This window comes from Microbacterium stercoris (assembly GCF_017592545.1).
GTDB lineage: Bacteria > Actinomycetota > Actinomycetes > Actinomycetales > Microbacteriaceae > Microbacterium > Microbacterium stercoris.
On the sequence record NZ_JAGFOA010000001.1, the window covers coordinates 169934 to 226733 of the forward strand.

Consider the following 56800-nt stretch of genomic DNA (forward strand, 5'->3'; position numbering starts at 1 on the left):
ACCCAGGTCGCGCTGCCCATCGCCGGTCTCGCGGGCGGCGAGCAGAGCCCGGTGCTGCGCATCACCGCGACCGGCTCCCCGGTGCGTGCGAGCCTGCAGTCGAGCCTCGTGCGCACGCTGGACCCTGCGGGCATCGACGTGCAGTCCTCGGTGCGGCCTGCCGCCCTCCAGGTCATTCCCGGCGTGCGGGTCGTGGGCGCCGCCGGCTCGGCCGACAGCTCGACGACCATCGCGCGTCTGCTGGCCCAGCAGGACGCGGATGTCACCGTGACGGTGGCGGAATCGGGGTCCGACGGCCGCGTCGTGGGCGATCCGGATCAGGTCGAGCTGCAGGCCGGCAGCCCGCTCGAGGTGGACCTCGGCGCTCTTCCCGAGGGCGAGTACACGGTCACCGTGGACTCCGACGCCCCTCTCGTCGCCGCCGTCTGGCAGACGACCGGCTTCGGCGCGGGCTCCGATTACGCGTGGCACACGGCGGCCCCCGAAGTCGCCCAGCCCACGCTGTTCGCGGTGCCCGAGGGGCCCGGCGCCGCGCTCAGCGTGGTGAACACGGGTTCGGCCGAGGCCACCGTCACGCTCTCGGAGCAGGGCGGCGACAGCGAGGACGTCGAGATCGCCGCGGGAGAGTCGGTCTCCGTGCCCGTGACCGCCGGCAAGCTGTACACGATCGATCCCGGCGGCGCCACGGTGCGTGCGTCTGTCGGCTTCGCCTCCAGCGAGGCGGTCGGATCCTTCGCCCTCTGGGCCGACGCGGCGCGTCCGGCGCCGGTGGTCGTCTACCCGTAGGCCGAGGTCCGCTCCCGGGCGCCGCGTGCGCTCAGAAGAAGCGGAAGCGATCGGGGCCCAGGTCCCAGGGGTCGCGGTCGAGGTAGTCGGCGGCCGCGCGGAACACCTCGCCCTCGATCATCATGCGGCGCTGGGCCTCATCGACGCGGTGCAGCCGGCCGAGACGCTCGATGGGCACGCGGAAGAGGATGATCCGGCGCGCCGTGCGGTCGACCTTCCAACGGGGGATGCCGTCGGCATCGGTCTCACGCGGCAGGCTTCCGATCTCGAAGCTCACCTCGCGCAGCTCGGGCCACGCGCCGCGCAGATACTCGGCGGCCCCGCCCACGGCCACGTCGAAGCGCTCGATGCGCGTGTCGATCGGGGGCAGCGGCGGACGCACCACGGGGCTGCGTCCGACGCGCCCGTGCCGGCCGTGGCGTGCCGCCCTGCCGCCTCGCGGGGCGGAGCGTCGAGACCGTCCGAACAGCGCCATGCCCCCAGCCTACGCAGGATCGCGGCGAGGCGACGAAGCGCGACGAGGGCGCCGACGTAGGGTGGGCCGGTGCGTGAACGACAGTGCTCGAAAGTGGGGTGCGCCCGCGAGGCGGTGACCACCCTGACCTACGACTACAGCGATCAGATGGCCGTGGTGGGGCCGCTCGGCGCCGCGAACGATCCGCACGCTCACGATCTCTGCCTGATCCACACCGACCGCCTCTCCGTGCCGAAGGGCTGGACGGTCATCCGCCACGAGAGCCTGCTCTCGTAGCGTCCGCGCTCAGCGGGCGAGCGCTGCCACACGGGCGGCGCGCGCCGTGAGGGCATGCAGCTCCCGCGCGCGACGCAGCGCGATCACGGCCCGCAGCAGCGTCTCCGGATCGACCGGGGGAGCGGGTGACACGAACGGACGCACCTCGTCCGCCAGCTCGTGGGCGACGCGGCTCCGCGCGGCCGGGTGCATCGCGTCGGCCCCCGCGGCGAACTGCGCCACGCGGCGCGCGAGGCGGTCGGGGAGGCGTCCGACATCGGCGATGGCCGCCCAGGGCTCCAGGCCCGGCGGCAGCGCGATCTCGCGCACCGCGAGGGCCGGCGTGCGGGTGCGCTCGGCGTAGGTGCCGGCCACCAGATCGCCGAGCCGCTGCGACCGCGGCGTGAAGATGCCGATCAGCAGGGCGAGGCCGCCGAAGGTCATCCACACCTCGAGCACGCCGATGAGCGCGCGGATGAACGCATGGCGGAACGAGATCGCCCCGCCGTCGATGCGCACGATCCGGGCTCCCACGGCGAGCTTGCCGAGGCTGCGACCGCGCGTGAGCGTCTCGACCGTGGTCGGCACGATCACCATCAGCACAACGAGCAGGACGATCGAGACGATCTGCATGACGTTGCCCGGCACGACGCCCTCGGCCATCAGCCACGTGAGGCCCAGCACGAAGGCGAGGTACACCAGGATCGTCGCGACCATGTCGATCGCGACGCCCGCGACTCGCAGGATCAGACCGACCGGCTGGATGTCGAGCGCGACCGCCTCGCCGGTGAGCACCTCGTCCTGGGCGATGACGACGACGTTCGCTCGCCTCGTCGGTGGATTCCCGAGGCCAGGGGCGGTCGTCATGCGTACAGTTAAGCACTGTGGACCTCGACGCCCTCCAGACCGCCCGGCGGGACGAATGGGCGCGCCTCGACGACCTCTCCCGGCGGCGCCGTCTGAGCGGCCCGGAAGTCGATGAGCTGATCGCGCGCTACCAGGCCGCCTCGGCGGATCTGGCCGATATCAAGACCTCCGCCGGCCGCACTCCGCAGGGCGATCATGTGTCGACCATCCTGTCCCGCGCGCGCCTCGCGCTCACCGGGGCATCCGACAACGTGCTGCGTCAGCTGCCGCGCTTCTTCCTTCACCAGCTGCCGGCGGCCCTGTGGCGCATCCGGTGGACGACGCTCGCGATCGCCCTCGCCTTTGTGCTCGTGGTCGCGGTGTCCGGGGCCTGGATCGCCTCGGATCCCGTGCTCGTCGCCGCGCTCGGAGACGAGGAGATGCTGCGGCAGTACGCCGAGGAGCGCTTCACCTCGTACTACACGGAGAACCCGGCTGCGGTCTTCGCCGGTATGGTCTGGACCAACAACGCCTGGATCGCCGCCCAGGCGGTGCTGTTCGGCGTGACCGGCATCTTCCCGGTGTACGTGCTCGTGCAGAACGCGATCGGCCTCGGCACGACCGTGGCGGTCATGACAGTCCACGACCGGCTCGACATCATGGTGCTCTACATCCTTCCGCACGGTCTTCTCGAGCTGACCTGCATCTTCGTGGCGTGCGCCGCCGGTCTTCACATGTTCTGGGCCTGGGTCGCGCCGGGGCCCCGCACGCGGGGCGCAGCGCTCGCAGCGGAGGGCCGGTCGCTCGCGGCCGTCGCGATCGGACTGGTGTTCGCGCTGGCGCTCGCCGGCAGCGTCGAGGGCTTTGTGACGGGTCAGCCGTGGCCGTGGTGGCTCAAGATCGGCATCGGCGCGGTCGCGCTCGGGGTGCTGCTGTTCTGGATGCTCGTGCTCGGCCGTCGCGCGGCGCGCGCGGGCGAGACGGGCGACCTCACCGAGTACGAGGCCGGCACGCCCACACTCGTCGCGGGATGACGCGGCCCGGATGCGGGATGCTGGGAGCATGACCCACACGGACGCAGATCTCATCGCCCGCATCGAGGAGGAGGAGCGCGAGCTCGTCCTGTCGCGGTTCGACTACGACGACGCCTGGACTCTTGGCACCACGATCGTGCGCCTCGCCCAGGAGCGCGGCCTGAAGATCGCCGTCGACATCCGCAAGGGCCAGCAGCAGGTCTTCCACGCCGCGCTCGAGGGCTCGAACATCGACATGAGCGACTGGATCATCCGCAAGGTGCGCACGGTGTACCGCTTCGGCGGCTCGTCGTACCTGATCGGACGCCGCTTCGGCGGGGAGTTCAACGCGTCGACCAGCCTGCCGTTCACGGAGTACGTCGCCCACGGCGGCGCGTTCCCCATTCGCGTGCAGGGGGTGGGCATCGTCGGCGTTGTGACCGTCTCCGGCCTTCCCGAGGCGGACGACCACGCCCTCGCCGTCGAGGGGCTGCGTGCCCTGAAGGGCTGAACCCGTGCGACCGCTCATCGAGCCAGCGGGACATGCTCGCTCGATGAGCGGTCAGGGCATCAGCGCCCGATGGGGGCGCCGGTTCGTGTGCCGTCGAAGAGGGCCTTGTAGGCGAAGCCGGCCAGCAGCGCACCGACGATCGGGAACACGATGAACACCCACAGCTGCGCCAGCGCTTCGCCGCCGCCGTAGATGGCCGCGGCGATCGAGCGGGCGGGGTTCACCGACGTATTGTCCACGGGGATGCTGATGAAGTGGATCAGCGCCAGCGACAGGCCGATCGCGAGACCGGCGAACGGCGTGCCGCGGGTGGGGTGCGTCACCCCGAGGATGATCAGCAGGAACAGGCCCGTCAGCAGCACCTCGGCGATGATGGCGGCGCCGATGCCGAAGCCGGCGGGCGACAGCGCGTCGAAGCCGTTGCTCGCGAAGCCGGCGTCCTGGGCCGTGGTGAGCCACTTGTCGGGGCCGAAGAGCCCGATCAGCACGAGCAGCGTGGTCGCGATCGCGCCGCCCACCACCTGGGCGATGATGTAGCCCGTGGTCTCGCGCCAGGGGAACCGGCCGGACGCGGCGAGTCCCAGCGTGACGGCGGGGTTGAAATGGCCGCCGGAGACGGGGCCGAAGGCGTAGGCGCCGACGACGACCGTGAGGCCGAACGCGAGGGCCACGGCGCTGTAGACCGCCGCGCCGCCCTCGGTGAAGTGGTTCGACGCGAACACGGCGGTGCCGACGCCGCCGAGCACCAGCAGCAGGGTGCCGAAGGCCTCGGCGACGAGCTTCGCGCTCGTGGTGGGCGCGGGAGGGGGCGTATGAGCGAGCTCGGTGGGTTCGACGGGCTGCTCGGGCTTGGGATCGGACATGTCATTCCTCTCGTCTGGGACCGGATCTGAGGGGTCCTGCCCGAAGAGTGGCAGGGGCGTCCCGACCGTGCAAGGAAGAAGACGGCGCGTTGCTAGAGACGGCCGGCGGCCTTCAGCGCGAGGTAGCGATCGGCGATGCGCGGGGGGAGGTCGTCGGGCGAGGCGGCGAGCGACTCCGCGCCCGCGCGGCTGATCGCGCGGGCCACCGTCGCGGCGGTCGCGAGCGACGCCTCCGCCGCGGCGGCGCGGTACAGCTCGTCGACGGATCCCTCGGCGCGTGCGGTGCGCTCGAGATCGGCGTCGGCGGCCGTGCCGACCAGCACAACGGTGCCGGCGCGCACCGTCTGGGGCAGACTGCCGAGGAAGCCGCGTGCGGCCTCGGGCGCCTCCTGCGCGGTCAGCACCACGAGCAGCGAGGGGTGCCCGGCCAGCGAACGCGCCTGGCCGAATGCGGCCTCCCAGTCGGTGTCGATCAGCTGCGCCTCGACCGGGGCGAGCGCATCGACCAGCGCCGGCAGCAGGTTGGCTCCCTCGACCCCGGTGACGCGGGCCCGAGTGGCGCGGTCGAACGCGAGAAGGTGCACGTGGTCGCCCGCCCGCTCGGCGAGCGCGGCGAGCAGCAGCGCCGCCTCGAAGGAGGCGTCGAGGCGCGTGCCGTCGCCGACGCGCGTCGCGGCGGTGCGGCCCGTGTCGATCAGGATCACCACGTGCCGGTCGCGCTCGGGGCGCCAGGTGCGCAGCATCGTGCTGCCCGCGCGGGCCGTGGCACGCCAGTCGATCGAGCGCACGTCGTCGCCCCGCACGTACAGACGGAGCGAATCGAACTCGGTGCCCTGGCCGCGCACCTGGATGCTCGTGTTGCCGTCGAGCTCGCGCAGCCGGGCGATCCGCGAGGGAAGGTGACGGCGGCTGTGGAAGGGCGGCAGAACCCGGATCGCGCCGCGCGCGTCCATTCGGCGCTGCACGCCGGCGAGGCCCAGGGGGCCGGCCGACCGGATGACGAGGAACTCGGAGCGCAGCTCGCCGCGGCGCCGGGGGAGCAGCGGCACCGACGCGGTGCGCGCCTCGTGCGCGGGCACATCGAACCGCAGGCGGGTGGTGGGCGCCCCTGCCGTGGGCTGCCATGCGTCGCGGACGGTGGCCCGGATCCGTCGTGCCCCGCGGTTGATCACGCGCAGGCGAAGCTCGACCACCTCGCCCAGCCGCACGCGCGCATGGCCGCCCGTGCCGGTGCGTCCCGGATACGAGCGCTCGATCGCGAGCGCGCGCGGATCCGGCGCCCCCAGCACGTCGACCGTCACCATCGCGGCGCACAGCAGCAGCCAGACGAGCACCACCAGCCAGGGGTTCACACCCGCAGCGCTCAGCGGCACGAGAGGCAGCACGCCGGCGGCGACGAGCCACGGGAGCAGTCCGGTCAGATACATCTGCGGGTCCGACTCAGAGCGGCACGGGCGTCTGCTGGACGACCGAATTCAGCACGGCATCGACCGAGACCCCTTCGATCTCCGCGTCGGGGCGCAGCCGGATGCGGTGGCGCCAGACCGGCACGAGCATGGCCTGCACGTGGTCGGGGGTGATCGCCGGGTAGCCGCCCAGCCACGCCCACGCCTTCGCCGCGGCCAGCAGCGCGGTCGAGGCGCGCGGGCTCGCGCCCAGCTGCACCGACGGGCTCTGGCGCGTGGCCCGGGCGAGGTCGACGACATAGGCGAGCACGTCGTCGGTCACGGTCACCTGCGCGGCCGACTGCTGCGCGGCGCGGATCTCCTCGAGCGTGATCACGGGCACGATCCCACCCAGCTCGCGCGGCGTGAAGCCGTCGGCGTGGCGGCGCAGCACGGCCACCTCGGCATCGCGCGGCGGCAGATCGATCACGAGCTTCAGCAGGAAGCGGTCGAGCTGCGCCTCGGGCAGCGTGTACGTGCCCTCGTGCTCGACGGGGTTCTGCGTCGCGGCGACCACGAACGGATCCGGCAGCGGACGGGTGACCCCGTCGGCCGAGACCTGGCGCTCCTCCATGGCCTCGAGCAGCGCCGACTGCGTCTTCGGGGGCGTGCGGTTGATCTCGTCGGCCAGCACGATGTTGGTGAAGACCGGGCCCTCCCGGAACTCGAACTCGCCGGCCTTCGCGTCGTAGATGAGCGATCCGGACACGTCGCCCGGCATCAGGTCGGGCGTGAACTGGATGCGCTTGGTGTCGAGACCCAGCGCGCGGCTGACGCTGCGCACAAGCAGCGTCTTCGCCACGCCGGGCACACCCTCCAGCAGCACGTGCCCGCGCGCGAGCACCGCGATCAGCAGGCCGGTGACCGCGCCGTCCTGGCCGACAACGGCCTTGCCGACCTCGACGCGCACCCGGTGCACGGCCTGGCGCAGGGCATCGGCTGATGCTCCCTGCGGTTGCGGCTGCGGGGCGGCGTCGTGCTGCGGGGCGGGGTTCTCCATGCGGATTCCTCTCGGCGGTGCGGGGACGGGTCAGATGGGGCGGCCGTCGAGGCGCGCGGCGTCGACCGCGGTCTCGAGCTCGCGCAGACGGTGGCCGAACGCGGCGAGCTCGCCGTCGGTGGTGGGGACGGTGGTCAGGATCGCACGTGTGACGTCGACGGGCGCGCCCAGACGCACGGCCGCGGCATCGGCGACCTCCCGCGGCGCCGCGTTCGGCGGCAGGCCCAGTCGCCGCGCGAGCCGGGCGGTCGCCCCGGCGCGCAAGAGCTCGGCCGCGTGGCCGGGTTCGCCGGCGCGCGCATAGAGGCGCGCCCGGCCCTCGAGCGTCTCGCTGCCGCGCACCGTCACGGGAAGCCGCTCGGCGACGAGCGGGCCGAAGCGGCGGCCGCGCCAGAGAGCGGCGGCGATGCCCGCGAGCGCGAGCAGGACGATCGCGGGGGTCACCCAGGGGGGCACGAGATCGCCGAGTGTCGGCGCGGCGCCTCCGTCCTCGGCGTCCTCGAACGTGGGCACGTACCAGACGACACGATCGTGGGCGCCGAGCAGACCGAGCCCGAGGGCGGCGTTGCCCTGCTGCGCGAGGTTCTCGTTGGTGAACAGCACCGTGCCGTCGATCAGGGTGACGGTGCCGTTCCCGTCGACACCGCCGGCGGCCTGCACGAGTGCGAAGCCGTCGCCGACCGGATAGCAGCCGAGTGCGCCATCCGGAGCGGTGAACCCGCGCCCCGGCTCGATCTCGCCCGCCCGCTGCGCCGCACGCAGATCGCATTCCGGGGCGGTGGGGCCGGAGCCGTAACCGGAGCTCTCGGCGCCGGGGACGAGCACATCGGCGATCTCGGCGGTCGGGTCGAGCACCACGGCGTCCCCTGCGTGCGCGACGAGATCCTCGACCGTCTCCGGTGTGAGCGTCCAGGGATCCGTCAGCACCAGGGTCGAGTCGCCGTCGAGCGCCTCCAGCGTCTCGGAGCGTCGAGAGGTCGGCACGACCTCCACCCCCTGATCCCGGAGCAGCTGGACGATCGCGCGGGCGCCGTCCGCGCCGGGCCCCTCGGGGTCGAGCTGCTCGCGCGCCGCCCAGTCGTCGCGCACGAAGAGCGACAGGAAGGCGCCGAGGATCAGGATCAGGGCGCCCAGCACCAGCCAGCCGCCCACGCTGCGCCGGCGGCTCCGGCGCTCGGTTGCGTCGCGCGCGAAGGGGTCGGCGTCGGCCGCGATGGCGGGGGACGCGGGCGGGATCGTCACGACAGGATCGCCTCCGGCGCGCGCACGGGGGTGGTGCGCGCGAGCTCGTCGTCGAGCGACGCGACCTGCGCATGCCGTTCAGCGGTGCCGCGGCGGCGCAGGTACCGCACGTCGTCGAAGGCGCGCGCGGCGGTGTCGAGGCGCTCGGCGTGCTCCGGGAAGGGGTGGTGGCCCCGGCGGGCGAGTCCCTGGGCGGTGGTGCCCGGAGGCGCCTCGACGATGCCGCGTTCTTCCAAGCCACGGGCCAGCGCGCGGAAGCGCAGCACGATCGCCTCATCCCAGTCGGCGGCTCCCGCTGCCTGCGACGCGGCGGCGCGCAGCTGTGCCGCCGTGCGGTGCTCGGCCTCGCCGAACAGCAGCGCCGAGCTCTCGCGCGTGCGGTGCGCCAGGCGCGGACGCCCCCAGATCAGGATCGCCGCGACGACCAGTCCCACGGCGATCACCACGGCCGCGATCGCGACGAGGGGGCTCCACGGCACGCCGTCGCGCGGCGTGAGCAGGTCGGCGATGAAGTCTCCGATCGCCTGCGCGATGAGGTCGATCGGGGTCGGCTCGGAGGCCTCGTAGACCGGATCGGAGAGCTCGCGTTCGGCCCACCGGCGCGCCTCGTCGCGATCAGGGTCGAGACCCTCGAGCGCAACCCCACCGAGAACGGCGATCACGACTGCGGCGGGTGCCACGTCTGCTCCTGGGGAGGCTGCCACGGCGCCTCGGGTCGGGGCGGGGAGGCCTGCGGCGGCACGGGGTAGCCCTGCGGCTGCGGCGGGTAGCCCGGGTACGCCTGCGGCTGCGGCGGGTAGCCCTGCGGGTGCGGCGGCACCGGATAGCCCTGCGGCTGCGGCGGGTAGCCCGGGTACGCCTGCGGCTGCGCGGGTGCGTACGGCTGCGGTGCCCACTGCTGTCCGTAGGCCTGCTGCGCCTGCTGCGCGGCGGCCTGTTCAGGCGTGAGCAGGCCGAAACCGGGCCGGGGCGTGGAGGCGTACCGGGCGAACGACGGGTCGAAGGTCCACGGATCGGGCAGAGAGATCGACCCGAGCTCGCGCTGCTCGACGTACGACTGGAGGCGCAGGTCGAGGGCCTCGTGGCGCATCCGCGCGTCCACGTACATCAGGGCGCCGCCCGTGCCTGAGACGATCGTCGTGATCGCCGACACGAGAAGCTGCAGCGCCGAGGTCGCGAGGCTGAGACCCACAACCAGCGCGATGGTCGAGCCCACATCGCCGTCGCCCTCACCGAACGGCACGAACACGGCCGGCAGGAACCCCGACAGCAGCTGCAGGGGCGCGGAGGTGATGCTCGAGGCGACGCTCATGATCACCGAGATCAGGATCATCACGCCGAAGGTGGGCCAGAACCGGCGGCGCGTCAGCACCCATGAGCGGCGGATGCCCGCGATCGGCCCCGCCTGCTCGAGCACGATGACCGAGGGCACCAGGTAGAGCTTGGTGCCCAGCCAGGCGTAGAGCGGGATGGCCGCGAGTCCGAGCACCACCGTGAGCCCGATCCATCCGTAGGCCTCCGCGGCCACACCCAGCACGGTCGGCACCGCAAGGATCGCGAGCACCACGATGAACGCGGCCATCTGGAGCAGGAAGAACCCGGTGAGCGACCAGAAGCGCGGGCGCACCATCGCCCACAGCGTGCCCAGCGACGCGCGCTCGCCCACCACCGCCTTCGACACCTCGGCGACCACAACGCCCTGCACGATCACGCTCAGCGCGGAGATGGCGAGCGAGACGACGAAGCCCGTCACCGCGACGATCGCGATCGATCCGGCCATGATCGCGTCATAGTCCGGGGTGAACTCCTCGACCGTGTCGAGCCGCGAGAACGTCGCGACCGCGACCAGCCCGATGATGCCCAGTCCGAGCAGCATCGCGAGCGTCTGCACCGTGACGGCGAAGCCGAGGAGCACCTTCGGGTTGCCGCGCAGCGCGCTGAACGATTTGCCGAGCGCCGTGCTGAACCCGAACGGGTAGAGCGGGACGAGGCCGGGACGCGGCGCCGGGCGCCACGACTGATCCTGGGTCACTTCGAGCCTTTCCGCGTTCGGGCGCTGATATGTGAGCCACGTTACAGAAAGCGGTGGTCTACTAGGCTGATCGGGATCTCCGGGTCTCTCTATTCACGTGGACTGCACGAAGCAAAGGATCTGCGCCTTTATGACCGCCCGCATCCTGGTCGTCGACGATGACACCGCCCTCGCCGAGATGATCGGCATCGTCCTGCGCACCGAGGGCTTCGACACGCTGTTCTGCGCCGATGGCGCCCTCGCCGTCGACATGTGGCGTGAGGAGCGGCCCGACCTCGTGCTGCTCGACCTCATGCTCCCCGGCAAGGACGGCATCGAGATCTGCACGGAGATCCGCGCCGTCTCCGGCGTGCCGATCATCATGCTCACCGCCCGCTCCGACACGAACGACGTCGTCGGAGGCCTCGAGGCCGGCGCGGATGACTACATCGTCAAGCCCTTCAACCCCAAGGAGCTCGTCGCGCGCATCCGCACCCGGCTGCGCCCCGCCTCCGAGGGAGCGGGCGACGTGCTGCGCATCGGCGATCTCACGGTCGACGTCGCCGCACACGAGGTGCGACGCGGACCGAGCGCGATCGCGCTCACCCCGCTCGAGTTCGAGCTGCTGGTGGCGCTCGCCACCAAGCCCCAGCAGGTGTTCTCGCGCGAGGAGCTGCTCGAGCAGGTCTGGGGCTATCACTACAAGGCCGACACCCGCCTGGTGAACGTCCACGTGCAGCGCCTGCGCGCCAAGATCGAGCTCGACCCCGACAACCCGAAGATCGTCACCACGGTGCGCGGCGTGGGATACCGCGCCGGTGCGGTCACCGACGCAGCCACGTCCTGAGGATGCTCCCGGCAGCGCGCTCCGCCTCGGGCCCCACGATGTCGTCGTGGCGCGCGCCGATGACGTGGCCGACCGGGCTCGCGCGCCTGTGGAAGCGGTCGCTGCAGTTCCGCACGGTGCTGATCACGACCGCGCTCGCCGCGATCACGATCACCGTCGCCTGCCTGTGGATGGCCGTGTCGATCCAGGATGGTCTGTTCAACCAGCGCAACGCCGAGGTGCAGGAGTACGCCGCGCGAGCCGTGGAGGACGCGCAGCAGACGCTCGATGCCTCCGACGTCGCGGGCAGCCGCGCGCAGATGCAGTCGCTGTGGAGCGCGGTGCGCGAGGACATGGCGCGCCTGGCGGGCACCGACCAGATCGCCGCGTTCCGCATCGGGCACGATTCGGTGCCGCTCGCGCCGACGGACTTCGGCCGCGGCGGATTCGCCGCCGAGGCCGTCTCGCCCGGACTGCAGGAGCGGGTCGAGTCGCAGGCCACCCAGTGGTGGCAGTCGATCGCGCTGACCGACGCGCACGGCCAGCCGGTGCCCGGCATCATCGTGGGGCAGCAGCTGAACGTGCCGAACATCGGTCCCTACGCGATCTACATGGCGTACGACCTCGCGGAGCAGGCCGAGACGCTTCGCCTCGTGCAGGGCACGCTGTGGGGATCGGGCATCGCCATGGTGCTCATCGTGGTCGCGATCCTGTGGGTCGTCGTGCGCTCGCTCGCCGCCCCCATCATCGAGGCCTCCGCGAGCAGCGCGCGCATCGCGCAGGGCGACCTGAAGGTGCGCATCCCGGTGCACGGCGAGGACGAGCTCGCCACGCTCGGACGCTCGTTCAACGCGATGGCCGACAGCATCGAGTCGCAGATCCAGGAGCTGGCAGAGCTCTCGCTCGTGCAGCAGAGGTTCGTCTCCGACGTCTCGCACGAGCTGCGCACGCCGCTCACCACGATCAAGCTCGCCTCGACGATGCTCAACGATCGCCGCGACGAGTTCGATGCGATGACGGCTCGCACCACCGAGCTCTTGAGCACCCAGGTGGCCCGGTTCGAGGAGCTTCTGACAGATCTTCTCGAGATCAGCCGCTACGACGCGGGATCCGTCCAGCTCGAGCTCGAGCCCACGAGCCTCGCGCACCTCGCCGAGGACGTCATCGAGTCGATGCGCCAGGTGGCGGACCAGCACGGCACCGAGCTGCGCTTCGTCGCCCCGGGCGGCTACGCCCCCGTCGAGATGGACGCCCGGCGGGTGCGCCGCATCCTGCGCAACCTGCTCGGAAACGCCATCGAGCACGGAGAGGGCCGCCCGATCGTCATCACGGTCGACAGCAATCCCTCCGCGGTCGCGGTGGGCGTGCGCGACTACGGCATGGGCATGCGGCCCGAGGATGCCGAGCGCGTGTTCGACCGCTTCTGGCGGGCGGATCCGTCGCGCAAGCGCACGCTCGGGGGCACCGGGCTCGGCCTGTCGATCGCGATCGGCGACGCGAAGCTGCACGGGGGCACGCTCGGGGTCTGGTCGGAGGTGGGCGTCGGCACGAACTTCGTCCTCGCCCTGCCGCGCCGACCGCGCGCCGAAGGCGACCTCCGCCCGGCCGAGATCGACTCGCCCGTGCCCCTCGAGCCGTCCGATGACGCCCTGCACCACGCCCTCGGCCTGACCCAGCCGATCCTGACGATGGATCTCGCCGAGACCGACGAGCTCACCGACATCGGCGAGGTGCGCGACCTCCGCGAGGTCGACGGCCTCACGCATCGGCCGGCGCGCGAGAAGGAGGCCGAGTGATGGATCCGATCCTGCGTCGCGGCAGACGCGCCCTCGGCGTGCTGCTCGCCGTGCTGCTCGTCGCGACGGGCTGCACGAGCCTGCCCATGTCGGGCGAGGTGAAGCCCGGGCGCGAGCCCGGCGAGGTCGCCGGAGAGCCGCCCACGCAGTTCTTCGCGGGCGCGCCGACGCGGGGCGCGACGCCCGAGGAGATCGTGTCGGGCTTCGTCGACGCCGCGATCTCGCCGCTGGGCAGCTGGGAGACCGCGCGGCTCTTCCTCGCAGGCGACCTCCAGGACACCTGGCGACCCGAGGCGGGTGCCATCGTCGACGTCGCCGACAGCCGCAGGCCCGTGCTCGCCGAGCCCGCAGAGCCCGCCGAGGGCGAGGAGGACGCGCGGGAGGCGACGGTCTCGCTCCGCGTTGTGCCGACCGCGGTGGTCGACGAGCACGGCACCTACACGGCCTCGTCGGGCGGCGGCGTCGATCTGCCGTTCCAGCTGCGCAAGCAGGACAACGATCAGTGGCGCATCGTGCAGGCGCCCGACGGCATCGTCATCGACCACCAGAGCTTCCCGTATGTGTACGGCGACCATCGCCTGATGTACTTCGATCCCACCTGGACGTACCTCGTGCCCGACGTGCGGTGGTTCCCCGCGACCGGCAACGCCGCGACCTACGTCGTGCGGGAGCTGGTCGACGGCGCGCCCAGCCCATGGCTCGCCGGCTCGGTCGTGAGCGCCTTCGCGCAGGATCTCGACCTGCAGCCGGATGCCGTGCCGGTCGATCCGGATCAGATCGCGCACGTGTCGTTCAACCAGGTGGCGTCCGGGCTCGACAAGACGGCGCTCAGTCGCATGAAGCTCCAGCTCAAGCAGAGCCTGATCAACGCGGGCGTGCAGGATGTGCGCCTGACGGTCGCGGGCCGCAGCGAGCCGCTGAGCGCCGATGAGCTGACGCAGACGCAGACCCGGCCCGACTCCCGTGCGCTGGTGCTGCGTGCGGGTGAGTTCGGCTTCCTCTCCGGATCGGACATGGTGCCGGTCGACGGCCTCTCCGCCGCCATCGGCGATATGGAGGGTCAGATCGACTCGATCTCGGTCTCTCCGGATCAGAAGGTCGCGGCCGTGCAGCAGTCGACGGGCATCGTCTATCGCGTCACCTCCGAGAGCCCCGATCAGCTCGACGCCGATCGGGCGGATCTGATCGCGCCCCTGATCGACCCGTTCGGGTACATCTGGACGGTGCCATCCGGCAGGCCCGGCGACGTGCGCGCGTGGGACGCGTCTCTCGAGCCGATCCCGATCGAGGCGGGTATCGCCGAGGCCTCCACGGTGCGGGCGTGGGCGATGTCGCGGGACGGGTCGCGGATCGCGGCCCTCGTCACCCAGGGCGGCGAGCACATCGCCGTGGTCGCGAGCGTGCGACGGGACCGCGAGGGCCGCCCCACGGCGCTCAGCAGCACGATGCGCACGACCGAGCTCCCGGGCGCGGGCGTGGACATCGCCTGGATCGAGGACGCGCGGCTGGGCATCGTGGCGCGCGACGAGGAGGCGGAGACTCCGAAGCTGATCGTCATCGACCAGCAGGTGGGCGGACCCGCGACGCGCCTGGACGCCCCCGCAGACACGGTGGCGATCGAGTTCGGCACGCAGGACTCGACCGCACGCCTGCTGTCCTCCACGGCGCAGCTGTACCTTCGTCGCCAGACGTCGTGGCAGCAGACCGGCGACGAGGTCTCGGTGCTCGCGACGCAGATGGGAACGCCGCAGGGCGCCGGCGACTGAGGCTCGTCCCCAGGCGGCTGATGGGCCGGCGGTGATCCCGGATCGCGTGGAGCGCGTTCTTCGGGCGAGCGCTCGGGGCACCCTGATGGCGTGGACAGTACGAGGAGCGGCTGGAGCGGCTGGAGGGTGCTGCGACGGGCAGCGGCCCAGGCCCTCGCTCTGCTGCTGCCGGTGGCCTGCGGCGGGTGCGGCCTGCACGGCGCGGCCCTGTGCGACTCGTGCCGCGCGGCGCTGACGCCGGCGGTCGCGCGCCACGATGTCGCGGGTATGGCGGTCTGGAGCGGCTTGTCCTTCACGGGGCCGCGTGCGCGCGTCGTCCGCGCGCTGAAGGAACGAGGGCGCACCGATCTCGCGCGCGCCCTCGCGCCCGCCCTCAGGGCGGCGCTGCGCGCAGGCGTGACGGGTTCGGCTCGGCGGATCGTGGTGGTGCCGGTGCCCACCTCGCGGGAGGCCATGCGCCGACGGGGCTACCGCGTGCCCGAGCTGGTGGCCCGGAGGGCCGGCGTGCGCGGCGCGAGACTTCTGGCGGCGTCGAGGACGACGGGCGACCAGCGTGCGCTGGGGCGAGAGGCGCGCGCCCGCAACGCGGCCGGAAGCCTGCGGGCGCTGCGCGCGGCCGCAGGGCTCGACGTGGTGATCGTGGACGATGTGCTCACGACGGGAGCGACGCTCGCCGAGGCGCGTCGCGCGCTCGAAGCCGCGGGCGCCCGCGTTGTGGGCGCCGCTGTGGTGGCCTATACACCGCTCCGCTCGGAGAACGGGCGGAGCCCCGTCTGAGCCCGGTGCGTGTCACCCGGTGTCGAACGACAACTGTCTCGATGATGAACGGGATCGCCACGCCCGGCGAATTATCGCGTGACAGACCTCCGAACCGGGTCTAGCGTTGAGCACCACAAGGCCCCGGAGAGCTCTCCGGGGGTCGCGACCGAGGTCCGCTCTTCACCGGACACGTGCCGGGGATGGTGGGCCGCAAGGTCTCACCGCAACAACGGGAGGCACAGGATGGAAACCAACATCTCGGGCGTCGGAGTCGGCATCACCGATCGCTTCCGAACCGTGGTCGAGGAGAAGAGCGCACGCATCGCGGGTCTGGCACCGCGCGCGCAGCGACTCGATGTGAAGGTCACCCATCAGATCCATCGGAACGGCCGGATGGAGAACGACGTCGTCGAGTTGACGGTCGTCGGGAAGGGCCCGGTGATCCGCGCCGAGGCCTGCGAGGCCGATAAGTTCGTCGCGCTGGACGCCGCGCTCGACAAGCTGAGCGAGCAGCTGCGCCGCGCAAAGGACAAGCGCGTCACCGCGCGTCTGCACCCGCGGGGAGCCCACTATGAGAAGGGCTCCGGCGAACTCGAGGGCATCGATGTCGAGCCCGTCGCCGCGGATGCGATCCGCGCCCTCGCCACCGGCGAGATCCCCGTGGTCTCCGATTCGGACGAAGAGGAGGCGTACTCGCCCGTCGTGATCCGCACCAAGGAGTTCACGCCGGAGTGGATGACGGTCGAGGAGGCCGTCGATCGTATGGAGCTCGTCGGCCACGACTTCTTCCTCTTCATCGACGCACGCTCCGACCACCCCAGCGTGGTGTACCGCCGCCGGGGCTGGGACTACGGCGTCATCTCGCTGACGGCCACCGCGCCGCCCAGCCAGGAGCAGCTCGCCTCGTAGCAACCCGCATGAAGAAGGGGGTCCGGCCGTCGGCCGGGCCCCCTTCTCCGTGTGCGCCGCGGGAAGCGGACGAGGTCACTCGAAGATGTCGCCGATGAGGCCGCCGAGCAGAAGACCGCCGACGATGCCGCCGAACATGTTGTCGCCGCCCGCCGGGCGTCGACGGTCATCCCATCCGCCGCCCCAACCGTCGCCGCCGCCGTAACGGCCCTGGTCGATGTCGCGCTGGGCGGCCTGCAGCGCCTCGTTCGCGAGCTGCTGCACACGGCGGGCGAGAAGGAGCGCCTGCTCGCGGGTGTCCTCCGGTATCACGAGCGGCTCGATCTCGGCGCGCACGCGCTGCGCCTCGGCGAGCCGGGTGCGCGCATCGGCGCCGATGTACCCGCGGTGGCCGTCGATGACGCTGCGAGCGACGGCCGTCTGATGGTCGGCGGCGTCGACCGCATGCCGCACGGCCTCGAGGCTGGGCAGCGGGCGGGCGGCACGCTGCCGGGCCTTGTCGACGGCGGCGTCGAGCGCGGCGTTGGCCTCGCGCAGCACCGCCAGGTCGGCGAACGGATCCGTCGGCGTACCGGGAGCGGGGAGCGCCGCGAGCGCCTTCTCGAGAGCCGCAACGGCCGCCGTCACCTCGGACGCGTGCGGCAGGCCCGGCTGAGTGAGCGCTCGGGCGGCGACGATGTCGCCGCGCGAGTCCGCGATGACGTCGGCAAGAGTCGACTGCGCGCGGAGGGACTCGATCTCGAAATCCTCGACGCCGTCGATGATGGTCTCCGCGCGGCGCACCGCCTCGGTCGCCGTCTCCAGGGCGACATTCGCCTCCTCGGGGCGACGGGCCTCGCGGCGGCGGGCGGAGATATCCGCCGAGTGCAGGGCGAATTCGAGCAGCTGCTCGGCTTCCGCGGGGTTCGCCGCGACCCGATTGAGCGCCGCGGTGCTGTACCGCCCCGAGAGGCGCTCGACGGTCTCTCGCGTGAGCGGCAGACGCGCGCGCAGGCGCTCGACATCGCTCCGGATGCGCTCGAGGATCTGCGGCGACTGACGGGCGAGCTCGATGCGCTCCTTGAGGGCGCTGGTGCGCTCATCCAGCACGTCGTCGGCCCACTCGCAGAGCTGGATGATGCGCGCGTTGCGCGTGCGCAGCTCTTCGGCCGTGTCGGGGATCTCGTCGTGGTTCAGCTGGTGAAGGTGGAACGCCTCGCCGAGGTGGGTGCGCACCGCCTCCAGGCCCTCGCGCACCGGGCGCGCCGCGCTCTCGCCCAGCTCCGCGACGGCGAACTCGAGTTCGTCGCTCGTCGTCCGGATGCGCTCGTCGGCGGCGACGAGCGCCGCGCGGGCGCGCCGCGCGAGATCGTCGTCCTTCGCCAGCCGTGCCGCGTCTTCCTCACGCTTGCGCTTGCCCCACAAAGCCATGGCTCGATCCTATGGTCAGGGACGACCCGACCCGAGGGGATTCGCCCCAGGCGGAACGCCCCGCTCAGGCAGAGTCGCGCGCGTGCGCGGTGAGCGTCGCGATCCGCTTCCTGCCCTGGTGGCGCGCGACGAACAGCCAGGCCCAGAATCCGAAGGCGACGGCGCCGATGATCGCGCCCCACAGGCTCGACGCGGAGAACCCGAACGCGTCGGTGTCCATGATGCGGTCGGCGGCGTGGGTCGCGGGCGTCGGGTCGAGCTGGATCCACAGGGTGAGCAGGTTCGGAGCCGCGAGGACGACCGCCACGATCACGAGTGCGATCTTCGCCCACACGGGCCAGCGGTACAGGAGCAGCAGCAGGATCATCAGGGGCACGAGCGTGAAGCCGAAGCCGACGATCAGCCCCACCAGCACCGCGCGTCCGAAGTCCTCCTGTGCGAAGTCGCCGATCAGGCGCGCCCACCAGACAGGCGCCAGGTTGTAGACGAGGAGGAAGACGACGAGCACGGTCAGGATGCCGATGCCCGCGAGCACGAGCCCGCGCCGCCAATCCACCGTCGACGGGTCGGCCCGTATGGTCTCCGCCGTCGATGCGGTGGGCTCATCGGCCTCGCCGTGCGCGGGCACCGCCGTGGCCGGAAGCGGGGCCGGAGCGGTGTTCAGCGGCTGAATCGGCTCCGGTGCTGATGGCTCCGGCGTGGGCGGCTCAGGTGTTGTGTCGGTCATGTGCGTCCCTCCCCAGGGTCGGGCGCGGCGTCCGCGCCTGGCCCCATCCTGACACTCGGGCTCGCGCGGAACGACCCCACCGGGGACACCTGCCCGGAGGGCCGGATCAGTGCAGCGACACCCGCTTGGGGAGGGTCCAGACGAGCAGGAACGAGACGGCGGCCAGAGCCGCGCTCACCGCGAGCGCAGAGGTGGCAGCGGGGAGGAAGTGCTCGGCGAGCACGGTGGAGGCGGCCGCATCGGGGTGCGCACCGCCCGCGATCGCGAGGCCGATGTCGTCGCCGATGCCGTCGAGGTCCGCCACGGCGAACAGCACGCTCGAGACCGCCGCGATGCCCATGGCCGAGCCGATGCGCTGCACGGTGCCGATCACACCGCTGGCGGATCCGGCCTCGGAGCGATCGACGGTGGCGACGATGAACCGGGCGTTCGGAGCGATGAACAGGCCGTTTCCGAAACCCGCGACCGCGAGGGGAGCGATCAGCTCGAGGCCGTTGAGCTGGGCCGCCGGAGTGAGCAGCAGCACAAGCCACACGCCGCCCAGGCCGACCGTCACAAGGGCCGTGCCGATGGCGAGCACACCCCGGCCCAGCCGGTTCGCGAGGCGGTCGCTGAGCGCCGCGCCGACGACGTTGGCGAGCGCGAAGGGGATCGTGACGAGTCCGGTCTCGAGCGCCGAGTGCTGCAGCCCTGCCTGCCACAGCAGCGCCAGGCAGAAGAAGATGCTCGTGAACGAGGCGAAGTAGATCATGGCGAGCACGGTGCCGCCGGTGAACTGACGATGCGAGAAGAGGTGCGGAGGGACGAGGGGGGTCACGCCGCGGCTCGCCAGGTGAGACTCCCAGAACCAGAAGAGGACGAGCAGGATCGCGCCGCCGGCGAACGACAGGAAGGTCCACAGCGGCCACCCCGCGTCCTGACCCTGGATGAGCGGGACGAGCACGGCGGTGATGCCGCCCGCGAGCAGGACGAGACCCAGCGCATCGGTCGAGGTCTTCTCTCCGCCGCCCGCCTGGGGCACGAGCAGGACCACGGCGATCAGGCCGGCGATGCCGATCGGCACGTTGACCGCGAAGATCCAGCGCCACCCGGTCTCGTCGCCGAGGGCTTCGATGAGCAGTCCGCCGACGATCGGGCCGAGGGCGCTCGAGACGCCGATGACGGCGCCCATCACACCGAACGCCTTGCCGCGGTCTCTGGGGGAGAACAGGAGCTGCGCGAACGCGGTGACGGCCGGGAAGAAGAGGCCGCCGCCGATGCCCTGCACCACCCGCGCGATGACGAGTTCGAGCGGGCCGGAGGCCAGACCGCACCAGAGGCTGGCGGCGGTGAACACCGCGAGGCCGGTGAAGAAGACCCACTTGTGGCCGAACCGGTCACCGAGACGGCCGGCGGGGATCAGCACCAGGCCGAAGGCGAGCGCGTAACCCGAGATGATCCACGCGATCGTGGCCTCGTCGGTCTCGAGGGATCCGCGGATCGTCTCGAGCGCCACGTTCACGATCGTCGTGTCGAGCAGCGACATGAACGTGCCGACCAGCAGAACGGCGAAGCCGATCCAGGCGCGGCGGGAGGTCAGAGTGGGGGCGTCGGTCACCGCACAAGCCTCCCACGCGCCACCGACATCCGTTGACCCGGGTCATCCATCCGCGCCGAGGTCGCGTCAGCCCAGCAGCCCCGCGAGGAGGCGCCGCGGGCGTCAGGCGCGGGCGTCCACGGCGCTCGCCGCGGCCCTGGCCGGGCGGCCCCGGCGCGGGCGCTCCGTGTTCAGCTCGAGCGCGAGGGCGTGATCGGGGTGCGCCGCCAGCCTCTGCTCGGTGTGGTCGAGCCAGCGGATCTCGGCCTCGGCCGTGAAGATCAGGGACTCGACGACCAGCGATCGGGCGAGGTCCTCGGGTCCGGTGGGGTTGGTGCCCGCATCGCGCCCGCGGTTGAGCTCCTGCAGTCGGCGCAGCGTGGCAGAGCGCTGGGCGCGGATGACCGCCCCGGCATCGACTCCGGGGAGCGTCGCGGCGAGGGCGAGCTTGATCGCCAGCTCGTCGCGTGTGCCCTGGCCGCGCCCCACGGCGGATCCGAGCCAGACACGCACCTCGTCGCGCCCGGCGTCGGTGATCGCCCAGAACACGTGGCCGTTCTCATCGGCATCGGCGCGTTCGACGAGCCCGTCGCGCTCGAGGCGCTCGAGGGTGTTGTAGATCTGTCCCACGTTGAGGGGCCACGTGGAGCCGGTGCGCCGGTCGAACTCGGTGCGCAGCTGGTAGCCGTAGCAGGGGCCCTGATCGAGGATCGCGAGCAGGCTCTGGCGGACGGACATCGGCGGCTCCCTCCGGGGAATGCTTTCCCCGTATGCATATTCCGGGTATATGCATACCGGGAAAACAACGACGCGTCGCGCATCTGCCGGTCGCGTCGGCGCGTCGGCCGCGACACGCCCGGCGTGCGCGATGATCGGGGCACCGTGAAGCGAAAGCCTGCGGGAGGGCAATACCCATCGTGACCACCGATGCCGACATCATTCGGCGCTCGCTCACGCGACCGCCGGAGTTCGCCGCGCTCTTCGATCGCCACGCCACCCCTGTCGGCCGTTACGCCCGCCGACTGGTGGGAAGCGATGCCGGAGACGACGTGCTGAGCGAGACGTTCCTCGTGGCGTTCCGGCGCCGCGCCGACTTCGACTTCTCGCGCGACTCCGCCTTGCCGTGGCTGTTCGGCATCGCAACCCGGCTCGCGCACCGCCAGCGCGCCGCCGAGGCGAAGCGCTGGCGCATCCTTCAGGCATCGGCGCGCGTGGCGGCCGAGACGGCCGTCAGCGACATCGACGCTCTCGTCGAGCGCGCGGATGCGTCGTCCCGGCTGGCGCAGCTGGCCCCCCGCATCAAGCGCATGAGCGAGGCGGATCGAGACACCCTCGCGCTGTACGCGTGGGGAGACCTCACGAGCGAGCAGATCGCCGACGCCCTTGGCATCCCGGTCGGCACGGTGTGGTCGCGCATCAACAGGATCCGGCGCGTGCTGCGCCTGGAGCTTCCCACGGAGGAGGAGGGGAACGATGGACGAGCTGACGTTCGTGCGTGACCTGGGCAAGGAGATCGGAGCGCCGAGCCCCGCCAAGCTCGCGGCCGCACGCGCCGCCCTGATGATCGAGATCGAGCGCGAGACCGCGGAGGCTCGCCCGGTCGACATCGCCTCGCGACCCGTACGGAGTGATCACCGCCCCCCGCGGGACGCCGTCGCCCCGGTGACGCCCCTCGAACCGCGTCCGCGTCGCGCCGCACGCGTGGGGCGCGCTCTGCTCGCGGCGGCCGCGGTGCTGGCGGTCGCCGGCGCCTCGTTCGGAGCCGTGCAGCTGTTCGGCGCGCTGAAGCCCGACGAGCGCACGGCGGGACCGCTGCCCACGATCGATCCCGCTCTCGTTGTGCCGGGGGGTGCCTACATGCACGTCGAGGAGACCCGAGAGACGGTCTCGGGCTGGGGATCCGGATCTGCTTTCGGGTGGGAGGAGGTCGCCCCCTGGGCCGATGTCGAGGCAGCCGCGGTGCTGTCGTCCGACGCGCGTATCGACCTGCCGCGCGACGCCGGGCAGGCGCAGCTCGACGGTCGGGCGAGCGAGGGTGCGATCCACGTCTCCCAGAGCGAACGCTGCACGATCACCGAGAACGCAGGCGCGCTGTCCGGCGACGCCTCGGCCCAGCTCGTGGACGCCTGTCGTCAGGCCGCCGCGCGTCCGCTGGTTCCGGGCGCCCAGCCTGGCGACGCGGGACGCCAGGAGAGCGTGATCCCCGACGGGGACACCGCGTACCGTGAGGCCCCGTGGGTGCTCGGCGACCTCGCGGGGATGTGGTCCGAGCTCCCCGTGGATCGGGCTCGGCTCGAGGGGACTCTGCGGGAGCGGATGTCGGATTCGAACGTCGAGACGCTGATGGGAACTCCCGCCGCGCTTGCCGTCGCCGCGCTCGGGTGGAACGTCGCGCCGGACACCTTCGTCGATCCGCTGCTCGAGATCATCGCCCAGCTGCCCGACGCCCGAGTGGAGCGGGAGGGCGACCGGATCGTCCGCGTCGAGGCGACGGAGCAGGACGGCGGTGGGAAGGTCGAGGCGAGCTACATCGTCGAGGTCGATCGCGAACTCGGCACCGTCGCCACGGTGAAGTCGATGCGGAGCCTTGATCGCGAGCCCTCGGAGGTCGAGCGCGAGCTTCCGGGTGAGGGCGCGTGGGGCGAGCGGATCACCACGATCGCGTACCCGGTCGACGAGCCCGAGCCGCCGGTCGATCCGGCCGATCTCTCCACGTGGCAGATCACCGGGCAAGGCATCGGCCCGTTCGCGATCGGCGCGCCGTGGGCTGACGCGGTCGCCCGCGTAGCCGAGCTCGGAGGGGACACCAGCAGCGCAGGCGACGCCGGATCGTGCGGTGTCATCTGGGTCACGAAGGGCGAGGTGATGGTCAACGTCTACACGGGCGACGGCGGGACCGTGTCGTCGGTGCGCACCGAGTACAGCGGGCCCAACGGTCCCGCCACGCAGGCGCCCGCGACCGAGAACGGCCTCACGCTGCACAGCAAGGTCGAGGACGTGAAGGCGGCTTATCCCGGATTCGTCGACACCGCGGGCAACGAGCTCACCGGCCCGTTCCTGACCGTGATGGCGGGGGAGGGGAACCGGATCCACTTCGGCTACGCCGCCGCGGGCGGTGGCGACATCACCGACGCGGGCGACGTGTGGGCGATCGAGGTCAATCAGCTGGACGTGCTGCCCTACGAGCACTGCGATGGCGGCGGCTCGGGGGAGGAAGGCGGCGGGGCCGGCGAGATGGATCCGGCGAACTGGGAGATCACCTCGACCGGCATCGGCCCGATCCAGCTCGGCGTCCCGCTCGAAGAGGCGGCTGCGGCGCTCGGGGCAGAGGTGGTGCTCCGATCCGATGACTCGTATGGATGCGACCTGTTCACGTTCGGCACGATCAGCGCGGGCGGGACGGATGGCTTCGTCCGCTCGATCTGGGTGTTCGCTCCCGGCGACAACCACGATCAGCGGGTGGATCCCGCGTCGCTGCCGCGCACCGTCGACGGCATCGGCATCGGAGTCAGCACGGCGGTCGTGACCGACACCTGGGGGCCCTCGAACGCGCAGGGCTCGGGTCTCAACCCCGCCTGGGTCAGGGAGGAAGGAAACGGACGGGTCGCCGCATTCGCCCAGGCGGCAGGGGAGGGCGACGACAACTGGATCAACCTCATCCAGGTGCTCGATTCGTCTCCGGGCGCGGCAGGGTCGTGCTTCGACTGACCACCCGCGGCTGGGCGGGTACGCGCACGGCGTAACCGCCCAGCCACGGCATAGGTCACGGGCGGATAACATGAATCTCGTATGCCCGTTCACGGACGGGCCCGGTGCCGTGCGATCCGCGCGAGGCGCCGCGACCCTTGAGGAGACACACGTGGCCAATCCCTTCGAGAAGCTGCTGCACGCCGGTGAGGGGCGTGTCCGACGCCGCCTCCAGCAGGTCGTCGACGCGGTCAACGCGCTCGAAGAGGACTACACGAGTCTCACGGACGAGGATCTGCGCGGCGAGACCGTCGAGCTGCGCGAGCGCTACGAGAACGGCGAGTCGCTCGACAAGCTGATGCCCGAGGCCTTCGCGGCCGTGCGAGAGGCCGCCAAGCGCGTGCTCGGCATGCGCCCGTATGACGTGCAGGTGATGGGTGGCGCCGCCCTCCACCTCGGCAACATCGCCGAGATGAAGACCGGTGAGGGCAAGACCCTCGTCGCGACGCTGCCCGCGTACCTCAACGCGATCGCCGGCAAGGGCGTCCACGTCATCACCGTCAACGACTTCCTCGCGTCGTACCAGGCCGAGCTCATGGGCCGTGTGTTCCGCGCCCTCGGCATGACCACCGGCGTCATCGTGGCGGGCCAGACCCCCGCCGTGCGCCGCGAGCAGTACAACGCCGACATCACGTACGGCACCAACAACGAGTTCGGCTTCGACTACCTGCGCGACAACATGGCGTGGCGCAAGGAGGACCTCGTCCAACGCGGTCACTTCTACGCCATCGTCGACGAGGTCGACTCGATCCTCATCGACGAGGCCCGCACCCCGCTCATCATCTCCGGCCCGTCGTCGGGCGAGGCCAACCGCTGGTTCACCGAGTTCGCCAAGGTCGCCCGCACGCTCGAGGAGGGCGTCGACTACGAGGTCGACATCAAGAAGCGCACGGTCGGCGTGCTGGAGGCGGGCATCGAGAAGGTCGAGGACTACCTCGGCATCGACAACCTCTACGAGTCGGCCAACACCCCCCTGATCTCGTTCCTAAACAACTCGCTCAAGGCCCTCGCGCTCTTCAAGCGCGACACCGATTACGTCGTGATGAACGACGAGGTCATGATCGTCGACGAGCACACGGGTCGCATCCTGGTCGGCCGCCGCTACAACGAGGGCATCCACCAGGCGATCGAGGCGAAGGAGGGCGTGCCGGTCAAGGCCGAGAACCAGACGCTCGCCACCGTCACGCTGCAGAACTACTTCCGCCTCTACGGCAAGCTGTCCGGCATGACCGGCACGGCCGAGACCGAGGCCGGCGAGTTCATGTCGACCTACAAGCTCGGCGTGATCCCCATCCCGACCAACAAGCCGATGGTGCGCAAGGACCAGCGCGACCTCGTCTACCGCAACGAGAAGGGCAAGTTCGCCCAGGTCGTCGAGGACATCGCCGAGCGCCACGAGAAGGGCCAGCCCGTGCTGGTCGGCACCGTCTCCGTCGAGAAGAGCGAGTACCTCTCGCGCCTGCTCGCGAAGAAGGGCATCAAGCACGAGGTGCTCAACGCGAAGAACCACGCGCGCGAGGCCGAGATCGTGGCCCGCGCGGGCCGTCTCGGATCCGTCACGGTCGCCACGAACATGGCGGGTCGAGGCACCGACATCATGCTCGGCGGCAACGCGGAGTTCCTCGCCGTGCAGGAGATGAAGGCGAAGGGCCTCGACCCGGCCGGCACCGACCCGGAGGAGTACGACGCCGAGTGGGCCGTCGTCTTCGATCGCGTCAAGGCCGAGGTCTCGGAGGAGGCGAAGAAGGTCACCGAGGTCGGCGGACTGTACGTGCTCGGCACCGAGCGCCACGAGTCCCGCCGCATCGACAACCAGCTGCGCGGTCGCGCCGGCCGTCAGGGCGATCCCGGTGAGAGTCGCTTCTACCTCTCGCTCGAGGACGACCTGATGCGCCGCTTCCAGTCGGGCGCCGCCGACGCGCTGCTCGCGCGCACGGATCTGCCCGACGACGTCGCGATCGAGTCGCGTCTCGTCTCGAACCTCATCAAGAACGCGCAGGGCGCGATCGAGAGCCGCAACGCCGAGGCACGCAAGAACGTCCTCAAGTACGACGACGTGCTCAACCGGCAGCGCGAGGCGATCTACTCCGACCGCCGTCACATCCTGCAGGGCGATGACATCCAGGATCGTGTGCAGCACTTCATCGAGGACGCCGTCACCGCCGTCATCGACGAGCACACCTCGGGCGGCCACAACGAGAGCTGGGACTTCGACGCCCTCTGGACCGAGCTGAAGACCCTGTACCCGGTGGGGGTCACGATCGACGAGGTCGTCGCCGAGGCCGGCGGTCGCAAGGGCGGCATCACGGCCGAGGGACTCAAGCGCGAGCTCCTGTCGGACGCGAAGATCGCCTACAGCAAGCGCGAGGAGCAGCTCGGCGAGGCCGCCGTGCGCGAGCTCGAGCGCCGCGTTGTGCTGCAGGTGCTCGACCGCCGCTGGCGCGATCACCTGTACGAGATGGACTACCTCAAGGACGGCATCGGCCTGCGCGCGATGGCGCAGCGCGACCCGCTCATCGAGTACCAGCGCGAGGGCTACTCGATGTTCCAGACGATGATGGGACAGATCAAGGAGGAGGCCGTCGGGTTCCTCTTCAACCTCGAGGTGCAGGTGCGCCGCGTCGATCACGGCGACCACGTGCACGAGGATCTCGAGGTGCAGGCGAAGGGCCTCCAGGACGCCCCCGTCGAGCAGCAGCTCGAGTACTCGGCGCCCAACGACGCCGGCGAGGTCGAGGTGCGCAACGACCGCGGTCAGGTCAACAAGTCCGCCACCACGAAGGCGCAGGGGTCCAGCGCGTTCGGTCACGCGGCCGAAGCCTCCGCGGCAGAGCCGCTCAACCGCGAGCAGCGCCGCGCGGCCAAGAAGAAGTAAGAGCCCGGGCTCTCGTCCTTCGGCCAGGAGGCCACGCGTTCGCGCGTGGCACCCTGGCCGAAGTCATATCCTGGGTCGATGACCAACCCCGACCTGAGCGTCGCGCTCGGCAGCCGCCGGCTGCGGACGCTCGACCAGTCCTCGAAGCTGAAGAACGTCCTCTACGAGATCCGCGGCGCCGCCCTGGATGAGGCAGCTCGGCTCGAGGCCGCAGGTCACACGGTCCTGAAGCTCAACACGGGCAACCCGGCGATCTTCGGCTTCGAGGCGCCGTACCAGATCGTCCGCGACATGATCGCCGCCGTCCCGACCGCGCACGGCTACAGCGAGAGCCGCGGCATCCTGGCCGCGCGTCGCGCGATCGTGAGCCGGTACGAGGAGATCCCGGGCTTCCCTCACGTCGACCCCGAGAACGTCTTCCTCGGCAACGGCGTGTCCGAGCTCATCACGATGACGATGCAGGCCCTTCTCGACGAGGGCGACGAGGTGCTGATCCCCGCCCCGGACTACCCGCTGTGGACCGCGATGACGAGCCTCTCGGGCGGTACGCCGGTGCACTACGTCTGCGATGAGAACAACGGCTGGAACCCCGATCTCGAGGACATCCGCTCGCGGATCACCGATCGCACGAAGGCGATCGTGATCATCAACCCGAACAACCCGACCGGGGCCGTGTACTCGCGCGAGACGCTCGAGGGCATCGCCGACATCGCGCGCGAGCACTCGCTGCTGGTGCTCAGCGATGAGATCTACGACCGCATCCTGTTCGACGATGCGGTGCACATCCCTATGGCGACCATCGCGCCCGATCTGCTCTGCCTCACCTTCAACGGCCTGTCGAAGACCTACCGCGTCGCCGGCTACCGCTCCGGGTGGATGGTGATCACGGGGCCGCAGAAGCACGCGCAGGGATTCCTGCACGGCATCAACCTGCTCGCCTCCACACGGCTCTGCCCGAATGTTCCGGCTCAGCATGCGGTGCTCGCGGCTCTCACGGGCGTGCAGACCATCGATCAGCTCGTGGCGCCGTCGGGCCGTCTGCATGAGCAGCGCGACATCACCTGGGAGAAGCTCAACGAGATCCCGGGCGTCTCGTGCGTGAAGCCGCAGGGCGCGCTGTACGCGTTCCCGCGCCTCGACCCGGAGGTGCACGAGATCCGCGACGACGCCAAGCTCGTCTACGACCTGCTCGTCGCCGAGCGGATCCTGCTTGTGCAGGGAACCGGCTTCAACTGGGATGCGCCCGATCACCTGCGGATCGTCACGCTGCCCGAGGCGCGTGTGCTCGGGGAAGCGATCGAGCGCCTCGGCAACTTCCTGTCGAGCTACAAGCAGTAGTCGTCGACGCAGCCGGATGCCCGGGCGGTGGCGCCCGGGCATCCGCACGCGTGCGGTCAGAGGATCGAGAGGCTCGTCGCGCGCCAGCGGCTGTCGATGCCCTCGAGGCGCATGGCCACCGCGCGGGTGCGGGCGGGCGTCTCCACGATGATCACGGCCTCGATCACGCCGTCGGCGGGGGAGGAGTGACGGATGGACGTCAGCGCGAACGTCGGGCGCATCGCGGGCTGCCGGCGCGCGCTCCGGGCGCGAGTGGCCAGGTTGGCGCGGGTGACGAGCGAGCGATAGGGCTCGTCGGTCAGCCAGCGCGCGAGCTGCTCGGGCTCGCGCACGCCGGCGAGCACCTCGAGCACACCTCGCGTCAGCGCGGTGAGCAGTGGCTCGGGATCGGGGAGGTTCGACGTGCTCGCACGCTGGCGCTGGAAGTGCTCCTCGACCTCTTCGATCTTGCGGAGCAGCGGGCGCTGGGATGCGGCGGACGATCTGTCGGAACGCAAAGGCTGGGTCATCGAGATCCCCCCGGACTCGGTGAGTGGGACAAAAAAGTGGAACTGTTCTAGATTTCAGCAGCGTCCGCGGGTCCTGAGGGCGGCAGATAAGCCCGTGGAGCGTTCGCCGGCTGTGGAGGGAGATCCGGGCCCCCGCGCGGACTGTCCTACGCTCGCGCCATGCGATGGGAGAGATTCTTCGACGATCTCGAGGACCAGCTCGCCGCCGAGTGGGAAGCGGAGCGAGCGGTTCTCGAATCGGAGGCCGAGCGTGTGCGCGTGGCACGCGAGGACCTCCGCACACGGCTCGTCGCGATCGCGCGCGATGCGGAGGCGCCCGTTGTGCTCGAGCTCGCCGATGGATTCGCCGTCGAGGTCGAGCTCGCCACCGTCGGGGCGGACTGGGTGGCGGCCTCCGAGCGCGTCGGTGCCCGTGGGCTCGTGCTGGCGCCGATCGCGGCCATCCGCGGGCTGCGGGTGTCACGAGGCGACCTGCGGCGCAGCGCGCGACCGTCGAGCGATCGGGGTGATCTCCTGGCCGAGCGTGTGACCTTCGCCCTGGCGCTGCGCGACCTGTCGCGCCGTCGGGTCGGTGTCGCGATCGGCGTGGACGCCGGCGCGGGGCGGACACGCGTGCTGGCGGGGACGCTCGATCGCGTCGCGGCGGACCATGTCGATCTGGCCGAGCACGATGCGGGGGCGCCCCGGCGCGAAGCGGAGGTGCGCGGCTACCGCCTGCTTCCCCTCAGCGCGATCGCATGGGTGCGGATCGAGGCCGCCGTCGGCGTGCCGGTCATCTGACGTGGGCCGCGCCCGTCAGGCGCGTGAGCCCCACAGCTCGGGGAAGCTGGCCTCGTTCGACTGGCGCCACAGCGCCATACGACGCGCTTCCTCGACCTGGGCGTCGAGATACTCCGCGACACTGTGGTGCTCGATGCGCCAGCGCGCTGGCGCGCCGACGCGAGCGCCACGCAGACGGCCCTGGTGGACGAGCTCGATCACCTCGTCGACGGTGATGCCGAGCACCTCGGCGACCTGGGCGGGGGGCACCAGACGGCGTGCGGGATCGTCTGCCATAGAGATCATTATGATCCCCGCGCCGCCGCGCGACCGATGGATCCGGTGCCTGTGGAGAACTTTTCGCCCGGATCGAGCGGACTTGGGACGATGCCTCCATGACCAGGAGCAACCGAACCCTCGCTTCCGCCCGAGGGGCCGCCAGACCTGCTCGGGGCGCTCGCCCCGCCTTCTGGGCTGATGCCCGGTTCGTGATCGGCGTGGCGCTCGTGGCTGCGAGCATCGCCGGCGTGTGGTTCGTCGTGGCAGCCGCGCGCCAGACGGTTCCCGTGCTCACGGCCACCACCACACTCGTGCCCGGACAGACCATCACGTCGGCCGATGTCGCGATCGTCGAGGTGGCGCTCGGGCAGACGCTGCCTGCGTACCTGGGCGCGGATCAACTGGGTCAGGGCGAGGTGGCGCTGCGCACGATCGAGGCGGGCGAGCTCGTGCCGCGCGCGGGAGTCGGAGATCCCTCACTCAGCGACCGCACCGCGGTGGTCGTGCGCAGCTCGATCGACGTGCCCGCCGACGTCGAGCGAGGCGCGACCGTCGAGCTGTGGGAGAGCCGGCCCGCCGGCGTGCCCGGCACGTTCGATCCGCCGCGGGTGCTCGTCGCCGATGCCGTCGTGGCGGACGTGATCGAAGAGCACGGCGTGATGGCCTCGGGAGGCGCGGCGCTCGAGCTCGTGATCGACCGGAGTCGTGTGGCCGAGGTGCTGGGAGCGATCGCCGCAGGATCCGTGCTGTCCGCCGTGCCGAACGCGGGCGCCGCCGCGACGGCTCCCGCGCCGACGCCCGCTGCCGAGGCACCCACGGGGGAGGATGACGAGTGATCGCGGTGGTCGCCGCGACTCCCACCGTGGCGCGTCGGCTCTCCGAGGATCTGCGGGATCAGGGGCAGATGGTGCTCGACATCGTGCATCCCGCCGCCCTGGCGAGTCTCGAGCACGATGTGCTCGGGCGTCTCGACGGCGCCGACACGCTCATCCTGGCGGCCGCGGGTGTGCTGACGCCGGATCTCGTGGCCGCATGCGATCGCCGCGGTCTCCGCGTGGTGCTGCTCGCCGACCGCGAGGCGGATCGGCGTGCGGCGCGCGCGTTCGGGCTGCCCGATCCGCTGCCGTCGGATGCGCCGGCCTGGCGCATCGTCGAGGCGGCGTCCGGCCCGGGCGCGGGGGTCGACCCCGCGGCGAGCCCGGGGGGTCGCATCCTGGTCGTCTGGGGGCCCGACGGGGCGCCGGGACGCACCACGGTGGCCATCGAGCTCGCTCTGGCTCACGCGCGGGCGGGCCGCCACGTCGCGCTGGTCGACGCCGACACCCGGGCCCCCTCCGTGGCGATCGCCGTGGGGCTGGCCGACGAGAGCCCGGGATTCGCGTCGGCCTGTCGCCAGGCCGAGTCCGGACTCCTCGATGCCGGTGAGCTGCTGCGGGTGAGCGTGCCGCTGGGGGACGCCGAGGGCCGCGTCGATGTGCTCACGGGCATCAATCGCGTCTCGCGGTGGCCCGAGCTGTCCGCTCCGCGCGTGACCGCGGCGCTGGAGGTCATACGCACCTGGGCGGATGTCGTGGTGGTCGACACAAGCGGGTCCCTGGAGACCGACGAGGAGATCGTCAGCGACCTCGACGGCCCGCGCCGCCACGCCGCCACGCTCGCCGCGCTGGGAGTCGCCGACCAGATCGTGGCGGTCGGATCGCCCGACCCGGTCGGGCTGTCACGGCTGGTGCGCGGTCATGCGGAGCTCCGCGCCATCGTGGGCACAACGCCGGTGCGGGTGGTGATCAACCGCATCCGGTCGGGGCCGCTCGGCGTCGATCCGCGTGGACAGGTGCGACGGGCGCTGGAGCGATTCTCCGCCGTGTCCGACGTGTCGTTCATCCCGGAGGACCGGAGGGCATCCGATGCCGCGCTGCTGTCGGCGCGCCCCGTGGGGGAGGTGGCACCGCGCTCGGGGCTCGCCCAGGCTGTGCGGCGCCTGGCCGGTGAGCTCGACCCACTCCGCGCCCGTCCCGGCAGACGCGGTGCGGAGTCGACCGGGTCACGCTCCGACGGGAGAGGCGCGCGGGCGACGCGAGCCGACATGCGGCATGGGCGGGCGGCCGGTCGCGCATAGGCTGGAGCCGTGTCGACTCTCAGTGACCTCGTCTTCGCCCAGGGACTCGCAAGCGAGGCGGATGTCGAGTGGCTCCACCGCGTCGCCGGCGACGCGCAGCTGCTCGCGGATCTCTCCTTCGCCGACATCGTGATGTGGGTGCCGACGGCCGACGACTCCTTCGTCGCCGTCGCGCACAGCCGCCCCGGTGGCGCGGCCACGCTCTTCTACCGCGACATCGTCGGCGAGCGGATCCGTCCGCAGTGGCAGGCGCAGGTCAAGGACGCGTTCGTGCAGGCGAAGATCGTCGACTCCTCGAGCCCGGAGTGGTTCGAGGAGACGCCCACGCGCGTGCGCGCCGTGCCGATCGCCGAGAAGATGGAGGGCGGTGGCTTGGGTGTGCTGGGAGTGGTCACCCGCCACACGAACCTCGGCGACGTGCGTGCCCCCTCGCGTCAGCAGATCACCTTCAACGACTGCGCCGACGACCTGTTCCGGATGATCTCCACGGGTGACTTCCCGGACGCCTCCTCGCCGACGGGGCCGCGTCGCGGCGCCCCGCGCGCGGCCGACGGCCTCATCCGGCTCGACGTCGACGGCATCGTCACCTTCGCGAGCCCCAACGCGCTCTCGGCGTTCAATCGGGTGGGCTTCGCCGACGAGCTCGAGGGCGAATCGCTCGCCGAGGTGACCAGCGCGATCCTGCCCGCGGCGCGCGACACGAACGAGTCGCTGCCCGTGGTGGTGACCGGACGCGCTCCCTGGCGCACCGACATCGAAGCGCGCGGCGTGACCGTCTCGCTGCGGGCGATCCCGCTGCGTGACCACGGCACGCGCATCGGCGCGATCGTGCTCTGCCGCGACGTCACCGAGCTGCGCCACCAGGAGCAGGAGCTGCTCACCAAGGACGCGACCATCCGCGAGATCCACCATCGCGTCAAGAACAACCTGCAGACCGTGGCCTCGCTGCTGCGCATCCAGGCACGCCGCACCAAGTCGGACGAGGCGCGCGAGTCGCTCACTCAGGCCATGCAGCGCGTCGCGGCCATCGCCGTTGTGCACGACACGCTCGCCAGCGGCCTCGCGCAGATCGTGAACTTCGACGAGGTGTTCGATCGCGTCCTGCGCCTCGTCGCCGAGGTCGCCGCGGCGCCCAACACGCTCGCGCACACCCGATCCATCGGCAAGTTCGGCGCCCTGCCGAGCGAGTACGCCACTCCGCTGGCCCTCGCGCTGACCGAGCTGGTGACCAACGCCGTCGAGCACGGCCTCGCGGGCCTCGAAGGCAAGGTCGAGATCATCGCCGAGCGCACCGACGAGACGCTGGCCGTGCGCGTGCGCGACTCGGGAAGCGGTCTGCCCGAGGGGCAGGTGGGCCGCGGTCTCGGAACCCAGATCGTGCGCACGCTCATCCAGGGCGAGCTGTCCGGATCCATCGAATGGCGCACGCTGTCGGGCGACGACACCGACCTCCACGGCGGAGAGATCTCGAAGGGCACCGAGGTGTACATCGAGATCCCGCTGAAGTGGATCTGATCCGGGCGTGATCGTCGCACGCTGACCCGCGCTGGACACGGCGAAAGGGCGCCCTCCCGGGGGAGGACGCCCTTTCGACTGCTGTGTTCTGCCGCTGTGATGCGGGAGCTGTGGGGCTGGATCAGCCTGCGCGGCGAGCGCGGGCTGCGCGGCGCTTGAGGGCGCGGCGCTCGTCCTCGCTGAGCCCGCCCCAGACGCCCGAGTCCTGGCCGGTCTCGAGGGCGTACTGCAGGCAGACCTCGGTGACGGTGCAGCGAGCGCACACGGACTTGGCCTTCTCGATCTGATCGACCGCCGGGCCGGTGTTGCCGACGGGGAAGAAGAGTTCCGGGTCGACCGTCAGGCAGGCCGCCTTGTCGCGCCAATCCATGCGTATGTGCTCCTCGCAGTGTGGTGGGATTTCGAGCGAACGGTTTTCAGGCGCGCGCGTTCGAGGGGTGATGAAGCGCACCGTTCGGGTCGGATACGCTGGTCATGATGTGAGCTTCTGTTCACGACCCACCACGTTGTGGGAAACATGCCGTAAACAATTGTCGTACCGGCGAGTCCCGAAATCAAGGGTCAAATGTGCCGGTGCGCGCCGCTGCGCGGCTGCAGGCTTCGGCACCGGTCCCGTGAGGAGATCCCATGGCGCGCACGATCCCCAGGTCGGCTGCGATTCTGCTGGCGGTCGAGGCGGTGGGCATCGTGGCCCTCGCCGGCTGGCAGGCGGTCGCGCTCGCGGGAGCCGACACGATCGATCCCGTCAGCTCGATCGCGCTCATCGTGCTCACCGTCATCGGCGCGGCAGCGGTCGGCGCCTTCGCGGCGGCGACGTGGGCGGGTCGGTCCTGGGGGCGCTCGGGCGGCGTGGTGACCCAGCTGCTTGTTCTCGCGGTGGCGCTCGGCGCCGTCACGGGGGCGTTCCCGCATCCGGAGATCGCCCTGGCGCTGACGGTGCCGGCCGCACTGGGACTGATCCTGATCTTCCTCGCCGCGCGTGCGGCGCACCGCGACGAGGGCTCTCAGGCCGAGGGCTGAACCGCGTCCTCGCCCGTCAGGTGACGGGCGAGCATCGTCGCGCCCGCCACCGCGGCGGGCATCACGACGATCGCCGCGAACGGCACGAGGAAGCACACGTGCACGGCCACGCCGAACCCCAGCATGCGCGCCCGGTTGCGCCGGATCAGCAGACGGCGCTGACCGGCGTCCAGGCCGCGCGCCGTCAGCCCGCGCGAGGAGAGCTCGTCCGCGATCACCGAGCCGTTCAGGCCGGCGCCCAGGGCGGCGCCGAGGGGCGCGCCGATCACAGGGACGAGGCCGACGAGGCCCGCGCAGATCGCTGACAGCGCGCCCTTGGTGAACAGCCCGAACGCGTCGCCGATCATGTTGCCCACGCTGTAGCGCGCATCCGGAACGGATCCGCCCAGATCCTGCTCGACCGATCGCCAGATCCGGTCGTAGAACGGCTCGCCGACCAGCAGCGTGAGGGCCGTGAACGTCGCGATCGCGAGCACCAGCGATCCGCCCATGAGTGCGAGGCCGATCGCCCAGCGCAGCGTGTCTCGCCACACGGGCACCCAGGTCTCGGTCCAGGGCGTCGCGGCGTCGACGAGGCCGGGGAGGGCGAAGCCGAGGGCGACCAGGGCGCCGGTGAGCACCAGGAAGACGATGCCGGCGGGGATGAGGCCCGCCGCCATGACCCCCGGACGTCGCCGCCACCATCCGACGCCGTCGATCAGGGTCCGGACACCTCGCCAGAACTCGCGCACCTCCCCAGGATACGAAGGCGCGCTAGGCGCCGCGGAACACCAGCGGGAACACCACGAGCACCACCGCCGCCCACACCACGTACAGCGGCAGATATCTCGTGTGCCACCGACCGATCTCGGCGAATCGCTTCCGTCCGCGGAAGGCCAGGATCGTGAGCCACGCGTGGCCCGCGAGATGCACGAGCACGAGCAGGTTGAGCCCGAGCGCCGCGGTCTTGTTGGGGCTGAAGCCGAACTCCGCGATGCGCACGAGCATCGCGGTGAGCATGATCGCATCGACCGCCACGGCTGCGAAGATCGTCGCGAGCTGCAGGCCGTCGAACCATCCGGGCCGGGTCAGGGGATCGCGCGCCGAGACCGCGTAGAGCGACAGCCCGAGCACGAGGATCAGCACGGCGTCCATCAGGATGAGCAGCTCGCGATCGACGGTGACGAGCGTTCCCGCGGTGGCGCACACGGCGAGCAGCGTCAGCAGCATGATGAGGGTGAGCGGGGTGAAGACGCGGGTGAGCACGGGGGCGATGTTCTCGATGACCTGCTGCTTGGCCTCCACGAGCCAGGCGGCGATGAGCACGGCCCCCGGGACGCAGAGGGGCAGGATCCAGTCGACGTACGCGATCATCACCTGCTCCCCGAAGCCGACGAGGCCGAACACGGACGCCGTGAGCCCCAGCAGCACCACACCCCCGAGGGCGAGGAGTGCGTAGTACACGGCGAACTCGCCCGTGAACCGCACGAAGTCCATGCGTCGGTCGTGCGACAGGATCCGTCCGCCCGCATGCGCGACCCCGACGAGCGCCCACAGGATCACGGGCGCGTGAAGGGCCGCGAGGACGGTGGTGTCGCCGAAGGGCGTCGTGGAGAACTCGGTCAGACGCGTGGGGCCGAACGGCAGCAGGATCAGGGCGAGCGCGACGGCCGCGACCGCCGCGGTGACCCCCACGATCGCCCGCAGGGGGAGGCGGCGCTTCCAGCCGAGGTAGGCGATGAGGAACGGTGCGACATACAGTGCCAGCGTGCGCAGCACGGCCGCCGCCGCGCCGTCATCCGGCTCTCCGCCGGTGGTGAGACCCGCCACGGTCAGGGCGGTCTTGAGCGCGACGCCCGCGCCGAGGCCCGCTGCGATGACGACGAGCGGCTCCTGCCACGCGCGCTTGGGCGGCGCATCGGCGGGGGTCAGGGCGAGTTGCTTCCAGAGGCGGTCGGAGTGCTCCCGGGCGTACTCGCTCGAGACCTGGTCGACATCGCCGAGCCGGCGGATCGCCACGAGGAAGGCTTCGCCCTCATCGAGTCCCGACCGCGTGAGATCGTCGATCTGCGCCCGCAGATGATCCTCGAGCTCGTCGACGTCGTCGGGGGAGATGACCTGGCGGCGCAGCACGTAGCGGCGCCACTCGGCCACGAGTGCGTCCGCGGTCTCGTCGGCCGGCGGAGTGGGAGGGGTGGCGCTCATGCCAGAGCTCCGGCGAGGCGCTGGCCGGCATCGCCGCTCCATGCGCCGCGGAGCGCATCGACCACCACCGACCACTGGGCCTGCCGCTCGGCGAGCGCGGCGGCGCCCGCCTCGGTGATCGCGTAGTGCTTGCGTCGGCGGCCCGTCTCGGCCACGCCCCACTCGCTCGTGACGAGCCCCTGGCGTTCGAGCCGGTGCAGCAGCGGGTAGAGCATGCCGTCGTTCCACGACATCCGACCGCCGGAGAGCGCGGCCACGCGCTTCAGGATCGCGTAGCCGTAGGCCTCGCCGTCGGCCAGGATGCCCAGCACCAGCGGGGTCGCAGAGGCTGCGACCAGGTCCTTGTCGATCCGCATCGTCGTTCTCCTCCTGGGCGTTCCGAAAGGCGATGTACCTCGCAGTACAAGGTATATCGATACCTCGCAGTGCGAGGGAGAGAACTTTCTGGGAATAGTCCGCGCGGTGAGCTGTTGAAGTTGACATCGAGCGACTCAAGTTCAAACTTGATATCAACCGACGCAACTTCTGCGAACCCACCACGCAAGGAGATCCGGCGATGTCCGACACCCCCTCGAACAACGACTTCCCCTCGGGCGCCAGCGCCTTCGACGAGTTCCTCGCCCGCTATCTGCAGGGCGAGCGGGCGCGCGCGAGCCGCTCGATCGACCTCGCGCGCTACATGAGCGCGCGCACGCAGGAGCTGCTGCAGCGCGCAGGCCGCTACGCCCTCGGGCGTGGTCAGGCCGAACTCGACGCGCTCCACGTGCTGCACGAGCTCGTCGCCGACGCGACGGTGGCCGAGGCCATCTCGCACATCGGCGCCGACGCGGCCGCCGTGGCGCGCGCCGCCGAGCAGCGGCTGCCGCAGGCCGGCTCCGCCGCCGATGTCGACGGAGCCGTGGTCACCACCTCCGTGCAGCGTGCGCTCTTCCACTCCTTCCAGGTGGCGCGCTCGTCCGGGGCCACCTACATCGACCCGGAGCACGTGTTCTTCGCGCTGGTGCTCGCTCAGGACACCCCGGCCGGGCGCATCCTGGCCGACGCGGGCATCACGGCCGAGGCGCTCACGCAGGGCGTCCGCGAGACGATCGCGACCGAATCCGGCCCCTCCGCCGAGGCCGCGCCCGCCGAGCAGCAGGGCATGCTCGCCACCTACGGCACCGACCTCACCCAGCGCGCCCGCGACGGCCTGCTCGACCCGGTGATCGGTCGCGCGTCCGAGATCGAGCAGACCATCGAGATCCTGGCGCGCCGCACCAAGAACAACCCTGTGCTGGTGGGCGAGGCCGGTGTCGGCAAGACGGCCGTCGTCGAGGGGCTCGCCCGTGCGATCGTCGCGGGCGAGGTTCCCGAGCAGCTGCGTGAGAAGCGCGTCATCGCGCTGGACCTCGCCGCGATGCTCGCGGGCACGCGCTACCGCGGCGACTTCGAGGAGCGCCTCACGAAGACCATCGAGGAGGTCGTGGCCCACAAGGACGACGTCATCCTGTTCCTCGACGAGATCCACACCGTGGTCGGTGCGGGCGGGGGCGGCGAGGGCGCCATGGATGCCGGCAACATCCTCAAGCCGCGTCTGGCCCGCGGTGAGCTGCACCTCGTCGGCGCGACCACCCTGCGCGAGTACCGCACGATCGAGAAGGACGCCGCGCTCGAGCGCCGCTTCCAGCCCGTGCGCGTGGGCGAGCCGTCGGTGACCGATGCGATCGCGATCCTCCACGGTCTGCGCCCGGCGTACGAGGAGCACCACCGCGTGACCTTCACCGACGACGCCCTGCGCGCCGCGGTCGAGCTGAGCGACCGGTACCTCACCGAGCGGGTGCTGCCCGACAAGGCCATCGACCTGATCGACCAGGCCGGTGCGCGCCTGCGCCTGCGCCTCGGAGCGCCCGCGGACGTCAGCGCTCTCATGGAGCGTCTCGGCACCCTCGAGTCGGAGAAGAACTCGGCCGTCGCGGCCGAGCGCTACGAGGAGGCGATGCGTCTGCGCGACGAGATCGTCGCGCTCCAGCAGCAGATCGACACGCAGGCGAGCGCCACCGTTCCCGCGGTGGTGGACGAGCCGGAGATCGCCGAGGTGATCAGCCGCGCCACCGGCATCCCCGCGGCGCGCATCACCGAGAGCGAACGCGAGCGCCTCGCTTCTCTCGAGACCGACCTGCACGCCCGCGTCATCGGGCAGGACGACGCCGTCGCGGCCGTCGCGAAGGCGGTTCGTCGCAGTCGCACCGGCATGGGAGACGCCCGCCGCCCGGTGGGGTCGTTCCTGTTCCTCGGACCGACGGGCGTCGGCAAGACCGAGCTCGCCAAGGCGCTCGCCGCGAACCTCTTCGACGACGAGGGCGCGATCATCCGCTTCGACATGAGCGAGTTCGGCGAGCGCCACACGGTCGCCCGTCTGGTGGGTGCCCCTCCCGGATACGTCGGCTACGACGAGGCCGGTCAGCTCACCGAGCGCGTGCGCCGCAACCCGTACTCGATCGTGCTGTTCGACGAGATCGAGAAGGCCCACCCGGACGTGTTCAACCTGCTCCTCCAGGTGCTCGACGACGGGCGTCTCACCGACGGTCAGGGCCGCACGGTCGACTTCCGCAACACCGTCGTCGTGATGACGTCGAACCTCGGATCGGAGTTCCTCGCGCAGCGCGCCGGGGCGATCGGCTTCTCGACCGGAGACGGGTCCTACGCGGATGACGAGCTGCGCGCCCGGGTGATGGGCCGGCTGCGGGAGTCGATGCGTCCGGAGTTCCTCAACCGCATCGACGAGATCGTGCTGTTCCGCAAGCTCGAGAAGGCCCAGCTGCGCGAGATCGTGTCGCTGATGCTCGGATCCACCCGGGCTCGCCTCAGCGCGCGGGCGGTGTCGCTCGAGGTCTCGGACGCCGCCATCGACTGGCTCGCCGAGCGCGGGCACGAGCCCGAGTACGGCGCCCGTCCGCTGCGGCGCCTGATCCAGCGCGAGCTGGACGACCGCATCGCCGACCTGCTCGTCGCAGGCGACCTGGTCGACGGCGGCACGGTGACGGTGTCGGTCTCCGACGACGCTCTCGTCGTCGGGGTGGCCGAACTCGCCGTCGCGGCCTGAGGTCCCGCTCTGACACGAAGCGCCCGCGGGGGTCGACCCCGCGGGCGCTTCGTGCGACGATCCGGGAATGGACCAGCGCCTCAGCTTCCTCACTCTCGTCGTCGCCGATGTCGAGGCCAGCGCACGCTTCTACGTGGACGGCCTCGGCTGGAAGCCCGAGCTGCACGCCGCGGGGGAGGTGCTGATGCTGAGGATGGGGGAGCGGATCATCCTGTCGCTCTGGGATCGCAACGCCGCCGAGCACGAGATCGGGCCCGTGCAGTCGGGCGGCACCCCGCCCGTCACCCTCGCGCACAATCTCGCCACCCAGGCCGAGGTGGACGCCGTGATCGCCGAGGCTCGCGCGGCCGGCGCGCAGATCGTGGCCGAGCCGCGATCGCGCGAGTGGGGTGGCTACTCCGGCTACTTCGCCGACCCCGACGGCTACCGCTGGGAGGTCGCGCACAACCCCGGCCCGATCGGCCGGATCGTGCTGCCGGACTGAGTTCCCAGGCGGCCGGGCGCGCCGATCACCCGTGGGGCCAGGCCTCCAGCGCGCGGGTGATCGCCTTGCGCGTTGCGGCGGTGGTGTGACCCACGAGCGCCGTGAGCTCACCCCCGCGCCAGGTGCCGACCGCGACGCCGTCGACGAGCACGGTGGGCCGGAAGATGCCGTTGCCTCCCGGCAGCACGGCTTCGAGCACCTCGGGCGACGCGACGAGCGAGCGATCCGCGTAGCCCAGGATCCACTCGTCGAACCCCGGCACCAGGGTCACTCCCGAGGCCTCGGGGATCTCGGGAGTCCCGATGATCCAGGCCGGTGAGCCCTCGACCGTGACGACGCGCAGGTCATCCACGCGCGCCGCGGCCTCGCGCACGACCGTCTTCGGGAGCTTCAGCCACCAGGCCGCATCGTCGGCCGTGGTCGGGCCGTGCGCGAGCACGTAGCCGCGGATGATGGGCGCGAGGTCGGTCTGTGTCTCGTGCGGTGCAGTGGGCACAAGCTGCTGCTGGGCGCCGGTGAAGGGGCCCCAGTGCGCCAGGCCCTCCTCCGCCAGGTGGAAGATCAGGTGGTACCCGCGGCCGGCGTCGGTGGCGATTCCTTCTGACTGCCAGAGTGCGAGCGCATCCGCGCGGGTGAGCGGGCGATCCTGCAGAGCCGTGGTGAGCAGCCGTCGCGCGCGATCGAGGGTCTCCTCGTCGAGCCCGAGCGCTGCGCGTCGTCGGGCGGTGGAGCGCAGCATGCGCTCGCTCGTGTGATGCAGGATCGTGGCGAGGTGCGCCGGTGTGGTGGCGAACAGCGTGCCGCGCATCGGCCAGGAACGCACGATGTCGCCGCGATCGAACGCGTCCCGCACGTCGTCGAGGGTCGTTCCGGGCCGGGACCGGATCGCGATCGCGCGCAGCACCGCTGGCAGGTCCTGCCCCTGGAAGGCGACCCCTCGCGCCACGACCTCGGCGGGCGACAGATCTGATCCTGCGAGCAAGTGCGACGCGAACCGCAGTCGCCGTGCCTCGACTCCGCTGAGCTCCATGCGCCCACGCTAGCGACGACCTCCGACAACGACGAGGCCCCGCCGGATCCGGAATCGGGCGGGGCCTCGCGGGGGACTGCGCGTCAGCGACGCGCGGCGTACTGCTCGCGGATGACCGGGCGGGTGTCGACCGCAGGGGTCGCCACCGTCTCGACCGTCCAGTTCGGACGCTCGCCCGTGAGGGCCCAGGCCGCCTGCACCGCAGCTCCCGCGGCGACGTACTCGCCCGGCAGCGGCACAACGACCTGTGCGTCGAACACCTGAGCAGCGATGCCCGACACCGCGGGGTTCTGGGCGGCGCCGCCGACCAGGAGCACCCGCTCGACCGCGACGCCGTGCTGGCGCACCGCGTCGAGTCCGTCGGCGAGGCCCGAGAGCATGCCCTCGACCGCGGCGCGCGCGAGGTTCTCGCGCGTCGTCGAGGCGAGGGTCAGGCCGAACAGGGTCGCCGTGGCGTCGGGCAGGTTCGGGGTGCGCTCGCCCTCGAAGTAGGGCTGCAGCACGAGGCCGTCCGAGCCGGCCTCGGCGGCGAGGGCCAGCTCGCCGAGCTCGTGGTGATCGACGCCGAGCAGGCGGGCGATCGCGTCGAGCACGCGCGCGGCGTTCAGCGTCGCGACGAGCGGCAGGTACAGGCCCGAGGCATCGGCGAAGCCGGCGACGGCGCCGCTCGCATCGCGCACCGGCGTGTCGGTCACCGCGAAGACGGTGCCCGAGGTGCCGATCGAGACCACGACATCACCCGCGCCAGCGCCGAGACCGAGCGCGGCACCGGCGTTGTCGCCGCAGCCGGGACCGATCACGAGGCCGTCGGTGAGGGATCCGGCGCCGCCCGTGACGGACTCGGCGGGACCGAGCACGCGGGGAAGGATCACCTCCGACGCGTCGCGACGCAGCGCCAGCGACAGCAGCTCGCGGTCGTACTCGCCGGACTCGCCGTCGAAGTAGGCCGTGCCGCTGGCGTCGGACCGGTCGGTGACGAGCTCTGCGAGCACCGGACCCAGGGGCGATTCGCCCTCGGGGCCGAAGCCGCGCAGACGCCAGGTCAGCCAGTCGTGCGGAAGCGCGACCGCGGCGACCCTGGCGGCGTTCTCCGGCTCGGCGTCGGCCAGCCAGCGCAGCTTCGTGCCGGTGAACGACGCGACGGGCACCACGCCCGTGCGGCGGGCGAACTCCTCGGCGCCGACCTCGGTGGTCAGCGCCGCGGCGGCGTCGGCCGAGCGGGTGTCGTTCCAGAGGAGAGCGTCTCGGATGACCCGACCCTCGGCGTCCAGCGCGACCATGCCGTGCTGCTGACCGCCGACGGAGATCGCCGCGACGTCGTCGAGCCCGCCCGCATCGGCGAGGGCGCTCTGCAGCGCCTCCCACCAGAACCGGGGGTCGACCTCGGTTCCGTTCGGGTGGGTCGCCCGGCCCTGCCGGGCGACCTCACCCGTCTGGAGGTCGCGGACGACGATCTTGCAGCTCTGCGTCGAAGAATCGACGCCCGCGACCAGGGTCGTCATCAGCCGCGAGCGCCCATCAGATGCTCGGTGGCCAGCTGCTGAAGGCGCACGAAGTTGAAGCCCTTGCCGCCGAAGTACGCGTCGGTGTCGAACTCCTCGAACGCCGAGCGGTCGGCGACTAGGTCGGCAGCGGTCTCGCCCTCGTTGAGCGTGGGCAGCACGAGCTGGTCGACCTGGGCGGCCTTCAGCGCCTCCTGGACCTCGGCGTCGGCACGGAACGCCTTCGCGCGCTCCTTGAGGAGGAGGTAGGTGCGGATGTTGGCCTTGGCCGACTCCCAGACGCCGTTCTCGTCCTCGGTGCGCGAGGGCTTGTAGTCGAAGTGGCGGGGGCCGGTGTAGGCGGGGCCGCCGGCGACGCCGCCGTTCTCGAGCAGGTCCACGAGCGCGAAGGCGTTGTGCAGGTCACCGTGACCGAACACGAGGTCCTGGTCGTACTTGATGCCGCGCTGGCCGTTGAGGTCGATGTGGTAGAGCTTCTCGTGCCACAGCGCCTGCGCGATGCCGGCCTGGAAGTTCAGGCCCGCCATCTGCTCGTGGCCGACCTCGGGGTTGAGGCCCACGAGCTCCGGGTGGTCGAGCTCGTTGATGAAGGCGAGCGCGTGGCCGACCGTGGGCAGCAGGATGTCGCCGCGGGGCTCGTTCGGCTTCGGCTCGATGGCGAAGCGCATGTTGTAGCCCTTGTCCAGCACGTACTGGCCGAGGAAGTTGAAGGCCTCCTTGTAGCGCTCGAGCGCCATGCGGATGTCCTTGGCCGAGTCGTACTCGGCGCCCTCGCGGCCGCCCCAGGCGACGTAGGTCTCGGCGCCGAGCTCGGCGGCGAGGTCGATGTTGCGCATGATCTTGCGCAGCGAGTAACGACGCACGCCGCGGTCGTTGGAGGTGAGGCCGCCGTCCTTGAAGACGGGGGCGGAGAAGAGGTTGGTGGTCGCCATCGGCACGATGAGGCCGGTGTCGGCGAGCGCGCCCTTGAGGCGGTCGATCTGCTTCTGACGCTCGGCGTCGGTCGAGCCGAACGCGAAGAGGTCGTCGTCGTGGAAGGTGAGGCCGTAGGCGCCGATCTCGGCGAGCTTCTCGACCACGTGCACGACGTCGAGCGCCGGGCGGGTGGGGCCGCCGAACGGGTCGGCGCCGTTGTAGCCGATGGTCCAGAGGCCGAAGGAGAACTTGTCGTCCTTGGTGGGCGTGAGGGACATAGGAACAGACCCGCTTTCAGCGTCGTCGGTGAATTGTTGTGAAGTAGAACATATCAAGCTCGACGAGGCGTTGCAACGTGCGCGAGGCACTTTCTCAGCGTGTCGCGGAGGCGCGGGCATCCGGGGGTGTGGGAGCGCTCCCACGTTTTCTGCCATCCTGGGGGTGCCCCTTCTTCCCGCCGAGCCCTGGAGTGCCCTCGCCCATGTCCCGATACGACGACGTCCCCCTGCAGTTCCCCGAGGGGTTCCTGTTCGGATCCGCCACCGCGGCCTTCCAGATCGAGGGGGCCGCCGCCGAAGACGGACGCACGCCGTCGATCTGGGACACGTTCAGCAAGACGCCCGGCAAGGTGTGGAACGGCGACAACGGCGACGTGGCGGACGACCACTATCACCGCTGGGAGTCGGACCTCGACCTGATGAAGGAGCTGGGCCTTGCGGCCTACCGCTTCTCGATCTCGTGGTCGCGCCTGCTGCCGAACGCCGGATCCGTGGTCAACCCGAAGGGCGCCGACTTCTACAGCCGCCTCGTCGACGGCCTGCTCGAGCGCGGCATCCGCCCGATCGCGACGCTCTACCACTGGGATCTGCCGCAGGAGCTCGAGGACAACGACGGCTGGGTGAACCGTGAGACGTCGCTGCGCTTCGCCGACTACGCCTCCACCGCCGCCGGCCTCCTCGGCGACCGCGTCGCCGCGTGGACAACGCTGAACGAGCCGTGGTGCTCGGCCTACCTCGGCTACGGCTCGGCGTCGCACGCGCCCGGTCGCACGGAGCCGGCGAACGCCCTCGCCGCGGTGCACCACCTGAACCTCGCCCACGGCCTGGGAGTGCAGGCCATCCGCGCCGCCGCGACGAACGATCCCGAGCTCTCGGTCACGCTCAACTTCCACGTGCCGCTGGGCGACGACGCCGAGGCGAAGCGCCGCATCGACGCGCTCGCCAACCGCGCCTTCACCTCGCCCATGCTGCTCGGCAGGTACGACGACGATCTGCTCGAGGACACCAGGAACGTCTCCGACTGGTCGTTCGTGCAGGACGGCGATCTCGCGCAGATCAACCAGCCGCTCGACTTCCTGGGCGTCAACTACTACTCGACCGTCACCGTCAGGATGTGGGATGGCGAGTCGACCCGCGCGCGCAACGACGGCCACAAGGACGTGGGCGGATCGGCCTGGCCCGGCAGCGAGCACGTCGACTTCCTGCCGCAGGAGGGGCCGTACACCGACATGGGCTGGAACATCGCCCCCGACAGCCTCGAGGACCTCCTGGTGTCGCTGTCGGAGCAGTTCCCGGACCAGCCGCTCGTCATCACCGAGAACGGCGCCGCCTTCGCCGACGAGGTGACCGTGACCCCCGAGGGCAAGCGCGTGCACGACGCCGATCGCGTGCAGTACCTCAAGCGCCACTTCGCCGCGGCCCGGTGCGCGATCGACCGCGGCGTCGACCTGCGCGGCTACATGGTGTGGTCGCTGTTCGACAACTTCGAGTGGGGCTACGGCTACAGCAAGCGCTTCGGCATCGTGCGCGTCGACTACGACACCCAGGAGCGCACCCCCAAGGACAGCGCCCTCTGGCTGCGCGACCTCGTGAAGGCGCACGCCGCGCGATCCGCACCGGCTACCGTCTCAGCATGACCTCTGCGAGCCCCTCGTCCCATGTTCTCCGAGCACGGGGTGAGGGGCTCGTCTGCGCCCTCACCTTCGATGACGGTCCGGATGCGCGCACAACGCCCGCCCTCCTCGACTTCCTGCGCGAGGTGGGCATCCGTGCCGTGTTCGCGGTGATCGACGAGAACGTGCTCGCCCAGGGCGGCGCGGACATCCTGCGTCGCACCGTGGCCGAGGGTCATGTGCTCTGCAATCACTCGACGTCGTTCGCGCCCATGGGCGACTGGGACGCGGGGCGCGTGCGCGCGGATCTGGTGGAGAACCTGCGCATCATCCGCTCGGCCGTGCCCGACGCCGACGTTCCGTACTGGCGCGCGCCGAACGGGGCGTGGGGCATCACCTCGCAGGTCGCCGCGGGGCTCGGCATGCGTTCGCTGGCGGTGGCCAACACCATCCTCGACTGGGAGACGCAGGATGTGTCGGTGCTGACCGACAACCTGCGAGCCGCCATGCGGCCGGGTGAGCTCGTGCTCTGCCATGACGGCGGAGGCGACCGCCGAGGAACGCTCGAGGCCGTCAGAACCGTGGTGACCGAGCGCCTCGCCGACGGATGGCGGTTCACGCTGCCGCGGCTCTGAGCGCCGCTGGTCAGGCGATGAGAAGGTAGAGCGCGCCGACGACGGTGAGCACGATCACGATCCGCTCGAACGTGAGCTGGTTGAGCTTGCCGAGGAGGTACCGGCCGAGGAAGGCGCCCGCCACCACGCCCGGCACCAGGAAGACGTCGAGCAGCAGCGTCGGGACCTGGATGATGCCGAGGCTGATCGAGAACGGCAGCTTCGCGAGGTTGATGCCCGCGAAGAACCACGCCGTTGTGCCGAGGAAGGCGCGCATCGGGAAGCGCGCCGCCAGGAAGTACATCGACATCACGGGGCCCGCCGCGTTGGCGACCATCGTGGTGAAGCCGCCCAGCGAGCCGTACGCGCCCGCGGCGACGATCCCCGCCTTCTGCGACTGCTCGGCGTCGGCGGCCAGCCGGCGACGCCACAGCGTCACGCCCACAACGAGCAGCAGGATCGCGCCGATCACCTTGCGCGTCCACGTGTCATCCGCGAACAGCAGGAAGACCCAGCCGGCGACGAGCCCGATCGCGACGGGCGGGATCAGCGGCAGCAGCGCCTTGAGTCGCGCGTGCTTGCGGTGCGTCCAGATCGCGAACGCGTCGCCGACGATGAGCAGCACAAGCAGCGCGCCGGTGGAGGCGCGCGCGGGCAGGATGGCGGCGAAGATCGCGATCGCGAGCGTGTTGACACCCGGCAGCGCGGTCTTCGACACTCCCACCGCCATGGCCGCGACGAGCAGCGCCGCCCAGGCGAGGGGGGAGAGATCGGGCATCCCGTCAGGCTATCGGCGCCCGAGGGCGCCGGGATGCACGGCCCTCGTTCAGCTCACGACGACGTCGAGCACGAGGTCGCCCGCGGTGAGGCGGTAGTCGCCCTTCCACCCCTCGATGCGCACACGGCCGTCGGCGTCGGTGCGCACCACGGTGGGTGCCTGCCACCATTCCCCGCGGATCAGCGAGTGCAGGCGGTCATAGGCGGGCTTGCGCGAGCCGTCGTGGCGGAGCAGGCCGATCGGCGCGCCGAGCCAGGCGCCGACGTCGGTGATGCCCCAGTACGTGATGGCCTCGACGGCCGGATGATCCGTGAGCGTGCGATAGAGGCGCTCGATCTCATCCGCCTGGCGCGCCTCGCCCTCGGGCGTGGAGGGCCACGTGTCCACGACGTAGTCGTTGAGGTCCTCGATGTGGGAAGGCATGATGTCGCCCGACACGAGGCTCGACTCGGTGAAGTGCAGCGGCAGGCCGAACCGGGAGAAGCGGTCGGCCACCTCGCGCAGCTGCTCCTCGCCGCGGAATCCCTGATGCATGTGCGTCTGCAGTCCGATCGCGTCGATGCGGATGCCCGCCGCGAGAGCGTCCTCGATCACCCGCTCGTAGCGCGCGGACAGGTCGAAGTCGTTGATGAGCAGGGTGGCGGCGGGGTTCGCGGCGCGCGCGGTCTCGAAGGCCAGGCGCACGATCTCGGTGCGTCCCATCCGCGCGGCCAGCCGCGACACGGCGTTCGGCACGCCGTCGGGCTCGTTGTCGAACTCGGGCATGATCGCGACCTCGTTGATCGCGTCCCACGTGTCCACAAGACCCGCGAAGTCCGCGGCCTCGCGCGCGACGCGTGCACGCAGGATGCGCTCCGCGTCGTCGAGGGGGAGCGCGTCGAGCCAGCTCGCCTTGACCGTGTGCCACACCAGCGGGTGCCCCTTCACGCGCACTCCGCGGTCGGCGAACCAGCGGGCGGCGGCGCGCAGCCGCGCCGTGTCGGGATGGCCCTGCTGCGGCTCGAAGCGGCCCCAGTAGAACGGCAGCGTCGCCGTGTCGAACAGCGCCAGCCAGTCTTCGGCGAGCCGCGCCTGGTCGTCCTCGCCGTTCGCATGGCCGATGAGATCGAACCCGATGTTGCCGAAGGCGAACGCGTGGCGCACCTGCTCGACCACGACGTCGGTGTGGGGGAGGGGAGATCCGGATCCATCCGTGACCGTGACGACGGCGGATCCGTGACGAGGATGGGGCATGGTGCTCCTCAGAAGAACAGCGGGGGCTGGGTGGTGTCGCGGACGATGAGCTCCGCGGGCATCTGGATGCGCTCGCTCGCGCCGCCGTCGAGCATCGCCAGCAGCAGGTGCACGGCGGCGGTGCCCATCTCGAGCAGGGGCTGACGGATGGTCGTGAGACCCGGGCGCCCGCTGCCCGCGGCGGGGAGGTCGTCGAATCCGATGACGGACAGGTCGATCGGCACGCTGAGGCCGCGAGAGGCGGCGACCCGGATCGCCTCGAGCGCGGTGACGTCGTTCGCGGCGAAGATCGCGGAGGGGCGATCGGGACGTCCGAGCAGCTCGCCGGCCGCAGCGGTCGCGCGCGCGGCGCGGTAGCCGCCGTCGACGATGAGCGACTCGTCGATCGGGATGCCCGCGGCCATCAGCGCCTCGCGGTAGCCCTGCTCGCGCTGCTGCGCCGACAGCAGGTCGGTGCGTCCGCGGAGGTGGCCGATGCGCCGGTGGCCGAGCGAGATGAGGTGCTCGGTGGCCATGCGCGCGCCGCCGACGTTGTCGGTGTCGACGACGGCCGGACCGGTGGGGCCCGTGTGCGGGTCGATCGCGACGACCGGCACGGAGATCTCATCGAGCGTCACGGTGGGGGTCACGATGATGGCGCCGTCGATGAGGGTGCCGCCCAGGCGCGAGAGCGAGCGCCGCTCCCAGCCCGCGTGTTCGCCGGCGGAGACCGATCCGGCGTAGGCGAGGATGTCGTACGCCGTCTGCTGCAGCGCCGACGAGACGCCGTTCAACAGCTGCAGCGAGAAGGGCTCGAACTCGGCGACCAGCACGCCGATCACCTGCGTGCGGCGCTTGCGCATGGATGACGCGATGAGCGAGGTCTCGTATCCCAGCTCGTCGACCACGCCGAGGACGCGTTCGCTCGTCGCCGCGGCGATGCCGTCGCGCCCGTTCATGACCTTGGACACGGTCGCGACCGACACTCCGGCGGCGTTCGCGACGTCGCGGATCGTGACTCGTCGCGGTGATGTGCGATGCCCTGTTGTGGCGGTCACTGCTGCTCCTTGCATTGCGCCTGCGGATACCGGCGCGTCGCATCCGACTCTGCCTCTTTGCAGGGCCCGTGTTCGACATCCTAGCGTCGAAAACGTTATCGATAACGTTTGACATGTCCCCCAAACGGGTGTCATCGTGTTACGAGACGCCCTGGAGGACCAGGCAGCATCGCCCGGCGGGACGTCCCAAACTCAACGAAGAGGAGAAGCTCACATGAGCGTTCGCAAGGCATGGGCCGCATTCGCGGCTGTCGCTGCGGTTTCCACGCTGGCGCTCGCCGGCTGCACCACCTCCACCGCACCCAGCGGCGGAGAGTCCGAGGGCGAAGAGGGCGGTCCCGTTCAGCTCACCATCTGGCAGAACTCGACCACGGGCCCCGGCCAGGCGTACTGGCGCGAGGCCACGGAGGCCTTCACCGCCGAGCACGAGGATGTCACCTTCAAGATCGAGGACATCCAGAACGAGCAGATGGACGGCAAGCTGCAGACCGCCGTCCAGTCGAAGGACATGCCCGACATCTTCATGGCCCGCGGTGGCGGCAAGCTCGCCGACGTGGTCAAGGCCGGTCTCGTCAAGGACCTCACCGACCTCATCAGCGACGACGTCAAGGCCGACTACGGCGACGCGCCGTTCGCGGCGTTCTCGGTCGAGGGCAAGATCTACGGCGTCCCGACCGCCGTCCTCCCCGGTGGCGTCTTCTACAGCAAGGACCTGTTCGAGCAGGCCGGCATCACCGAGACCCCGACGACGATCGACGAGCTCAACGAGGCCGTCGACAAGCTGAAGGCCGCCGGCATCGACCCGATCGCCGTGGGTGCGAAGGACGCATGGCCCGCCGCGCACTGGTACTACTGGTTCGCCCTGCGCTCGTGCGACAAGGACACCCTCCTCGACGTCGCCACGACCAAGGACTTCAGCGACCCGTGCTGGCTCGACGCCGCCGAGCAGCTCGAGGAGTTCATCGGCACCGAGCCCTTCAACAAGGGCTTCCTGACGACGCCCGCGCAGAGCGTCGCGAACTCGTCGGCCGGCCTCATCGCCAACCACAAGGCGGCCATGGAGGTCATGGGCGGCTGGAACGTGGGCGTGATCGCCGACCTGACGCCCGACAAGAAGCCGCTGCCCGACCTCGGCTGGTTCCCGTTCCCGGCCGTCGACGGCGGCAAGGGCGACCCGGCCGCGATGATGGGCGGCGTCGACGGGTTCTCCTGCTCGGTCGACTCGCCGTCGGCGTGTGAGGACTTCCTCAACTTCCTCGCCTCGCCCGAGTGGCAGGGCAAGTACGCCACGGCGTACTCGGCGCTGCCGGCCTCGGCCGAGGCCCAGGAGGCCGTGACGGGTGAGGTCGAGAAGACCTTCCTCGCCGCCTACCAGGAGTCGCCCTACATGAGCATGTGGCTCGACACGCTGCTCGGCCAGAACATCGGCACCGCCCTCAACGACGGCGTCGTGAAGATGTTCGCCGGCGACGGCTCGGCCCAGTCCGTGATCGACGACGTCACGAAGGCCGCCGAGCGCGACTGACAAACGCATGACCTCGGGCCGGTCCGCGCGAGCGGACCGGCCCGACCCACGACACAAGGACGGGTGACAGACACATGAGCACGACTCAGACCGCGACCGCGGCTGGGAGGAACACCTCCGCCGGGGATGCGCGCAACGCGCCCCGTCCGGCGGCACGCCGTCGGCGCATCGACTGGCGCAAGAACGGTGAGATCGCCCTCCTCTCCGGGCCGGCGATCCTCCTCTTCCTGACCTTCGTCATCTTCCCCGTCTTCCTGGCCGCCTTCTACGGCTTCTTCAAGTGGGACGGCATCGGCGCCCTCGAATGGAACGGGCTGCAGAACTACGTCTGGATCCTCGAGGATCCCGAGTTCCGCGACGCCGTCGGCCACAACTTCGGCATCGTGATCGCATCGATCCTGCTGCAGGGTCCGCTGGCGATCCTGTTCGCGCTGGTCATGAACCAGAAGATCAAGGGCCGCTCGTTCATCCGCATCATGATCTTCGTGCCCTACGTGATCAGCGAGGTCGTCGTCGGTCTCGCGTGGAGCATGCTCATGCAGGACACGGGCGCCATCAACCAGCTGTTCGGGCTGGACATCTCGTGGCTCTCCGACCCGAGCATCGCCTTCTGGTCGCTGATGATCATCATCACCTGGAAGTACATCGGCTTCGCGGTGATCCTCATGCTCGCGGGCATGCAGTCGATCCCGGAGGAGCTGTACGAGGCGGCCGCCATCGACGGCGCCAGCTTCTGGAAGATGCAGTGGAGCATCACGCTCCCGCTGCTCGGACCCACGATCCGCATCTGGGCGTTCCTGTCGATCATCGGATCGCTCCAGCTGTTCGACCTCGTCTTCATCGTCTGGGGCCGCATCGCGCCGAGCGCGGGCGTCCACACGATGGCGTTCTACATGTACACCGAGGGTCACCTGTCGGGTGAGTACGGCTTCGGCTCGGCCGTCGCCGTGCTGCTCTTCCTCATCTCCCTCATCGTCGGCCTCGTCTATCAGCGCTTCGTGCTGCGTCGCGACATCGACGGCGCACTGACCGACGGCCCCGGAAAGGACGCGAAGTGAGCTCCACCACCCTTCTTGTCGCGCCCGTCGACAAGCGCACCCGCAAGCCCAAGGAATACGTCAAGTGGGGAAGCCCCGGCGTCTACCTCGCGGCGATCATCCTCGTCACGATCTGCATCACCCCGGTGCTGTACGTCATCATCGGCGGCTTCCGTGACAACACCCAGTTCACGACCGACCCGGCGGGCTTCCCGAACCCGTGGAACCCGGACAACTACATCAACGTCCTGACCGGATCGAACTTCTGGCCGGCACTGCTCAACTCGCTCATCGTCGGTCTCGGCACCGCGCTCGGCACGGTCGCTCTCGGCCTGATGGCGAGCTACGTGATGGCGCGCTACAACTTCACCGGCAAGACCCAGATGTACTCGCTGTTCGCGGCGGGCCTGATGTTCCCGGCCACCGTGGCCATCACGCCGCTGTACATCATGGTGCGCTCGCTGGGCCTGGTGAACTCGCACATCGGTCTGATCCTGCCGCAGATCGCGTTCGCGCTGCCGACGACGATCATCATCCTCGTCCCCTTCCTCAAGGCCATCCCGATGGAGCTCGAGGAGGCCGCGGCGATCGACGGCACGAGTCGTCTGGGCTTCTTCTTCCGCATGGTGCTGCCGCTCAGCCTCCCCGGCGTGATCACCACGGGCATCCTGGCGTTCGTCGGATCGTGGAACGGCTACCTGCTGCCGCTGTTCCTGCTCGGATCCGACAAGTACACGCTGCCGCTCGCGGTGCAGAACGCGGCGACGTCGCAGTACGCGTCGGATGCGGCCATGATCCTGGCCTACACGTCGCTGTCCATGCTGCCGGCGCTGATCTTCTTCAGCCTCTTCGAGCGCCGCATCGTCGGCGGCCTCACCGGTGCGGTAAAGGGCTGAGCCGCGGCGCTCCGTCCCTTCACCCGCACCACCTGCAGTCCTCAACGGAGAACCACATGACCTCGCACGTCCCTGCCTGGCCCACCACATCGGAGCGCGTCCAGGCGCTCGTCGCACAGATGACCCTGGAGGAGAAGGCCGCCCAGATCGTCGGCTACTGGCTCGACCAGGGCGGCGAGGTCGTCGCGCCGATGGCCGATGAGATGAGCACGTCCAAGGACGGGCGCACCCTCGCCGACATCACGAAGCACGGCCTCGGCCAGTACACCCGCGTGTACGGCACCCGCCCGGTCGACCCGGCCGAGCGGGCGGCCTGGCTGTGGAACGAGCAGCGCCGCCTGAAGAAGGAGACGCGTCTGGGCATCCCCGCCCTCGTGCACGAGGAGTGCCTGACGGGACTCGCCGCCTGGAAGGCCGCGACCTTCCCCACCCCGCTGGCCTGGGGAGCGTCGTTCGACCCCGACCTGGTCGAGGAGATGGGCCGGGTCATCGGCGAGTCGATGCGCGAGCTCGGCATCCACCAGGGTCTCGCGCCGGTGCTCGACGTCATCCGGGATCCGCGCTGGGGACGTGTCGACGAGTGCATCGCCGAAGACCCGTATGTCGTCGGAACGGTCGGCACGGCGTACGTGAGTGGGCTGCAGTCCACGGGTGTGCACGCCACGCTCAAGCACTTCGTGGGCTACTCCAACTCGCGCGCCGGCCGCAACCACGCCCCGGTGCACGCCGGACCGCGTGAGCTCGCGGACGTCTTCCTGCCTCCGTTCGAGATGGCGATCCGCGACGGCGGCGTGCGCTCGGTCATGAACTCGTACACCGAGGTCGACGGGGTGCCCGTCGCCTCGAGCCCCGAGCTGCTGACCGACGTCCTGCGCGATCAGCTGGGCTTCGATGGCGTCGTGGTCGCGGACTACTTCGCGATCGCCTTCCTCGAGGTCATGCACGCCGTCGCCGCCGATCGCGGCGCCGCCGCGGCGTACGCGCTGCAGGCGGGCATCGACGTGGAGCTGCCCACGGGTGACGCATACCTCGCGCCGCTCGTGGAGCGGGTGCGCTCGGGCGAGCTGGACGAGGCCTACCTCGACCGCGCGGTGCTGCGCGCCCTGCAGCAGAAGGAGGACCTCGGCCTGCTCGAGGCCGACGCGTTCGAAGACGAGGCGCCCACCGAGATCGACCTCGACTCGCCCCGCCACCGCGAGATCGCGCACAAGCTGGCCGTCGAGTCGCTGGTGCTGCTGTCGAACGACGGCGTGCTGCCGCTCGCGGCCGACGCCCGTCGCGTCGCCGTGATCGGCCCGAACGCCGACCGCGTGGAGGCCCTGCAGGGCTGCTACTCGTTCGCGAATCATGTGCTCGCGCACCACCCCGACCACGAGATCGGCTTCGAGATCCCCACGGTGCGCGAGGCGCTGGTCACCGCGCTGCCGGATGCCGAGGTCGTCTACGCTCGCGGCGCCGAGGTCGAGGGCACGGATGTCTCCGGCATCGCCGAGGCCGCCGAGCTCGCCGCCTCCGCGGACGTCGCCGTGGTCGTGGTGGGAGACCAGGCGGGCCTCTTCGGCCGCGGAACGGTCGGCGAGGGCAACGACGTCGACTCGCTCGAGCTGCCGGGTGTGCAGCGCGAGCTCGTCGAGCGCGTCGTCGCCACCGGCACCCCCGTCGTGGTGGTGCTGCTGACCGGTCGCCCCTACGCCATCTCCTGGGCGCTCGACGGCGAGACCAAGCCCGGTGCCGTCCTCCAGGCGTTCTTCCCGGGCGAGGAGGGCGGCCCCGCGATCGCCTCCGTGCTCACCGGCGCCGCGGTGCCGTCGGGCCGCCTGCCCGTCAGCCTGCCGCGTTCGTCGGGCTCGTCGCCGTACAGCTACCTGCACCCCATCCTGGGGGGACCGTCCGATGTGACCTCGACGGATCCGACGCCGCTGCGCCCGTTCGGTTTCGGGCTCTCGTACACCGACTTCGCGTACAGCGACCTGCACGTTGATGAGACGGCGGCCACGAGCGGCTCGTTCACCGCCTCGGTGACCGTCACCAACACCGGGGATGTCGCGGGTGTCGATGTTGTGCAGCTCTACGGGCGCGACGTCGTGGCCTCGATCACGCGTCCGGTCGCGCAGCTGCTCGGCTACACGCGGGTCGCGCTCGAGGCCGGTCAGTCGCGTCGCGTCACGTTCACGGTGCCGACGCAGCGCCTGTCGTTCACCGATCGCACCCTCACGCGCGTGGTCGAGCCGGGCGAGGTGCAGGTGTGGGTCGGCGCGCACGCCGAGGCGTCCGCGAAGGCGGTCGAGGCCGACGAGACGACCGGCGGCGCCATCGTGAACGAGAAGAAGGCCGGCCGGCGAGAGCTCCCCGGATCGGCGACCGCGCGCGCCACCGTGACACTCATCGGCGACGTGCACGCCGTGACCGCCGCCGACGCCCGCGTCGTGTCGGTCTCGGTCGACTGACCTTCTGACAGCGGATCCGGGAGGCGGCTCCATGACGCAGGTATCGAACCCGCTTCTGCCGGGCTGCTACCCGGATCCGTCGGTCTGCCGGGTGGGGGACTGGTTCTATCTCGTCTCCTCGACGTTCGAGTACCTGCCGGGCCTGCCCGTGATGCGCTCGCGCGATCTCGTGACCTGGGAGACCATCGGGCACGTGATCGACCGGTCCGGGATGCTCGACTACGACGGTCTCGGGTCATCGGGCGGGCTGTTCGCGCCGACCATCCGGTTCCACGACGGGATGTTCTGGGTCGTCTGCACGCTGGTCGACCGCGCCTCGCAGCCGTCCGAGAGCCCGCGCGGAAACTTCCTGGTGACGGCCGCGGACCCGGCGGGGCCGTGGTCCGACCCGATCTGGCTCGATGTGGACGGCATCGACCCGTCGATCGCGTTCGGGTCCGACGGCAGGGTGTGGCTCCACGGGACGCGTCTTGTGCCGGAGGCCGAGGCCGAGTGGTTCCATCAGACGCAGGTGTGGGTGCGCGAGTACTCGCCGACCGCACAGGCGCTCATCGGGCCCGAGCACATCGTGTGGACGGGCGCCGTGCGCGGCGCCGTCTGGGCCGAGGGACCGCACCTGTACGAGATCGACGGCCGCTGGTACCTGCTGGCGGCCGAGGGCGGCACCGAGTTCCACCACGCCGTGGCCGTCGCGCGCTCCGACTCGCCGACAGGGCCGTTCGAGGGGAACAAGGGCAACCCGATCCTGACGCACCGCCACCTCGGTCGCACGGGTGTGGACGTGATCGGCCCCGGCCACGCCGACCTCGTGCAGGCGCGCGACGGCTCCTGGTGGGCCCTGCTGCTCGCGATGCGCGCGCCCGACCGTCGCCACTATCCGCTGGGCCGCGAGACCTTCCTCGTGCCCGTGACCTGGGAGGACGGCTGGCCGGTGTTCGCGCCCGGTGCCGGTCGTGTGCCCGCCACCGTCGAGGTGCCGTGGGCGCACGAGCCCATGGCCGCCGATTCGTGGCAGCCCGACGATCGCGCGCCCGGCATCGTCGGGCCGGGCGACGCGCGCTGGACGACGCCGCGCGCGCTGCCGGCGGAGGTCGCCCAGGCCGACGCGGACGGATGGATCCTGCCGGCCTCTGCGGCGACCCTCGCCGAACCGACCACGGCGACGTTCGTGGGCGTGCGCCAGCAGCACTTCGACGTCGACTGCACCGTGTCGATCGATGCCTCAGGGCTCGCCGAGGGCGAGACCGCGGGCTTCGCCATCCGGCAGTCGGAGGACGACCACGTCACGGCCGGCTTCACGCGGCGGGGCTCCGGCTTCACGCTCGCGGTGACCCACCGTCGAGCAGGCACCGACATCGCGCTGCACACCGCGCAGGTCGCGTCGGGCGGCTCCGTCGGGGTGCGCGCTCGCGGCTACCGCTATGAGCTCGTCCACGAGCGGACCGGGCACGGCGCGCAGGTGCTCGCGGAGGTCGACGCGCGTGAGCTCGACGCGGTCTCGACCGGCGGGTTCCTCGGCGTGTGGTTCGGCGTGTACGCCACGAGCCACGGGGCGGAACCGCGCGGCACGGCCCGCGCCGACAGGTTCGCCTACGTGCCCGCCTGATCGGGCGTTTCTCCCGGCCGTCGCTGCCGCACATCATAAGGTGGCAGGGACAACAAACTGCAGGGCGGCGGGAAGATGATGCGTGCGACCAGCGTCGAGGGGGTGCGACGCGCCAACCTCGGTGCGGTGCTGCGCCTTGTGCATGAGGCGGGCCCCCGCTCGCGA

The 56800-nt window shown here is 71.0% G+C and carries 52 protein-coding genes (2 of these 52 cut by a window edge); 28 read left to right on the forward strand and 24 right to left on the reverse strand.

Annotation, left to right across the window (positions count from 1 at the left end):
• Window positions 1–786, forward strand: partial view of a DUF5719 family protein gene (locus J5V96_RS00790; protein WP_208499451.1) — the end only. The gene continues 798 nt to the left of window position 1, outside the view; 786 of the gene's 1584 nt are visible here — the last part of the coding sequence; its start codon lies beyond the left edge, outside the window; its stop codon occupies window positions 784–786.
• A 31-nt stretch (window positions 787–817) separates the two neighbouring features.
• Here the strand turns inward: J5V96_RS00790 and J5V96_RS00795 are convergent, their stop codons facing one another.
• A complete protein-coding gene (locus J5V96_RS00795) occupies window positions 818–1261 on the reverse strand; it encodes a hypothetical protein (RefSeq protein WP_236014350.1) in 444 nt (147 codons plus the stop codon).
• 69 nt (window positions 1262–1330) lie between these two features.
• Between J5V96_RS00795 and J5V96_RS00800 the strand changes: the two genes are divergently transcribed.
• Window positions 1331–1537, forward strand: a complete 207-nt coding sequence (locus tag J5V96_RS00800) for a DUF3499 family protein (RefSeq protein WP_208499454.1) — start codon at window positions 1331–1333, stop codon at window positions 1535–1537.
• A 9-nt stretch (window positions 1538–1546) separates the two neighbouring features.
• On the opposite strand, the gene J5V96_RS00805 is transcribed toward J5V96_RS00800, so the two are convergent.
• The gene (locus J5V96_RS00805) at window positions 1547–2383 is read right to left on the reverse strand and encodes an RDD family protein (RefSeq protein WP_208499457.1); all 837 of its coding nucleotides are present in this window, start codon (window positions 2381–2383) and stop codon (window positions 1547–1549) included.
• A gap of 17 nt (window positions 2384–2400) precedes the next feature.
• On the opposite strand from J5V96_RS00805, the gene J5V96_RS00810 reads away from it, so the two are divergent.
• Together J5V96_RS00810 and J5V96_RS00815 are read left to right on the forward strand one after the other, a co-directional pair.
• On the forward strand, window positions 2401–3396 hold the full coding sequence (locus tag J5V96_RS00810) for a stage II sporulation protein M (protein WP_208499460.1): 996 nt from the start codon (window positions 2401–2403) through the stop codon (window positions 3394–3396).
• A 28-nt stretch (window positions 3397–3424) separates the two neighbouring features.
• A complete protein-coding gene (locus J5V96_RS00815) occupies window positions 3425–3886 on the forward strand; it encodes a heme-degrading domain-containing protein (protein WP_208499464.1) in 462 nt (153 codons plus the stop codon).
• A 59-nt stretch (window positions 3887–3945) separates the two neighbouring features.
• Here the strand turns inward: J5V96_RS00815 and aqpZ are convergent, their stop codons facing one another.
• The 6 genes from aqpZ to J5V96_RS00845 form a co-directional block, all read right to left on the reverse strand.
• Complete coding sequence (gene aqpZ / locus J5V96_RS00820; protein ID WP_208499468.1) at window positions 3946–4749, reverse strand: aquaporin Z; 804 nt, start codon at window positions 4747–4749, stop codon at window positions 3946–3948.
• 92 nt (window positions 4750–4841) lie between these two features.
• On the reverse strand, window positions 4842–6176 hold the full coding sequence (locus J5V96_RS00825; RefSeq protein WP_208499471.1) for a DUF58 domain-containing protein: 1335 nt from the start codon (window positions 6174–6176) through the stop codon (window positions 4842–4844).
• Window positions 6177–6189: 13 nt separating this feature from the next.
• A complete protein-coding gene (locus J5V96_RS00830) occupies window positions 6190–7194 on the reverse strand; it encodes an AAA family ATPase (protein ID WP_208499474.1) in 1005 nt (334 codons plus the stop codon).
• Window positions 7195–7224: 30 nt separating this feature from the next.
• On the reverse strand, window positions 7225–8436 hold the full coding sequence (locus J5V96_RS00835) for a DUF4350 domain-containing protein (protein ID WP_208499477.1): 1212 nt from the start codon (window positions 8434–8436) through the stop codon (window positions 7225–7227).
• Window positions 8433–9116 carry a DUF4129 domain-containing protein gene (locus J5V96_RS17330; protein WP_208499481.1) on the reverse strand — a complete coding sequence of 228 codons (684 nt, stop codon included), beginning with the start codon at window positions 9114–9116 and terminating at the stop codon, window positions 8433–8435. Before J5V96_RS17330 ends, J5V96_RS00835 begins: the two co-directional genes overlap by 4 nt.
• Complete coding sequence (locus J5V96_RS00845; RefSeq protein ID WP_208499484.1) at window positions 9095–10468, reverse strand: DUF7847 domain-containing protein; 1374 nt, start codon at window positions 10466–10468, stop codon at window positions 9095–9097. The genes J5V96_RS17330 and J5V96_RS00845 overlap by 22 nt, the downstream gene beginning before the upstream one ends.
• A 130-nt stretch (window positions 10469–10598) precedes the next feature.
• On the opposite strand from J5V96_RS00845, the gene mtrA reads away from it, so the two are divergent.
• The 5 genes from mtrA to hpf all read left to right on the forward strand — a co-directional run bounded on the left by mtrA (window position 10599) and on the right by hpf (window position 16503).
• Entirely contained in the window at window positions 10599–11294 is a 696-nt protein-coding gene (gene mtrA, locus J5V96_RS00850; RefSeq protein ID WP_208499487.1) for an MtrAB system response regulator MtrA, read from the forward strand.
• Between the two features lie 59 nt (window positions 11295–11353).
• Window positions 11354–13069 carry an MtrAB system histidine kinase MtrB gene (mtrB, locus tag J5V96_RS00855; RefSeq protein ID WP_236014351.1) on the forward strand — a complete coding sequence of 572 codons (1716 nt, stop codon included), beginning with the start codon at window positions 11354–11356 and terminating at the stop codon, window positions 13067–13069.
• Window positions 13069–14835, forward strand: coding sequence for an LpqB family beta-propeller domain-containing protein (locus J5V96_RS00860; RefSeq protein ID WP_208499492.1), 1767 nt, complete (start codon window positions 13069–13071; stop codon window positions 14833–14835). The genes mtrB and J5V96_RS00860 overlap by 1 nt, the downstream gene beginning before the upstream one ends.
• 90 nt (window positions 14836–14925) lie before the next feature.
• Window positions 14926–15612, forward strand: coding sequence for a ComF family protein (locus tag J5V96_RS00865; RefSeq protein ID WP_307793076.1), 687 nt, complete (start codon window positions 14926–14928; stop codon window positions 15610–15612).
• A 225-nt stretch (window positions 15613–15837) separates the two neighbouring features.
• Complete coding sequence (gene hpf, locus J5V96_RS00870; RefSeq protein ID WP_208499495.1) at window positions 15838–16503, forward strand: ribosome hibernation-promoting factor, HPF/YfiA family; 666 nt, start codon at window positions 15838–15840, stop codon at window positions 16501–16503.
• A gap of 75 nt (window positions 16504–16578) precedes the next feature.
• Here hpf and J5V96_RS00875 read toward each other — a convergent pair whose 3' ends face one another.
• From J5V96_RS00875 to J5V96_RS00890, 4 genes are all read right to left on the reverse strand, one after another.
• Window positions 16579–17913, reverse strand: coding sequence for a hypothetical protein (locus J5V96_RS00875; protein ID WP_208499498.1), 1335 nt, complete (start codon window positions 17911–17913; stop codon window positions 16579–16581).
• A 64-nt stretch (window positions 17914–17977) separates the two neighbouring features.
• A complete protein-coding gene (locus tag J5V96_RS00880; protein ID WP_208499502.1) occupies window positions 17978–18640 on the reverse strand; it encodes a hypothetical protein in 663 nt (220 codons plus the stop codon).
• Window positions 18641–18746: 106 nt separating this feature from the next.
• On the reverse strand, window positions 18747–20237 hold the full coding sequence (locus J5V96_RS00885) for an MFS transporter (protein WP_307793077.1): 1491 nt from the start codon (window positions 20235–20237) through the stop codon (window positions 18747–18749).
• A gap of 102 nt (window positions 20238–20339) precedes the next feature.
• Window positions 20340–20954, reverse strand: coding sequence for a PadR family transcriptional regulator (locus J5V96_RS00890; protein WP_208499505.1), 615 nt, complete (start codon window positions 20952–20954; stop codon window positions 20340–20342).
• A 179-nt stretch (window positions 20955–21133) separates the two neighbouring features.
• On the opposite strand from J5V96_RS00890, the gene J5V96_RS00895 reads away from it, so the two are divergent.
• The 4 genes from J5V96_RS00895 to J5V96_RS00910 all read left to right on the forward strand — a co-directional run bounded on the left by J5V96_RS00895 (window position 21134) and on the right by J5V96_RS00910 (window position 28176).
• Window positions 21134–21715: an RNA polymerase sigma factor gene (locus J5V96_RS00895; protein WP_307793078.1), complete on the forward strand. Its 582-nt coding sequence runs from the start codon at window positions 21134–21136 to the stop codon at window positions 21713–21715.
• Window positions 21690–23924 (forward strand): hypothetical protein, encoded by a 2235-nt coding sequence (locus tag J5V96_RS00900; RefSeq protein ID WP_208499508.1) that lies wholly within the window; start codon window positions 21690–21692, stop codon window positions 23922–23924. Before J5V96_RS00895 ends, J5V96_RS00900 begins: the two co-directional genes overlap by 26 nt.
• 151 nt (window positions 23925–24075) lie before the next feature.
• On the forward strand, window positions 24076–26838 hold the full coding sequence (secA, locus tag J5V96_RS00905) for a preprotein translocase subunit SecA (protein WP_208499523.1): 2763 nt from the start codon (window positions 24076–24078) through the stop codon (window positions 26836–26838).
• A 78-nt stretch (window positions 26839–26916) separates the two neighbouring features.
• Complete coding sequence (locus tag J5V96_RS00910) at window positions 26917–28176, forward strand: pyridoxal phosphate-dependent aminotransferase (RefSeq protein ID WP_307793079.1); 1260 nt, start codon at window positions 26917–26919, stop codon at window positions 28174–28176.
• 56 nt (window positions 28177–28232) lie between these two features.
• Here the strand turns inward: J5V96_RS00910 and J5V96_RS00915 are convergent, their stop codons facing one another.
• Window positions 28233–28685 (reverse strand): Rv3235 family protein, encoded by a 453-nt coding sequence (locus J5V96_RS00915; RefSeq protein WP_236014352.1) that lies wholly within the window; start codon window positions 28683–28685, stop codon window positions 28233–28235.
• A gap of 159 nt (window positions 28686–28844) precedes the next feature.
• Between J5V96_RS00915 and J5V96_RS00920 the strand changes: the two genes are divergently transcribed.
• The gene (locus J5V96_RS00920; protein WP_208499535.1) at window positions 28845–29465 is read left to right on the forward strand and encodes a hypothetical protein; all 621 of its coding nucleotides are present in this window, start codon (window positions 28845–28847) and stop codon (window positions 29463–29465) included.
• A 15-nt stretch (window positions 29466–29480) separates the two neighbouring features.
• Here J5V96_RS00920 and J5V96_RS00925 read toward each other — a convergent pair whose 3' ends face one another.
• Window positions 29481–29741 carry a helix-turn-helix domain-containing protein gene (locus J5V96_RS00925; RefSeq protein ID WP_208499538.1) on the reverse strand — a complete coding sequence of 87 codons (261 nt, stop codon included), beginning with the start codon at window positions 29739–29741 and terminating at the stop codon, window positions 29481–29483.
• Window positions 29742–29839: 98 nt separating this feature from the next.
• Here J5V96_RS00925 and J5V96_RS00930 point away from each other — a divergent pair, with 98 nt between their 5' ends.
• Genes J5V96_RS00930 through J5V96_RS00940 form a run of 3 tightly spaced genes read left to right on the forward strand, consistent with a single transcriptional unit; the run spans window position 29840 to window position 33354 of the window.
• Window positions 29840–30559 carry an SAF domain-containing protein gene (locus tag J5V96_RS00930; protein WP_208499540.1) on the forward strand — a complete coding sequence of 240 codons (720 nt, stop codon included), beginning with the start codon at window positions 29840–29842 and terminating at the stop codon, window positions 30557–30559.
• Window positions 30556–31839: a CpaE/TadZ family protein gene (locus tag J5V96_RS00935; protein WP_307793080.1), complete on the forward strand. Its 1284-nt coding sequence runs from the start codon at window positions 30556–30558 to the stop codon at window positions 31837–31839. Before J5V96_RS00930 ends, J5V96_RS00935 begins: the two co-directional genes overlap by 4 nt.
• Window positions 31840–31848: 9 nt before the next feature.
• Entirely contained in the window at window positions 31849–33354 is a 1506-nt protein-coding gene (locus J5V96_RS00940) for a sensor histidine kinase (protein WP_208499543.1), read from the forward strand.
• A 121-nt stretch (window positions 33355–33475) separates the two neighbouring features.
• Here the strand turns inward: J5V96_RS00940 and J5V96_RS00945 are convergent, their stop codons facing one another.
• Window positions 33476–33724 (reverse strand): WhiB family transcriptional regulator, encoded by a 249-nt coding sequence (locus J5V96_RS00945; RefSeq protein WP_029152980.1) that lies wholly within the window; start codon window positions 33722–33724, stop codon window positions 33476–33478.
• A gap of 257 nt (window positions 33725–33981) precedes the next feature.
• Between J5V96_RS00945 and J5V96_RS00950 the strand changes: the two genes are divergently transcribed.
• Complete coding sequence (locus J5V96_RS00950) at window positions 33982–34374, forward strand: histidine kinase (protein ID WP_208499546.1); 393 nt, start codon at window positions 33982–33984, stop codon at window positions 34372–34374.
• On the opposite strand, the gene J5V96_RS00955 is transcribed toward J5V96_RS00950, so the two are convergent.
• Genes J5V96_RS00955 through J5V96_RS00965 form a run of 3 tightly spaced genes read right to left on the reverse strand, consistent with a single transcriptional unit; the run spans window position 34359 to window position 36914 of the window.
• Window positions 34359–35105: an EI24 domain-containing protein gene (locus tag J5V96_RS00955; RefSeq protein ID WP_307793081.1), complete on the reverse strand. Its 747-nt coding sequence runs from the start codon at window positions 35103–35105 to the stop codon at window positions 34359–34361. The two genes, J5V96_RS00950 and J5V96_RS00955, sit on opposite strands and share 16 nt — an antisense overlap.
• Window positions 35106–35127: 22 nt before the next feature.
• A complete protein-coding gene (locus J5V96_RS00960) occupies window positions 35128–36558 on the reverse strand; it encodes a permease prefix domain 1-containing protein (RefSeq protein WP_208499549.1) in 1431 nt (476 codons plus the stop codon).
• Window positions 36555–36914, reverse strand: a complete 360-nt coding sequence (locus J5V96_RS00965; RefSeq protein WP_208499552.1) for a PadR family transcriptional regulator — start codon at window positions 36912–36914, stop codon at window positions 36555–36557. Before J5V96_RS00965 ends, J5V96_RS00960 begins: the two co-directional genes overlap by 4 nt.
• A 200-nt stretch (window positions 36915–37114) precedes the next feature.
• Here J5V96_RS00965 and J5V96_RS00970 point away from each other — a divergent pair, with 200 nt between their 5' ends.
• A complete protein-coding gene (locus J5V96_RS00970) occupies window positions 37115–39640 on the forward strand; it encodes an ATP-dependent Clp protease ATP-binding subunit (protein WP_208499555.1) in 2526 nt (841 codons plus the stop codon).
• A gap of 67 nt (window positions 39641–39707) precedes the next feature.
• Window positions 39708–40124: a VOC family protein gene (locus tag J5V96_RS00975; RefSeq protein ID WP_208499570.1), complete on the forward strand. Its 417-nt coding sequence runs from the start codon at window positions 39708–39710 to the stop codon at window positions 40122–40124.
• A 25-nt stretch (window positions 40125–40149) separates the two neighbouring features.
• Here the strand turns inward: J5V96_RS00975 and J5V96_RS00980 are convergent, their stop codons facing one another.
• The 3 genes from J5V96_RS00980 to xylA form a co-directional block, all read right to left on the reverse strand.
• Window positions 40150–41154 (reverse strand): winged helix DNA-binding domain-containing protein, encoded by a 1005-nt coding sequence (locus tag J5V96_RS00980; RefSeq protein WP_208499572.1) that lies wholly within the window; start codon window positions 41152–41154, stop codon window positions 40150–40152.
• A gap of 83 nt (window positions 41155–41237) precedes the next feature.
• Window positions 41238–42656 carry a xylulokinase gene (gene xylB, locus J5V96_RS00985; protein ID WP_208499575.1) on the reverse strand — a complete coding sequence of 473 codons (1419 nt, stop codon included), beginning with the start codon at window positions 42654–42656 and terminating at the stop codon, window positions 41238–41240.
• Window positions 42656–43849 carry a xylose isomerase gene (xylA, locus tag J5V96_RS00990; protein ID WP_208499578.1) on the reverse strand — a complete coding sequence of 398 codons (1194 nt, stop codon included), beginning with the start codon at window positions 43847–43849 and terminating at the stop codon, window positions 42656–42658. Before xylA ends, xylB begins: the two co-directional genes overlap by 1 nt.
• 203 nt (window positions 43850–44052) lie before the next feature.
• Here xylA and J5V96_RS00995 point away from each other — a divergent pair, with 203 nt between their 5' ends.
• A complete protein-coding gene (locus tag J5V96_RS00995) occupies window positions 44053–45486 on the forward strand; it encodes a GH1 family beta-glucosidase (protein ID WP_208499580.1) in 1434 nt (477 codons plus the stop codon).
• Window positions 45483–46097, forward strand: coding sequence for a polysaccharide deacetylase family protein (locus tag J5V96_RS01000; protein WP_208499583.1), 615 nt, complete (start codon window positions 45483–45485; stop codon window positions 46095–46097). The genes J5V96_RS00995 and J5V96_RS01000 overlap by 4 nt, the downstream gene beginning before the upstream one ends.
• A 10-nt stretch (window positions 46098–46107) precedes the next feature.
• On the opposite strand, the gene J5V96_RS01005 is transcribed toward J5V96_RS01000, so the two are convergent.
• The 3 genes from J5V96_RS01005 to J5V96_RS01015 are packed head-to-tail and all read right to left on the reverse strand — an operon-like array spanning window position 46108 to window position 49124.
• A complete protein-coding gene (locus J5V96_RS01005; protein ID WP_208499587.1) occupies window positions 46108–46854 on the reverse strand; it encodes a sulfite exporter TauE/SafE family protein in 747 nt (248 codons plus the stop codon).
• Between the two features lie 48 nt (window positions 46855–46902).
• Complete coding sequence (locus J5V96_RS01010) at window positions 46903–48087, reverse strand: endo-1,4-beta-xylanase (RefSeq protein WP_208499590.1); 1185 nt, start codon at window positions 48085–48087, stop codon at window positions 46903–46905.
• An 8-nt stretch (window positions 48088–48095) separates the two neighbouring features.
• Window positions 48096–49124 (reverse strand): LacI family DNA-binding transcriptional regulator, encoded by a 1029-nt coding sequence (locus tag J5V96_RS01015; RefSeq protein ID WP_307793082.1) that lies wholly within the window; start codon window positions 49122–49124, stop codon window positions 48096–48098.
• Between the two features lie 214 nt (window positions 49125–49338).
• On the opposite strand from J5V96_RS01015, the gene J5V96_RS01020 reads away from it, so the two are divergent.
• From J5V96_RS01020 to J5V96_RS01045, 6 genes are all read left to right on the forward strand, one after another.
• Complete coding sequence (locus J5V96_RS01020) at window positions 49339–50649, forward strand: ABC transporter substrate-binding protein (RefSeq protein ID WP_208499607.1); 1311 nt, start codon at window positions 49339–49341, stop codon at window positions 50647–50649.
• 74 nt (window positions 50650–50723) lie between these two features.
• Window positions 50724–51707, forward strand: coding sequence for a carbohydrate ABC transporter permease (locus J5V96_RS01025; RefSeq protein ID WP_208499609.1), 984 nt, complete (start codon window positions 50724–50726; stop codon window positions 51705–51707).
• Complete coding sequence (locus J5V96_RS01030) at window positions 51704–52582, forward strand: carbohydrate ABC transporter permease (protein WP_208499612.1); 879 nt, start codon at window positions 51704–51706, stop codon at window positions 52580–52582. The genes J5V96_RS01025 and J5V96_RS01030 overlap by 4 nt, the downstream gene beginning before the upstream one ends.
• Window positions 52583–52638: 56 nt before the next feature.
• The gene (locus J5V96_RS01035; protein ID WP_208499615.1) at window positions 52639–55029 is read left to right on the forward strand and encodes a beta-xylosidase/alpha-l-arabinosidase; all 2391 of its coding nucleotides are present in this window, start codon (window positions 52639–52641) and stop codon (window positions 55027–55029) included.
• 31 nt (window positions 55030–55060) lie between these two features.
• Window positions 55061–56635, forward strand: a complete 1575-nt coding sequence (locus J5V96_RS01040; RefSeq protein ID WP_208499618.1) for a glycoside hydrolase family 43 protein — start codon at window positions 55061–55063, stop codon at window positions 56633–56635.
• 78 nt (window positions 56636–56713) lie between these two features.
• On the forward strand, window positions 56714–56800 hold the beginning of the coding sequence (locus tag J5V96_RS01045) for an ROK family transcriptional regulator (protein ID WP_307793083.1). The gene runs 1065 nt beyond the window's last position; 87 of the gene's 1152 nt are visible here — the first part of the coding sequence; it begins with the start codon at window positions 56714–56716; its stop codon lies beyond the right edge, outside the window.

Bases quoted from the DNA above. Each gene is read 5' to 3' on its own strand.
- J5V96_RS00795 (WP_236014350.1), bottom strand. From the start codon at position 1,261: ATGGCGCTGTTCGGACGGTCTCGACGCTCCGCCCCGCGAGGCGGCAGG.
- J5V96_RS00805 (WP_208499457.1), bottom strand. From the start codon at position 2,383: ATGACGACCGCCCCTGGCCTCGGGAATCCACCGACGAGGCGAGCGAAC.
- J5V96_RS00815 (WP_208499464.1), top strand. From the start codon at position 3,425: ATGACCCACACGGACGCAGATCTCATCGCCCGCATCGAGGAGGAGGAG.
- aqpZ (WP_208499468.1), bottom strand. From the start codon at position 4,749: ATGTCCGATCCCAAGCCCGAGCAGCCCGTCGAACCCACCGAGCTCGCT.
- J5V96_RS00825 (WP_208499471.1), bottom strand. From the start codon at position 6,176: ATGTATCTGACCGGACTGCTCCCGTGGCTCGTCGCCGCCGGCGTGCTG.
- J5V96_RS00830 (WP_208499474.1), bottom strand. From the start codon at position 7,194: ATGGAGAACCCCGCCCCGCAGCACGACGCCGCCCCGCAGCCGCAACCG.
- mtrA (WP_208499487.1), top strand. From the start codon at position 10,599: ATGACCGCCCGCATCCTGGTCGTCGACGATGACACCGCCCTCGCCGAG.
- mtrB (WP_236014351.1), top strand. From the start codon at position 11,354: ATGACGTGGCCGACCGGGCTCGCGCGCCTGTGGAAGCGGTCGCTGCAG.
- J5V96_RS00860 (WP_208499492.1), top strand. From the start codon at position 13,069: ATGGATCCGATCCTGCGTCGCGGCAGACGCGCCCTCGGCGTGCTGCTC.
- hpf (WP_208499495.1), top strand. From the start codon at position 15,838: ATGGAAACCAACATCTCGGGCGTCGGAGTCGGCATCACCGATCGCTTC.
- J5V96_RS00875 (WP_208499498.1), bottom strand. From the start codon at position 17,913: ATGGCTTTGTGGGGCAAGCGCAAGCGTGAGGAAGACGCGGCACGGCTG.
- J5V96_RS00880 (WP_208499502.1), bottom strand. From the start codon at position 18,640: ATGACCGACACAACACCTGAGCCGCCCACGCCGGAGCCATCAGCACCG.
- J5V96_RS00890 (WP_208499505.1), bottom strand. From the start codon at position 20,954: ATGTCCGTCCGCCAGAGCCTGCTCGCGATCCTCGATCAGGGCCCCTGC.
- J5V96_RS00900 (WP_208499508.1), top strand. From the start codon at position 21,690: ATGGACGAGCTGACGTTCGTGCGTGACCTGGGCAAGGAGATCGGAGCG.
- J5V96_RS00910 (WP_307793079.1), top strand. From the start codon at position 26,917: ATGACCAACCCCGACCTGAGCGTCGCGCTCGGCAGCCGCCGGCTGCGG.
- J5V96_RS00915 (WP_236014352.1), bottom strand. From the start codon at position 28,685: ATGACCCAGCCTTTGCGTTCCGACAGATCGTCCGCCGCATCCCAGCGC.
- J5V96_RS00920 (WP_208499535.1), top strand. From the start codon at position 28,845: ATGCGATGGGAGAGATTCTTCGACGATCTCGAGGACCAGCTCGCCGCC.
- J5V96_RS00925 (WP_208499538.1), bottom strand. From the start codon at position 29,741: ATGGCAGACGATCCCGCACGCCGTCTGGTGCCCCCCGCCCAGGTCGCC.
- J5V96_RS00930 (WP_208499540.1), top strand. From the start codon at position 29,840: ATGACCAGGAGCAACCGAACCCTCGCTTCCGCCCGAGGGGCCGCCAGA.
- J5V96_RS00945 (WP_029152980.1), bottom strand. From the start codon at position 33,724: ATGGATTGGCGCGACAAGGCGGCCTGCCTGACGGTCGACCCGGAACTC.
- J5V96_RS00950 (WP_208499546.1), top strand. From the start codon at position 33,982: ATGGCGCGCACGATCCCCAGGTCGGCTGCGATTCTGCTGGCGGTCGAG.
- J5V96_RS00960 (WP_208499549.1), bottom strand. From the start codon at position 36,558: ATGAGCGCCACCCCTCCCACTCCGCCGGCCGACGAGACCGCGGACGCA.
- J5V96_RS00965 (WP_208499552.1), bottom strand. From the start codon at position 36,914: ATGCGGATCGACAAGGACCTGGTCGCAGCCTCTGCGACCCCGCTGGTG.
- J5V96_RS00970 (WP_208499555.1), top strand. From the start codon at position 37,115: ATGTCCGACACCCCCTCGAACAACGACTTCCCCTCGGGCGCCAGCGCC.
- J5V96_RS00975 (WP_208499570.1), top strand. From the start codon at position 39,708: ATGGACCAGCGCCTCAGCTTCCTCACTCTCGTCGTCGCCGATGTCGAG.
- J5V96_RS00980 (WP_208499572.1), bottom strand. From the start codon at position 41,154: ATGGAGCTCAGCGGAGTCGAGGCACGGCGACTGCGGTTCGCGTCGCAC.
- xylB (WP_208499575.1), bottom strand. From the start codon at position 42,656: ATGACGACCCTGGTCGCGGGCGTCGATTCTTCGACGCAGAGCTGCAAG.
- xylA (WP_208499578.1), bottom strand. From the start codon at position 43,849: ATGTCCCTCACGCCCACCAAGGACGACAAGTTCTCCTTCGGCCTCTGG.
- J5V96_RS00995 (WP_208499580.1), top strand. From the start codon at position 44,053: ATGTCCCGATACGACGACGTCCCCCTGCAGTTCCCCGAGGGGTTCCTG.
- J5V96_RS01000 (WP_208499583.1), top strand. From the start codon at position 45,483: ATGACCTCTGCGAGCCCCTCGTCCCATGTTCTCCGAGCACGGGGTGAG.
- J5V96_RS01005 (WP_208499587.1), bottom strand. From the start codon at position 46,854: ATGCCCGATCTCTCCCCCCTCGCCTGGGCGGCGCTGCTCGTCGCGGCC.
- J5V96_RS01010 (WP_208499590.1), bottom strand. From the start codon at position 48,087: ATGCCCCATCCTCGTCACGGATCCGCCGTCGTCACGGTCACGGATGGA.
- J5V96_RS01020 (WP_208499607.1), top strand. From the start codon at position 49,339: ATGAGCGTTCGCAAGGCATGGGCCGCATTCGCGGCTGTCGCTGCGGTT.
- J5V96_RS01025 (WP_208499609.1), top strand. From the start codon at position 50,724: ATGAGCACGACTCAGACCGCGACCGCGGCTGGGAGGAACACCTCCGCC.
- J5V96_RS01035 (WP_208499615.1), top strand. From the start codon at position 52,639: ATGACCTCGCACGTCCCTGCCTGGCCCACCACATCGGAGCGCGTCCAG.
- J5V96_RS01040 (WP_208499618.1), top strand. From the start codon at position 55,061: ATGACGCAGGTATCGAACCCGCTTCTGCCGGGCTGCTACCCGGATCCG.